53 protein-coding genes, 1 tRNA gene and 1 pseudogene are annotated in these 48209 nt (G+C 61.9%); 4 read left to right on the forward strand and 51 right to left on the reverse strand.

Features of this window, described 5'->3' with window-relative positions:
* Positions 1-196 precede the first annotated feature (196 nt).
* Positions 197-391 carry a DUF2735 domain-containing protein gene (locus EOA78_RS15300; protein ID WP_127315865.1) on the forward strand — a complete coding sequence of 65 codons (195 nt, stop codon included), beginning with the start codon at positions 197-199 and terminating at the stop codon, positions 389-391.
* Between the two features lie 86 nt (positions 392-477).
* Here the strand turns inward: EOA78_RS15300 and EOA78_RS15305 are convergent, their stop codons facing one another.
* The 6 genes from EOA78_RS15305 to EOA78_RS15330 form a co-directional block, all read right to left on the reverse strand.
* Positions 478-2367: an MFS transporter gene (locus EOA78_RS15305; RefSeq protein WP_127315866.1), complete on the reverse strand. Its 1890-nt coding sequence runs from the start codon at positions 2365-2367 to the stop codon at positions 478-480.
* Positions 2368-2631: 264 nt separating this feature from the next.
* Positions 2632-3423, reverse strand: a complete 792-nt coding sequence (locus EOA78_RS15310) for an ATP12 family chaperone protein (protein ID WP_127315867.1) — start codon at positions 3421-3423, stop codon at positions 2632-2634.
* 11 nt (positions 3424-3434) lie between these two features.
* Positions 3435-4310 carry a DMT family transporter gene (locus EOA78_RS15315; RefSeq protein WP_164783780.1) on the reverse strand — a complete coding sequence of 292 codons (876 nt, stop codon included), beginning with the start codon at positions 4308-4310 and terminating at the stop codon, positions 3435-3437.
* Between the two features lie 50 nt (positions 4311-4360).
* The gene (locus tag EOA78_RS15320; protein ID WP_127315869.1) at positions 4361-5341 is read right to left on the reverse strand and encodes an RluA family pseudouridine synthase; all 981 of its coding nucleotides are present in this window, start codon (positions 5339-5341) and stop codon (positions 4361-4363) included.
* 133 nt (positions 5342-5474) lie between these two features.
* Entirely contained in the window at positions 5475-5852 is a 378-nt protein-coding gene (crcB, locus tag EOA78_RS15325; protein WP_127315870.1) for a fluoride efflux transporter CrcB, read from the reverse strand.
* Positions 5853-6031: 179 nt separating this feature from the next.
* Entirely contained in the window at positions 6032-6949 is a 918-nt protein-coding gene (locus EOA78_RS15330) for a LysR family transcriptional regulator (protein ID WP_127315871.1), read from the reverse strand.
* 89 nt (positions 6950-7038) lie between these two features.
* Here EOA78_RS15330 and EOA78_RS15335 point away from each other — a divergent pair, with 89 nt between their 5' ends.
* Positions 7039-7437 carry a cupin domain-containing protein gene (locus EOA78_RS15335; RefSeq protein WP_164783778.1) on the forward strand — a complete coding sequence of 133 codons (399 nt, stop codon included), beginning with the start codon at positions 7039-7041 and terminating at the stop codon, positions 7435-7437.
* A 7-nt stretch (positions 7438-7444) separates the two neighbouring features.
* Here EOA78_RS15335 and EOA78_RS15340 read toward each other — a convergent pair whose 3' ends face one another.
* The 33 genes and pseudogenes from EOA78_RS15340 to rpsL all read right to left on the reverse strand — a co-directional run bounded on the left by EOA78_RS15340 (position 7445) and on the right by rpsL (position 29549).
* Positions 7445-8755 carry a replication-associated recombination protein A gene (locus EOA78_RS15340; RefSeq protein WP_127315873.1) on the reverse strand — a complete coding sequence of 437 codons (1311 nt, stop codon included), beginning with the start codon at positions 8753-8755 and terminating at the stop codon, positions 7445-7447.
* 51 nt (positions 8756-8806) lie between these two features.
* A complete protein-coding gene (locus EOA78_RS15345) occupies positions 8807-10294 on the reverse strand; it encodes a DegQ family serine endoprotease (protein WP_127315874.1) in 1488 nt (495 codons plus the stop codon).
* Positions 10295-10486: 192 nt separating this feature from the next.
* Positions 10487-10918 (reverse strand): 50S ribosomal protein L17, encoded by a 432-nt coding sequence (rplQ, locus tag EOA78_RS15350; RefSeq protein ID WP_023799277.1) that lies wholly within the window; start codon positions 10916-10918, stop codon positions 10487-10489.
* 96 nt (positions 10919-11014) lie between these two features.
* A complete protein-coding gene (locus EOA78_RS15355) occupies positions 11015-12025 on the reverse strand; it encodes a DNA-directed RNA polymerase subunit alpha (RefSeq protein ID WP_023799278.1) in 1011 nt (336 codons plus the stop codon).
* 101 nt (positions 12026-12126) lie between these two features.
* On the reverse strand, positions 12127-12516 hold the full coding sequence (gene rpsK, locus EOA78_RS15360) for a 30S ribosomal protein S11 (RefSeq protein WP_023799279.1): 390 nt from the start codon (positions 12514-12516) through the stop codon (positions 12127-12129).
* 146 nt (positions 12517-12662) lie between these two features.
* Positions 12663-13031, reverse strand: coding sequence for a 30S ribosomal protein S13 (rpsM, locus tag EOA78_RS15365; RefSeq protein ID WP_029352234.1), 369 nt, complete (start codon positions 13029-13031; stop codon positions 12663-12665).
* Positions 13032-13222: 191 nt separating this feature from the next.
* Positions 13223-13831, reverse strand: a complete 609-nt coding sequence (locus EOA78_RS15370) for an adenylate kinase (protein ID WP_127315875.1) — start codon at positions 13829-13831, stop codon at positions 13223-13225.
* Complete coding sequence (gene secY, locus EOA78_RS15375; RefSeq protein WP_127315876.1) at positions 13828-15168, reverse strand: preprotein translocase subunit SecY; 1341 nt, start codon at positions 15166-15168, stop codon at positions 13828-13830. Before secY ends, EOA78_RS15370 begins: the two co-directional genes overlap by 4 nt.
* Positions 15169-15359: 191 nt before the next feature.
* Positions 15360-15833 carry a 50S ribosomal protein L15 gene (gene rplO, locus EOA78_RS15380; protein ID WP_127315877.1) on the reverse strand — a complete coding sequence of 158 codons (474 nt, stop codon included), beginning with the start codon at positions 15831-15833 and terminating at the stop codon, positions 15360-15362.
* A gap of 22 nt (positions 15834-15855) precedes the next feature.
* Positions 15856-16053, reverse strand: coding sequence for a 50S ribosomal protein L30 (gene rpmD, locus EOA78_RS15385; protein WP_127315878.1), 198 nt, complete (start codon positions 16051-16053; stop codon positions 15856-15858).
* A gap of 25 nt (positions 16054-16078) precedes the next feature.
* Complete coding sequence (gene rpsE / locus EOA78_RS15390) at positions 16079-16642, reverse strand: 30S ribosomal protein S5 (protein WP_006333394.1); 564 nt, start codon at positions 16640-16642, stop codon at positions 16079-16081.
* Between the two features lie 154 nt (positions 16643-16796).
* Complete coding sequence (gene rplR, locus EOA78_RS15395; protein ID WP_029352225.1) at positions 16797-17156, reverse strand: 50S ribosomal protein L18; 360 nt, start codon at positions 17154-17156, stop codon at positions 16797-16799.
* Between the two features lie 85 nt (positions 17157-17241).
* Positions 17242-17775, reverse strand: a complete 534-nt coding sequence (gene rplF / locus EOA78_RS15400) for a 50S ribosomal protein L6 (RefSeq protein ID WP_023799285.1) — start codon at positions 17773-17775, stop codon at positions 17242-17244.
* A 92-nt stretch (positions 17776-17867) separates the two neighbouring features.
* Positions 17868-18266, reverse strand: coding sequence for a 30S ribosomal protein S8 (gene rpsH / locus EOA78_RS15405; RefSeq protein ID WP_006205453.1), 399 nt, complete (start codon positions 18264-18266; stop codon positions 17868-17870).
* Positions 18267-18278: 12 nt separating this feature from the next.
* Positions 18279-18584, reverse strand: a complete 306-nt coding sequence (rpsN, locus tag EOA78_RS15410; RefSeq protein WP_029352223.1) for a 30S ribosomal protein S14 — start codon at positions 18582-18584, stop codon at positions 18279-18281.
* A gap of 27 nt (positions 18585-18611) precedes the next feature.
* Positions 18612-19190, reverse strand: coding sequence for a 50S ribosomal protein L5 (rplE, locus tag EOA78_RS15415; RefSeq protein ID WP_127315879.1), 579 nt, complete (start codon positions 19188-19190; stop codon positions 18612-18614).
* Positions 19183-19497, reverse strand: coding sequence for a 50S ribosomal protein L24 (rplX, locus tag EOA78_RS15420; RefSeq protein WP_013531428.1), 315 nt, complete (start codon positions 19495-19497; stop codon positions 19183-19185). The genes rplE and rplX overlap by 8 nt, the downstream gene beginning before the upstream one ends.
* A 12-nt stretch (positions 19498-19509) precedes the next feature.
* Positions 19510-19878 carry a 50S ribosomal protein L14 gene (gene rplN, locus EOA78_RS15425; RefSeq protein WP_006205457.1) on the reverse strand — a complete coding sequence of 123 codons (369 nt, stop codon included), beginning with the start codon at positions 19876-19878 and terminating at the stop codon, positions 19510-19512.
* An 82-nt stretch (positions 19879-19960) separates the two neighbouring features.
* The gene (gene rpsQ, locus EOA78_RS15430) at positions 19961-20200 is read right to left on the reverse strand and encodes a 30S ribosomal protein S17 (protein ID WP_023799288.1); all 240 of its coding nucleotides are present in this window, start codon (positions 20198-20200) and stop codon (positions 19961-19963) included.
* Between the two features lie 11 nt (positions 20201-20211).
* Positions 20212-20412, reverse strand: a complete 201-nt coding sequence (gene rpmC, locus EOA78_RS15435) for a 50S ribosomal protein L29 (RefSeq protein ID WP_023799289.1) — start codon at positions 20410-20412, stop codon at positions 20212-20214.
* Between the two features lie 13 nt (positions 20413-20425).
* Positions 20426-20839: a 50S ribosomal protein L16 gene (gene rplP / locus EOA78_RS15440; protein WP_127315880.1), complete on the reverse strand. Its 414-nt coding sequence runs from the start codon at positions 20837-20839 to the stop codon at positions 20426-20428.
* A 27-nt stretch (positions 20840-20866) separates the two neighbouring features.
* Complete coding sequence (gene rpsC, locus EOA78_RS15445) at positions 20867-21592, reverse strand: 30S ribosomal protein S3 (protein ID WP_029352216.1); 726 nt, start codon at positions 21590-21592, stop codon at positions 20867-20869.
* Entirely contained in the window at positions 21592-21981 is a 390-nt protein-coding gene (gene rplV, locus EOA78_RS15450; protein ID WP_006205462.1) for a 50S ribosomal protein L22, read from the reverse strand. Before rplV ends, rpsC begins: the two co-directional genes overlap by 1 nt.
* Positions 21982-21983: 2 nt before the next feature.
* Positions 21984-22262 carry a 30S ribosomal protein S19 gene (gene rpsS / locus EOA78_RS15455; RefSeq protein WP_006205463.1) on the reverse strand — a complete coding sequence of 93 codons (279 nt, stop codon included), beginning with the start codon at positions 22260-22262 and terminating at the stop codon, positions 21984-21986.
* Between the two features lie 16 nt (positions 22263-22278).
* Positions 22279-23112, reverse strand: coding sequence for a 50S ribosomal protein L2 (gene rplB, locus EOA78_RS15460; RefSeq protein WP_029352208.1), 834 nt, complete (start codon positions 23110-23112; stop codon positions 22279-22281).
* A 23-nt stretch (positions 23113-23135) separates the two neighbouring features.
* Positions 23136-23429, reverse strand: coding sequence for a 50S ribosomal protein L23 (locus tag EOA78_RS15465; protein WP_010909275.1), 294 nt, complete (start codon positions 23427-23429; stop codon positions 23136-23138).
* A complete protein-coding gene (gene rplD, locus EOA78_RS15470; RefSeq protein WP_065008704.1) occupies positions 23426-24046 on the reverse strand; it encodes a 50S ribosomal protein L4 in 621 nt (206 codons plus the stop codon). The genes EOA78_RS15465 and rplD overlap by 4 nt, the downstream gene beginning before the upstream one ends.
* Entirely contained in the window at positions 24046-24792 is a 747-nt protein-coding gene (rplC, locus tag EOA78_RS15475) for a 50S ribosomal protein L3 (RefSeq protein ID WP_127315881.1), read from the reverse strand. Before rplC ends, rplD begins: the two co-directional genes overlap by 1 nt.
* Before the next feature lie 94 nt (positions 24793-24886).
* Positions 24887-25195 (reverse strand): 30S ribosomal protein S10, encoded by a 309-nt coding sequence (rpsJ, locus tag EOA78_RS15480; protein WP_006205468.1) that lies wholly within the window; start codon positions 25193-25195, stop codon positions 24887-24889.
* A 63-nt stretch (positions 25196-25258) separates the two neighbouring features.
* Positions 25259-26434: pseudogene (gene tuf / locus EOA78_RS15485) on the reverse strand (elongation factor Tu).
* A gap of 66 nt (positions 26435-26500) precedes the next feature.
* Positions 26501-28591 (reverse strand): elongation factor G, encoded by a 2091-nt coding sequence (gene fusA, locus EOA78_RS15490; RefSeq protein WP_127315882.1) that lies wholly within the window; start codon positions 28589-28591, stop codon positions 26501-26503.
* A 30-nt stretch (positions 28592-28621) separates the two neighbouring features.
* Positions 28622-29092, reverse strand: a complete 471-nt coding sequence (gene rpsG / locus EOA78_RS15495; protein WP_008875664.1) for a 30S ribosomal protein S7 — start codon at positions 29090-29092, stop codon at positions 28622-28624.
* 85 nt (positions 29093-29177) lie between these two features.
* Positions 29178-29549: a 30S ribosomal protein S12 gene (rpsL, locus tag EOA78_RS15500; protein WP_006333356.1), complete on the reverse strand. Its 372-nt coding sequence runs from the start codon at positions 29547-29549 to the stop codon at positions 29178-29180.
* A gap of 463 nt (positions 29550-30012) precedes the next feature.
* Between rpsL and EOA78_RS15505 the strand changes: the two genes are divergently transcribed.
* A complete protein-coding gene (locus tag EOA78_RS15505; RefSeq protein WP_127315883.1) occupies positions 30013-30294 on the forward strand; it encodes a transcriptional regulator in 282 nt (93 codons plus the stop codon).
* Between the two features lie 179 nt (positions 30295-30473).
* Positions 30474-31409, forward strand: coding sequence for a Gfo/Idh/MocA family oxidoreductase (locus EOA78_RS15510; protein WP_127315884.1), 936 nt, complete (start codon positions 30474-30476; stop codon positions 31407-31409).
* 378 nt (positions 31410-31787) lie between these two features.
* Here EOA78_RS15510 and rpoC read toward each other — a convergent pair whose 3' ends face one another.
* From rpoC to tuf (EOA78_RS15575), 12 genes are all read right to left on the reverse strand, one after another.
* On the reverse strand, positions 31788-35984 hold the full coding sequence (rpoC, locus tag EOA78_RS15520; RefSeq protein WP_127315885.1) for a DNA-directed RNA polymerase subunit beta': 4197 nt from the start codon (positions 35982-35984) through the stop codon (positions 31788-31790).
* 131 nt (positions 35985-36115) lie between these two features.
* The gene (gene rpoB / locus EOA78_RS15525; RefSeq protein ID WP_123150793.1) at positions 36116-40252 is read right to left on the reverse strand and encodes a DNA-directed RNA polymerase subunit beta; all 4137 of its coding nucleotides are present in this window, start codon (positions 40250-40252) and stop codon (positions 36116-36118) included.
* A gap of 254 nt (positions 40253-40506) precedes the next feature.
* Complete coding sequence (gene rplL / locus EOA78_RS15530) at positions 40507-40884, reverse strand: 50S ribosomal protein L7/L12 (protein ID WP_023680442.1); 378 nt, start codon at positions 40882-40884, stop codon at positions 40507-40509.
* Positions 40885-40938: 54 nt separating this feature from the next.
* Entirely contained in the window at positions 40939-41457 is a 519-nt protein-coding gene (gene rplJ, locus EOA78_RS15535; protein ID WP_065011395.1) for a 50S ribosomal protein L10, read from the reverse strand.
* A 412-nt stretch (positions 41458-41869) separates the two neighbouring features.
* Positions 41870-42568, reverse strand: a complete 699-nt coding sequence (gene rplA, locus EOA78_RS15540; protein ID WP_127315886.1) for a 50S ribosomal protein L1 — start codon at positions 42566-42568, stop codon at positions 41870-41872.
* Between the two features lie 4 nt (positions 42569-42572).
* Positions 42573-43001, reverse strand: a complete 429-nt coding sequence (gene rplK, locus EOA78_RS15545; protein WP_029352163.1) for a 50S ribosomal protein L11 — start codon at positions 42999-43001, stop codon at positions 42573-42575.
* A gap of 171 nt (positions 43002-43172) precedes the next feature.
* On the reverse strand, positions 43173-43700 hold the full coding sequence (gene nusG, locus EOA78_RS15550) for a transcription termination/antitermination protein NusG (RefSeq protein WP_006333333.1): 528 nt from the start codon (positions 43698-43700) through the stop codon (positions 43173-43175).
* A gap of 27 nt (positions 43701-43727) precedes the next feature.
* Positions 43728-43931: a preprotein translocase subunit SecE gene (gene secE, locus EOA78_RS15555; protein ID WP_013531408.1), complete on the reverse strand. Its 204-nt coding sequence runs from the start codon at positions 43929-43931 to the stop codon at positions 43728-43730.
* 370 nt (positions 43932-44301) lie between these two features.
* A tRNA-Trp gene (locus tag EOA78_RS15560) sits at positions 44302-44377 on the reverse strand.
* A 131-nt stretch (positions 44378-44508) separates the two neighbouring features.
* Positions 44509-44991 carry a group II truncated hemoglobin gene (locus EOA78_RS15565; protein WP_127315887.1) on the reverse strand — a complete coding sequence of 161 codons (483 nt, stop codon included), beginning with the start codon at positions 44989-44991 and terminating at the stop codon, positions 44509-44511.
* 109 nt (positions 44992-45100) lie between these two features.
* A complete protein-coding gene (locus EOA78_RS15570) occupies positions 45101-46633 on the reverse strand; it encodes a hypothetical protein (protein ID WP_245477516.1) in 1533 nt (510 codons plus the stop codon).
* A 399-nt stretch (positions 46634-47032) separates the two neighbouring features.
* The gene (gene tuf / locus EOA78_RS15575) at positions 47033-48208 is read right to left on the reverse strand and encodes an elongation factor Tu (protein ID WP_127315889.1); all 1176 of its coding nucleotides are present in this window, start codon (positions 48206-48208) and stop codon (positions 47033-47035) included.
* Position 48209 lies beyond the last annotated feature (1 nt).

The following is a 48209-nucleotide window of genomic DNA, read 5'->3' on the forward strand; positions in this document are numbered from 1 at the left end:
CGACAAAACTGACGCCGCATCCCGACAAATTCGTTGCGTCGTCATCGCAATGCGTCCGGATCAATCAAAAGCATATTTTGTATAAATAATAGGCAGTTGCTGATCTTTTTATAATCATATTGCCTAACTGGATTGCAGAACCTATCTTCGGGAAAGATTGAATCGGCAAGGCTCTGCAGAAGAAAGGAGACCGACAATGGAAATCACTCCTACCCGTCAGTCGGCCAAAATCCTGATGTTCCCGGTGGCGGCGCGCGCTTCTGCCTCAAATTTAAGCGGAAAGGCTAAGTTCGCGGCAGAACTTGCTTCATTGCGCAACCGTGCGGATTTCGGAAGCGGTTGGTATCACGAAGCGGCCATTGAGGAAGCGAAACAGGACAGGAAGAGCTAACCCTTCCCTCCCACCGCTTCTGACGAATTGCAAAGCCCGGCGCGATCACTCGCGCCGGGCTTTTCATTTTTGCTATCAAGCCAAGATCAGGTCTTGGCGTGCAAGTTCGTTCCCAGCGTATCCCTGACGAAGATCATACCGATGATCAGCGACATCGCCGCGATCACCACCGGATACCAGAGGCCATAATAAATATCGCCCTTATAGGCGCTGAGCGCGAACACCGTTGCTGGCAGCAGGCCGCCGAACCAGCCATTGCCGATGTGATAGGGCAACGACATGCCGGTATAGCGGATGCGTGTCGGGAACATCTCGACCAGAATCGCAGCGATCGGTCCGTAGACCATGGTCACGTAAAGGACCAGGATGAACAGGATGCCGATAACCTTTGCCCAGTTGACCTGTGCAGGGTCGGCAAACATGGCAAAGGCGCCTGCTTCGGGGATGTTGTAGACGGTAATCTCGGGCGCTCCCGCCGCGGCCTCCTCGGCCGTCAGCAGCTTGTCCTTGATCGCCTGGTCGGCCGCAACCATCGTCTTGTCGCCGGCGCGGATTGCGGCAGCGTCGAGCTTCAGTTCCGGATTGGCCGCGACGAAGGCGTCAAGCCTCTGGTCGGCGACCTTGGCCGCAGCACGCTTCAGCGGATAGCCGCCGTCCCGCAATGCAATGTTGATTGCCTTCTTGAACGCGGCGTCGCTTGAAGTTGCCTTGTCTGCGGCCGCCACGGCGTCATAGGACGTCACCGTTTCGGTGCCGATCTTGACACTGGCCGCGGTCCCCGCTGCCGCTGTCGTGACAATGTCATAGGGCACCGAGCTCTTGGCAAGGAAGTCCGTCGCAATATCGCACGACGTCAGAGGCTTGCGCGTTCCGGTCGGATTGAACTGGAATTTGCAGTCGCCAGGCGCAGCGGTAATCGTGGCACGGGTGTTTTGCTGCGCGGTGGCGAGCGCCGGATTGGCTGCCCAGGTCAGCGCCTTGAACAGCGGGAAAGTGGTGACGATCGCCAGCGCCAGGCCCGCCATGATGATCGGCTTGCGGCCGATCTTGTCGGAGAGCCAGCCGAACACGACGAAGAAGATCGTGCCGAGCGCCAGCGCGATGGCGATCATGATGTTGACCGACTGGCCGTCGACCTTGAGCACGTTCTGCAGGAAGAACAGCGCGTAGAATTGGCCATTGTACCAAACCACCGCCTGGCCGGCGGTAAGGCCGAGAAGCGCCAAAATGGCGATCTTGGCATTCTTCCACTGTCCGAAGGCTTCCGTCAGCGGCGCCTTGGAGCCCTTACCCTCGTCCTTCATGCGCTGGAAGGTCGGCGATTCGGCAAGCGACAGGCGAATCCAGACCGATATGCCGAGCAGAATGGCTGAGAGCAGGAATGGAACACGCCAGCCCCAGGCCTCGAAATCCTCCTTGCTCAGCGAATTTTGCACGATGAGGATGACGACCAGCGACAGGAACAGGCCGAGCGTCGCCGTCGTCTGGATCCACGATGTATAGAAGCCGCGGCGGTCGTCGGGCGCATGCTCGGCTACATAGGTCGCCGCACCACCATATTCGCCACCGAGCGCCAAGCCTTGCAGCATGCGCAGCGCAATCAGGATAATTGGCGCTGCAATGCCCCAGCTTGCCGAACCAGGCAGCAGGCCGACCAGGAAGGTCGACAGGCCCATGATCATGATGGTGACGAGAAAGGTGTATTTGCGTCCAACGAGATCGCCGATGCGGCCAAACACCAGCGCGCCGAACGGGCGCACGAGGAAGCCAGCGGCGAAAACCAGCAGCGTAAAGATGTTGCGCGTCGCTTCCGGATACGAGTTGAAGAATGTTGAGCCGATCGAGGCCGCCAATGCGCCGTAGAGATAGAAATCGTACCATTCGAAAACGGTGCCGAGCGAGGAAGCGAAGATGACTTTCTTCTCTTCCCGGGTCATTCCGCGGCTTGCTCTGCCGGCGGTCGCTGCCATTGCCATGAATTCGTCCTCCCGTGACATCTCGCTGTACCTGATGCTGCGCGGTGTCATGCCACTGGACACGAACTCGGGCAGCTATCGCCGCGAGAAGTGACAGAAAGCGCCGCCCAGAGGCAGCCCGCCTTTGGGATTATGACTTTGGTCCAATGCATCGGCCCGAACATCGGAATCGATCTTCGGAAAGCACGATGCATATTGCGCCCAACTGGACGCACGTCGCTCTGATGGGCAAGGCGAAACGAATTGAGGGGGCGGCGATTGCCGTCAGCCGTTGAGTGCCTCGAGGAGACCGACGGCGGCCATCATGTCGCGCTTGCGGTGGGCACGGCGGGCGACGGCCTCCGCGTCATGGCCCCAGTGCTCGGCCTGCCAGTCCTCGTCGATATGGCCGGCGGCCCAGGCTGCCTCGCCGTCGATCTCGCCGAAATCGACGGCCAGCGCCAGCAGCGCCGATCCCGTCAGCGACGTCATAACGTGGATGGCGGCAAGCCGGAGCGGGTCGGCACGCTGGGCAAGATGAACGCCGAGCACCGCGATGCTCTCGCGCGGCTGCTCGACATGGATCACCCCTTCGGCGAGGTGAAACCGGGCGCCGAGCGCGCTCCGCGCCCAATCGATGACGGGAGCCCAATATTCGTTCTGCCGATCGACGAGCCCCTGCGGGGCGTCGGCGCGATAGCAGAGCAGGTCGGACGAGGCAAAGCGCAGGATGTCTTCCAAGACCGCCTGCGGGTCGCTGGCGACGCCGTCGATGGCCGTATTAACCAGACGCATGACCGGCATCGTCATCGGGTCGATCGTCTCGCCTTGCGCAGCGAACTCGCCGGCGACCAGAGCGGCGGCTTTTTCGGTCGGCAGGATCAGAAGCGCTTTGCCCGGCGTGCGGACCGGCTTGCCATCGAGATGAACGGCAAAACCAGCTTCGGCTGGTGCGACCGAGACGGCTTCGTAGAAGCGTTTCGGCAGGTGCGTCTTCATCTGGATCTGGGCACGGCGTACCGGATCCGGATCGGAAAGCTGCTTTCCCGCTTCGAGGTCGTTGAGAATATCGCGCATGCCGGAGCCTTTCATCCGGGGATCTGTTTTCGGGCCGGCCGATTCACAATGATCAGACCGGCTGCGATGAGGCCGAGTGCCAGGAAAATACGAATGGTCAGCGGCTCGTTCAAGAAGATGGCGCCGCACAGCACGCCGAACACCGGCGACAGGAAGGTGAAGCTCGACAGGCCCGATGCCGGATAGCGCCGCAGCAGCCAAAACCAGAGCACATAGGTGAAGGCGACGATGTAGACCGCCTGGAAAAGCAGGGCCAAAGTCGGCAACGCGGCGAAATCGCGGACGGGGGGCCCGGCGAAAGGCAGCACCAAGGCGCCGACCATTGCAGCGCCGGCCAGTTGATAGAGCAGCATCTTCTCGGCGCTCGTTTCCGCCAATTTCGTCCGCTTAATGACGATGTAGGTCATGGCCCAGAGAATGCCGGCGCCGAGACTGAGCAGATCGCCGGTCAGTGTCGCACCATTATCGGCGCTCAGCTGGTCGGAGAACACCGCGACCAATCCGGCGAATGCGAGCAGAAGTCCGACGAGCCGGCGCGCGGTGATGCGTTCGTTCAGCAGGAAATGCCCGCCGACCAGTACCCAGAACGGCATGGTGTTGACCAGCAAGGTGTTGCGCGCGACGGTCGTCTGTTCGAGCCCGACATAGAGAAACAGGAACTCGAGACCAAAAAGCGCGCCTGCCAGAATGCCGGCGACAAGCGTTCCGTCGCGGGTAAAAAGCACAATGCCGCGCCAGCGGCACCAGACGAAAACGCACAGCCCGCCAATGACCGACCGCGCAATCGACAGGAAAACAGGATCGTAGCCGGCATAGGAGATCTTGGCGGCGACGTAGTTCAGCCCCCAGGAAAAGGTCAGCCCGACCATGATGGCGGCGGCCGCCATGTCGACCCTGTCGCGGCGGTCGAGTGTATCGGTGGCGATACCCACTGGACCTAGTCCTCCGCGCTGGCGTCGTCGAAGCCGATCAGGTTCCAGCTCTGGCGCATATGCGGCGGCATCGGTGCGGTGACGTCGACAAAACCCTTGTCGGGATGCGGGATGACGATGCGGCGTGCGTGCAAATGCAATCGGTTCTGCATGCCACCGGGAAAATCCCAATTAGTGTCGGCCTCGAAATATTTGGGGTCGCCGATGATCGGGCAGCCGATGTGAGCGGCATGGACGCGAAGCTGGTGGGTGCGGCCGGTATAGGGCTCCATCTCCAGCCAGGACAGGGTTTGCGCCGCCTGCTCGACGACCCGGTAGTAAGACACCGCATGGTCGGCGCCCTTTTCGCCATGCTTGGCGACGCGCACGCGGTCGCCGTCGGGCGTCGGCTCCTTGATCAGCCAGGTCGAGATCTTGTCCTCGCGCTTGGGCGGTACGCCCTTGACCAGCGCCCAATAGGTCTTCTTGGTCTCACGCGCCCGGAACGCCTCGGCAAGCTTCATGGCGGCGAGCCTGGTGCGGGCGACGACGAGCACGCCTGACGTGTCGCGGTCGAGCCGGTGCACCAGACGCGGTTTCTCGCCCTTCTGGTTGCGCCAGGCTTCCAGCATGTCGTCGACATTGCGGGTGACGCCCGAGCCACCCTGAACGGCGAGGCCCGCCGGCTTGTTGAAGACGAAGACTTTCGGATCTTCGTGGATCAGCATCTTGCCCAGAACGTCGGCATCGCCCTGGTTGCGGATCGAGTGACCGGTGAGCGGGCTCTCGCCCTTCTTGTCCACTTCGAGCGGTGGGATGCGAACCGTCTGGCCCGGCTCGACGCGGGTATCGGCTTTGACCCTGCCGCCATCGACACGGATCTGGCCGGAGCGCAGCAGCTTTTGCAGATGGCCGAAGCCAAGACCCGGAAAATGGGTCTTGAACCAGCGATCGAGCCGCATGCCCGCCTCGCCAGCCTCCACCGTGATCTGTTCTACGCCTGCCATTGTTTCGTTTTACCCGTTTTTAGCGCATGACCTGAAATCGATTTTCGGAAAGGGTCATGCGCAAAATCAAAATGCTACAGCGTCCTTTGCGCGTCCTAGGGGACACGCGGCGATGTAAGCGGGGGCAATAGCATTAAGGCAGGCTTCTTGCGAGCCAAAGACCCAGAAACAGCGCAATGATCGCGCCAATGAGACTGGCAAGCGCATATCCGAACGCCGGCAGCGTCGCGCCACGCTCCCACAGCGCCGCGAAATCGAGCGAAAAGGCGGAGAAGGTGGTGAAGCCGCCGAGGATACCGGTGGCAACGAACAGCCGAAGCTCGTTCGATCCGCCGTAGCGCCGCGCCAGGGTCGTGATGAACAGACCCATGGCAAACGAGCCGACAATGTTGATCGCCATCGTGCCCCAAGGAAAATTCGGGCCGACAAGACGAAGCGCGACGAAGTTGGCGACGTGGCGCAGCCCCGCACCAATAGCGCCGCCCGCGGCAACGAGGAGGAGATTAATCATCGCCGTCTACTGCCCTTACAGGGCCATCTCGGTCAATCCCTGCCGCGTGCACTCGGAGTTGGCGGATGCACAAATCTTCGAATGCGCTCCACCTGCACACAGTGGTGTGAGCGGAGGCCGCAACCGCCTCGGACGCTTCGCCGCAGGTCCGTGCGCAGGCCTGTCGAGCAGGTCGTCCATCATCCCATCAGGATCGGGCGGACCATGTCTAGCTTTTCGACGACGAAATCGAAAAATGCGCTGATGCGTGGAGTTTGCCGAAGCTCTGGGTGGGTCAGCAGATACCAGCCCCTTGTCAGTTCCGGCACTGGCGGCAGGATTCGGACCAGATCGTCGTCCATATCGGCGATCGTTGTCGGCAGCGGCGCAATGCCGATCCCCGATTTGACGGCATGCAGGACACCCAGCACGCTGTTGTTGCGCGCCGCGATATTGGCGCCTGGCGCTATCGCTGCGAGCCACTTTGCCGCTCGGTGATTGATCAGCATGCCGTCAAAACCGACGATCGCATGACGGCCAACATCCTCGATACGTTGCGGAGCGCCGTGTTGCTGGACATAGGAGCGACTGCCATAGACGGCCCAGATGGAGTCGGCGATCTTCCGGCCAACCAGGATTTCGTCGTCGGACTCACCGGATCTGAGCGCGATGTCGGCCTCCCCCTTGGACAGATCGAGATAGCGGTCGCTCATCACGAATTCGATGCGCAATGCCGGGTAGCGCGCATGAAACATGTCGAGCAGCGTCGAACCGACAATGCGTGAAACGAGTGGTTCCGGAACGGTCAGCCGAATGGTTCCAGCCAAGTCGCTGCGATAGGCGACGATCCGGCGTTCGAGTGCCATCACGGACGTCTCGATGGCCTCGGCCGCCGGAAGCAGCGCTTCGCCGAACTCCGTCAACCGGTAACCGGCGGGGTAGCGCAACATGAGCGGGCCGCCGATGCGCCGCTCAAGCTCGGCAATGCGCCGATGTACCGTCGACTGGTTCACGCCGAGCGCCCTTGAGGCGGCAAGCGTGCTGCCATGGCGCGCAACGGCCAGGAAATAGCGAAGGTCGCTCCAGTCGAACATCGCCGATGTTATGCATCCTTGCATGCTCGCTCCGCAACCTTGCTGCTGCCGCCCGCACCGCGCCGGTACTAAGCTTATTCTGGTGAAATGGAGAACGGGCAATGCACAAGACGATGGAAGTCGGTTCGGCGATCTCCGGCCTCACGGTCGGCGTCACCATGTCCGCGCGGGAAACAGGCGCCGCCAAACTGCAGGTGCTGCACCGCGAAGCAACGGCAGCAATGCCCAAAACGTCCGACCAGGAAATACGCGTGCTTCTGGCCACGCTCGAGCCCGGCGATTGCACACCCTATCATTCGCATCGCTTTCCGGTAACGGTCTACATGCTGGAGGGCACCTTCACCCTGGAACTGGACGGGCGTGAAACGGTCACGGTGAAAGCCGGAGAAATTTTTGTCGAACCGCCGCAGGTCAAAATGACCGGACGGAACCTGGACGCGCGGCAGACGGCACGCATGGTTCTGTTCTATGTCAGTGATCCAAACATGCCCTTTGCCGATCCGGCCGAATGAAGCGAGCTTATTTGTTCCGCTCGCCGCGCAGCTTCGCCCAATAGTCGAGCCGTTTCCTGATATCACGCTCGAAACCGCGCTCCGGCGGATCATAGAATGTGCGGCGGCCCATCTTTTCCGGAAAATAATCCTGTCCGGAAAAAGCATCAGGCTCGTCGTGGTCGTAACGGTAGCCGGCGCCGTAATCTTCTTCTTTCATCAGCTTGGTCGGCGCGTTGAGGATGTGTTTGGGCGGCAGCAGCGAGCCGAACTCCTTCGCCGCCTGAGTGGCGGCCTTGAAGGCGGTGTAGACGGCGTTGGATTTGGGCGCGCTGGCGAGATAGACGGTGGCCTCGGCGAAGGCGAGCTCGCCCTCTGGCGAGCCCAGATAGTCGTAGGCATCCTTGGCGGCATTGGCGATGACCAGCGCCTGCGGGTCTGCCAGTCCGATATCCTCCATCGCCATGCGCACCAGCCGGCGGCCGAGATAGAGCGGATCCTCGCCGGCGTCGAACATGCGGGCGAGATAATAGAGGGCGGCGTCCGGGTCGGAGCCGCGCACCGATTTATGCAGCGCCGATATCAGATTGTAGTGGCCGTCCTGGCCCTTATCGTAGATCGGCGCGCGGCGCTGGACGATGCGCTGCAGGCCCTCGGCGCCGAAGACTTCGCCTGACTTCGCGGCGCGCCAGACCTCTTCGGCCAGTGTCAGCGCCGCGCGGCCATCGCCATCGCTCATGCGGATGAGCATCGCCCTCGCCTCGTCGTCGAGCGGCAGCGCCCTGCCCTCGGTCTCCTCGGCACGCACCAGCAGTTTTGCGATGCTGTCCTCACCGAGCGAATGGAAGACCAGCACGCGCGCGCGGGATAGAAGCGCCGCGTTCAGCTCGAAGGAAGGGTTCTCGGTGGTGGCGCCAACCAGCACGACTGTGCCGTCTTCCATCACAGGCAGAAAACTGTCCTGCTGGGCCCGGTTGAAGCGATGAATCTCGTCGACGAAGAGCAGCGTCTGACGGCCGTTGGTGCGGCGCAGCTTTGCCGCCTCGAATACTTTCTTCAGGTCGGCGACACCGGAAAACACCGCCGATATCTGTTGGAAGGCAAGGCTGGTTTCGCCGGCAAGCAGCCGCGCGACCGTGGTCTTGCCCGTCCCGGGCGGCCCCCAGAAGATCATCGAGCCGAGCGAGCCGGAGCCGATCAGCCGCGTCAGTGCGCCGTCAGGCCCGGTCAGATGCTCCTGGCCAACGACCTCGCCGAGGTTCTTCGGGCGCAGTCGGTCGGCCAGCGGCCTGCCGGGCGGCGCCTTTTCCGGTTCATCGACACTGAACAGATCGGCCATGCACTTCTTTTCGTTGGAGCGCGATCTCGTCCGAAGGTTCGAGGCTCGGGCTCAGTAACGCAACACCTGGCGCAGTATCTGCCCGCCGCGCTCGACGGTAAAGCGCCACCAGCGCGTCTCTTGCATGGCTGCCTGTTCCAGGGTCGCGGCGGTATCGATGGTCAAGCCATTGACCTCGCGAACGATGTCGCCCGGCTGGAAGCCGAAACCGGCTGCGGGCGAACCGCGATTGATGTCGACCACGGTAACACCCTTGACATCCGTGCGCATGCCGAGCCGCTGCGCGAGCCGAGGCGACAGTTCCGCAACCTTGGCGCCGGAAAACGGGCTGCGACCGCGCAGTGTCACTTCCGCGAGTTTTGCACCTTCCGGCGCGCGCTCCAGCGCAATCTCCATCGTCGCTTGCTGGCCTTTGCTGAGGACGCCGAAGCTGGCATTGGTGCCGATCGACAGCGTCGCCATCCGGTAATCCAGCGCCTCGATACTCTCGACCGGCGTGCCGTTGAGCGACAGCACGACGTCGCCGGGCTTGAGCCCCGCCGTGGCCGCCGGCCCTGCTTCTTCGACGGTCGAAACCAGCGCGCCGGTCGAGGTCTCCATGCCGAGCGATTCGGCGATTTGCGGCGTCACGCGCTCGAATTCGGCGCCGATATAGGGCCGCTCGAAGAAGTCGCGCCCGGCCTTGGCCGCATCGGCAAACGCGCGAACCATGTTGGAGGGAATAGCAAAGCCGATGCCGATCGAGCCGCCGCTGCGGCTGTAGATCGCCGTGTTGATGCCAACCAGTTGGCCACCCATGTTGATCAGGGCACCGCCGGAATTGCCGGGATTGATCGCGGCGTCGGTCTGGATGAAAAAACTGGAATCGGAAACGCCGATGTGGCTGCGGGCAAGCGCCGAAACGATGCCGCTGGTGGTGGTCTGGCCGACGCCGAAGGGGTTGCCGATGGCCAACAACAGGTCGCCAACCTCGAGCGCGTCGGAATCGCCGATGGCGACCACCGGAAATGGCTTGTCGGCGGAGATCTTGAGCACGGCAAGGTCAAGCGTCTCGTCCTTGAGCAGCACCTTGCTGTCGAACTCACGCCCGTCCGCGGTGGCGACCTTGACCTGATCGGCGTCCTTGATGAGGTGGAAATTGGTGACCACTATGCCTGTCGGATCGACCAGAACGCCGGAGCCGAGCGAGGACTGCGCACGCGGCTGCGAACGGCCGAAGAACTCTTCGAAGAACGGATCGCCGTCGAAGGGCGACCTCAACTTGGCCGTTTGCGAAGCATAGACATTGACCACGGCCGGCGCCGTCTGCTTGACCAGTGGCGCGAAGGACAGTTGCACCTCCTCGCGGCCGAACGGCACGCGCTTGTCTGGACCGGAGGTGGCATTTTCGCCTTCGGCGCCGCGCAGCATGTCGGTCAGCACATCGGACAGGCCTGGATCGGCCTTGGTGTCCTGAGCCAGCGCCTGCCTGGCCGCCGGCACGACTGCCAGCGCCATCAAGGCGCAGAGTAGAACAAGAGACAGCCGTTTTACGCGCATTCCGAATCCTCCGGGTCGGGCGCCATTGTCCCGACGATTGTGCAAAATGAAAGGCTAAGGCAATGAAATCGAATTATTTTGAGCGGTAAGGTCTGAGCTGAGCCAAGAAATGGTCGCAAATGTTCCCTGCCGCATTCCGGAATACAAAAAGGGGCCCGCAGGCCCCTTTGAACTCTTTACGCAAACCGAAGCTTATGCGGCTGCGGCTTCCTCGTCGGTGCCTTCTGCCTCGATGCGGGCGCGGTCGCCGGCGCCCTTGGCCGAGGTGTCGCGATCGACGAACTCGATGACTGCCATGGCGGCATTGTCACCGTGGCGGAAGCCCGCCTTCATGATGCGCAGATAGCCGCCATTGCGGGTGGCGTAGCGCGGCGCGATCGTGTCGAACAGGCGCTTGACGACGCCTTCATTGCCGATCTGGGCAATCACCTGGCGGCGGGCATGCAGATCGCCGCGCTTGCCGAGCGTCACCAGCTTTTCGACGATCGGACGCAGATCCTTCGCCTTCGGCAATGTGGTCAGTATCTGCTCATGCTCGATGAGCGATACGGCAAGGTTGGCAAACATTGACTTGCGATGGCTTATGCTGCGGGCGAACCGGCGGCCTTTAAATCCGTGGCGCATGGCTCTTCTCCTTCATTCCGGGTTCAAGAGGCCACAGCCTCTGTTGGTTAGCCGCATGATCTTATCCGAAAAGTCTGCAACTTTTCGGGATCAAGCTTAGTATTGATCTTCGTAACGCTTGGCGAGGTCTTCGATGTTTTCCGGCGGCCAATCCGGCACTTCCATGCCGAGGTGCAGGCCCATCGCCGCCAGGACTTCCTTGATCTCGTTCAGCGACTTGCGGCCGAAGTTCGGCGTGCGCAGCATCTCGGCTTCGGTCTTCTGGATCAGGTCGCCGATATAGACGATGTTGTCGTTCTTCAGGCAGTTGGCCGAACGCACCGAAAGCTCGAGCTCGTCGACCTTCTTGAGCAGCGCCGGGTTGAAGGCAAGCTCGGTCACCTGCTCGGCGGCGACTTCCTTCTGCGGCTCGTCGAAATTGACGAACAGGCCAAGCTGGTCCTGCAGGATGCGGGCAGCGAAAGCCACCGCGTCCTCGCCGGAGATCGAACCGTCGGTGTCGATCGTCATGGTCAGCTTGTCATAGTCGAGAACCTGGCCCTCACGGGTGTTCTCGACCTTGTAGGAGACCTTCTTGACCGGCGAGTAGAGGCTGTCGACCGGGATGAGACCGATCGGCGCGTCTTCAGCACGATTACGGTCGGCCGGAACGTAGCCCTTGCCGGTATCGACGGTGAACTCCATGCGGATTTCAGCGCCCTCGTCCAGCGTACAGATGACGTGGTCGGGATTGAGGATCTCGACGTCGCCGACCGTCTGGATGTCGCCGGCGAGAACAGCGCCCGGTCCCTGCTTGCGCACGACCATGCGCTTGGGGCCGTCACCTTCCATGCGGATGGCGATTTCCTTGATGTTCAAGACGATGTCGGTCACGTCCTCGCGCACGCCGGCGATGGACGAGAATTCATGCAGAACGCCGTCGATCTGCACGGCAGTTACTGCCGCGCCACGCAGCGAAGACAGAAGCACGCGACGTAGCGCATTGCCGAGGGTGAGACCAAAGCCGCGCTCGAGCGGCTCGGCGACCAGCGTGGTCAGCGTCTTCTTCTTCGACGAAAACTCGATCTTGTTCGGCTTGATCAGTTCCTGCCAATTTTTCTGTATCATGATGCTTTCCTTCCGTTGACCCGCCACCATCCAATCGTGGCGGGCGACCTGGAATGCCGTGGAGGAACGCTGCTGGGCGTTCGCGCGGCGTTCGGTAATTCTTAGACGCGGCGCTTCTTGCGCGGGCGGCAGCCATTGTGCGGGATCGGCGTCACATCACGGATCGAGGTGATGGTGAAGCCGGCTGCCTGCAGCGCGCGCAGCGCCGATTCACGACCGGAGCCGGGCCCACAGACCTCGACCTCGAGCATGCGCATCCCGTGTTCCTGGGCCTTCTTGGCAACGTCCTCGGCAGCCATCTGGGCAGCGAACGGGGTCGACTTGCGAGACCCCTTGAAGCCCTGGGCTCCCGCCGACGACCAGGCAATCGAATTGCCCTGCGCGTCGGTGATGGTGATCATCGTGTTGTTGAAGGTCGAGTTGACGTGGGCAACGCCCGACGAAATATTCTTGCGTTCGCGACGGCGAACACGTGTGGCTTCCTTGGCCATGATGGTCCTTTCAGTTGATCTCTACACCGCCGTAATGCCAGCGGCTCCACCTTCGTAAGGGAGTAGGGGAATAAGGCAGTAAGGCAGTAGGGAAACGCGCGGCTGTTCCCTACTGCCTTACTCCCCTACTCCCTTATTCCCCTAAATTACTTCTTCTTGCCGGCGATCGACTTGGCCGGGCCCTTGCGGGTGCGCGCATTGGTATGCGTGCGCTGGCCGCGAACCGGCAGCGAGCGGCGATGACGCAGGCCGCGATAGCAGCCGAGGTCCATGAGCCGCTTGATGTTCATCGACACTTCGCGGCGCAGATCGCCCTCGACCTGATAGTCGCGGTCGATCGTCTCGCGGATCTGCAACACTTCCGCGTCGGTCAGCTGGTTGACGCGGCGCTCGGCCGGGATGCCGACCTTGTCGACGATCTCCTGGGCGAAGTTCTTGCCAATGCCGTGAATGTACTGGAGCGCAATGACAACGCGCTTGTTGGTCGGAATGTTGACGCCGGCTATACGAGCCATGTTCTTCTCTTCTCCATGTGGGCCGGGCAAGCCGGCGCTATCAAAGTTGCCCCGCGTCCGGTGGAGGCCGGCCCATGCGGGAGTTTCCAGTTCAAAGCGGCTGCCTTGCCCTTGCGGGCAAGCAAGCCTCATGCCTGATAGGAAGACGGGCCGCCATACCCCAGCGAACCGCTCCAGTCAAGCGTAATCGTTTATTTTCCCTTTGCCGCCCCTTGGGTGGCAGCGGTGAGCACCACTTCGATCTGTCGCGTCACCGCATCGATGTCGGCCATGCCGTCGACACCTCTGAGCTTGCCCTTGGCAAAATAGTAGCCGATCAGCGGCGACGTTTTCTTGTAATACTCCTTCAGGCGCTCTTCGAACACCGCCGGATTGTCGTCCTTGCGCACAGGCAGACCCGCGGCCTTGGCCTCTTCGACGCGCTTGCCGATTCGACCAACCAGCGCCTTGTCGTCGACGACAAGTTCGATGACAGCGTCGAGAGTGAGGCCGCGATCCGAGAGCATCGATTCAACCGCGTCCGCTTGCACCAAAGTTCGCGGGTATCCGTCAAGGATGAAACCCTTTGCGCAATCGGCCTGATCGATACGCTCGGCCACGATGGCGTTGACAATGGCGTCGGAAACCAGTTCGCCGGCGTCCATCACCGCCTTTGCACGCTTGCCGACTTCGGTGCCGGCTTGGACAGCAGCGCGCAGCATATCGCCAGTGGAGAGTTGGGGTATGCCGTATTTTTCTACCAGTCTTTGTGCTTGCGTCCCCTTGCCCGCCCCTGGCGGTCCAAGCAATATCAACCTCATCTGGCCTTTTTCCCCCCGCGCAGCTTCGACTTCTTGATCAGGCCCTCATACTGGTGCGCGATCAGGTGACCCTGAATCTGCGCCACCGTATCGAGCGTTACACTGACCACGATCAGAAGCGATGTGCCACCGAGGTAGAATGGTACGCCAGTCGCTGAAATCAGGAACTCGGGCAGCAGACACACCAGCACCAGATAAATGGCGCCGACGACGGTGATGCGGGTGAGAACATAGTCGATGTAATCGGCGGTGCGCTCGCCCGGACGGTAGCCCGGAATGAAACCCGAATGCTTCTTGAGCTGGTCGGCGGTGTCCTTCGGGTTGAAGACGATCGCCGTATAGAAGAAGGCGAAAAACACGATCATCGCCGCATAGAACGCCATGTAGAGCGGCTGACCATGGCCGAGTGCCGCCAGGACGGTGCTGGCCCAGGCTGGCATGTCGGTCGTCTGCGAGAAGCCGGCGACCGTCGCCGGCAGCAACAGCAGCGAAGAGGCGAAGATCGGCGGAATGACGCCAGCCGTGTTAAGCTTGAGCGGCAGGTGCGAGGTGTCGCCCTGGAACATGCGGTTGCCGACCTGGCGCTTCGGATACTGGATCAGCAAGCGCCGCTGGGCGCGCTCGAAGAACACGATCAGCGCGATGACGACGACGGCGAGAACGATGATCGCCAGGATCAGGCCGGTCGACAGCGCGCCGGTGCGGCCAAGTTCCAGCGTACCGGAGATGGCTTGCGGCAGGCCGGCGACGATACCGGAAAAGATGATCAGCGAAATGCCGTTGCCAATGCCGCGGGCGGTGATCTGCTCGCCGAGCCACATCAGGAACATGGTGCCGCCGACCAGCGTGATGACGGTCGAGATGCGGAAGAACATGCCGGGATCGCTGACGATGCCGTTGCCGCCCTCCAGTCCGACCGCAATGCCGTAAGCCTGGACCAGGGCCAACAGCACGGTGCCGTAGCGGGTATACTGGTTGATGACCTTGCGGCCCTGTTCGCCTTCCTTCTTCAACGCCTCCAGAGTCGGGATGACGGAGGTCATCAGCTGCATGATGATGGAAGCGGAGATATAGGGCATGATGCCGAGGGCAAAGATCGCCATGCGCTCGACGGCGCCGCCGGCGAACATGTTGAACATGCCAAGCACGCCCTTGCTCTGCGACGAGAAGGCCTGGGCGAAAGCGTCGGGATTGATGCCGGGCAGCGGGATATAGGTGCCGAGGCGGTAGACGAGCAGCGCGCCGATGGTGAACCAGATGCGCTTCTTCAGATCCTCCGCCTTGGCGAAGGCCGAGAAATTCAGATTCGAGGCTAGTTGTTCAGCAGCCGAAGCCATGCCTGATTCTCCGCTTGGTCACGCCCGATGGCCCGCAACTCAGGCGGCGCGTGTCACCGAAGCTCACGAGATAAGCTCCGGACTGCAAACATGCAAGCGGCCGCGTTGACGCGGCCGCCATATTGATCGGATCAAAGCGCAATCGAAAGCGAAACGTGTCCCACTCTTGCCGATCGCGCTTCAAATCGCCGTTACTCGGCGGCTGCCTTTTCCGGCAACTTCACCGAACCGCCGGCCTTTTCGATCTTCTCGATGGCAGCCTTGGAGGCCCCGGCCACGTCGAAGGCGAGCTTCGACTTGATGTCGCCGTCCGAGAGGATGCGCACGCCGTCCTTGACGCGGCGGATAACGCCGGCCGCGACCAGCGCTTCTGCCGTCACAATCGTCTTGGCGTCGAGCTTCTTGGCGTCGAGCGCGGCCTGGATGCGAGCCAGCGACACGACGGCAAAGCTCTTTGCGAACATGTTGTTGAAGCCACGCTTCGGCAGTCGCCGGTAGAGAGGCATCTGGCCACCCTCGAAGCCGTTGACGGCGACGCCGGAGCGCGCTTTTTGGCCCTTGACGCCGCGACCGGCAGTCTTGCCCGAGCCGGAACCGATACCGCGGCCGAGACGCTTCTTGGAATGCGTCGCTCCGTCCTTGTCACGCAGATCGTTGAGTTTCATCTGAGTTCTCCTGCGCTCTGGTTCAGCTCTCGTCCACGACGCGGACGAGATGCTGGACGGCAGCGATCATGCCGCGCACTGAGGGGGTGTCCTCCAGCGTGCGCTGCTTGTGCATCTTGTTGAGGCCGAGGCCGACCAGCGTCGCGCGCTGCTCCTTCGGCCGGCGGATCGGCGAACCGATCTGCTCGACGGTGATGGTCTTCGTTGCTTTCTTGGCCATGGTCAAAATCCCTGGTCAGCGTCGACTATTCTTCGGCCGCGACGGCGGTGCCGCGGCGTGCCTGAAGGGTCGAATACTTGATGCCGCGCGCAGCAGCCACATCCTTGGGATGCATCTGGCTCTTCAGCGCGTCGAAGGTGGCGCGAACCATGTTGTACGGGTTCGACGAACCCATCGACTTGGCGACCACGTCATGCATGCCGAGCGTCTCGAAGACGGCGCGCATCGGGCCGCCGGCGATTATGCCGGTACCCTGCTTGGCAGCGCGCAGCAGAACGCGACCGGCACCCCAGCGTCCCTCGACGTCGTGGTGCAGCGTACGGCCCGAACGCAGCGGCACGAAAATCATGTCGCGCTTGGCCGATTCGGTCGCCTTGCGGATCGCCTCAGGCACTTCGCGCGCCTTGCCGTGACCGAAGCCGACGCGGCCCTTCTGGTCGCCGACGACGACGAGTGCTGCAAAACCGAAGCGCCGGCCGCCCTTGACGACCTTGGCGACGCGGTTGATGTGGACGAGCTTGTCCACCATGCCGTCGTCGCGCTCTTCGCGATCACGGCCGCGGCCGCCATCCCTACGTTCCTGTGCCATATCCTGTTCCTTGTTTTTTTCCGGAAGCACGGTTGATGATGATATCCGGCACCTCTGTGGGTTGCCGGGGCGAAACTCATTTTTTCCTTCGCATGATCTTATCCGAAAAGTCTGCAACTTTTTGCTGCGCTGACCTCCGGTTCGGGATCATGCTTTAGAAGCTCAAGCCGCCTTCACGGGCGGCCTCGGCCAGCGCCTTGACGCGGCCGTGATAGATGTACGGTCCGCGGTCGAAGACGACTTCCTTGACGCCGGCCTTCGAAGCGCGCTCGGCAATCAGCTTGCCGATTGCCACTGCGGCGGCAGTGTCGGCACCGGTCTTGAGCGAACCCTTGAGGTCCTTCTCCAGCGTCGAGGCGGCAGCGATGGTGTGGCCCTTGGCGTCGTCGATCACCTGCACGTAGATGTTCTTCGACGTGCGGTGGACCGACAGCCGCGGACGCTCGCCCGCGACCTTCTTGATCTGGCGGCGGACGCGCTGAGCGCGGCGTTGTGTGGATTCTTTCGAGCCCATGATATCAGTTCCTTGCCTTCAAAAAACGGGGGCAACCCTGTGCGGTAGGACTAGCCTCCCGCGACCGCTCCCCGCGGCGTTAAAATTACTTCTTCTTGCCTTCCTTGCGGACGATCTTCTCGCCAGCGTAACGAACGCCCTTTCCCTTGTAGGGCTCGGGACCGCGATATTCGCGGATCTCGGCAGCAACCTGACCGACCTTCTGCTTGTCGATGCCGGTCACAGTGATTTCCGTCGGCTTCGGCACGGTGATCGTGATGTCCTGGGGCGTTTCGTAGACGACGTCATGGCTGAACCCTAGCGCCAGCTGCAGGTTCTTGCCCTGCATGGCGGCGCGATAGCCGACGCCGGTGATCTCGAGCTTCTTTTCGAAACCGTCCTTGACGCCCTGCAGGATGTTGACGATCTGCGTGCGCGACATGCCCCATTTGGAGCGGGCGGTCTTGGTCTGGTCGCGTGGCTGGACAGCGATCTCGCTGCCTTCCATTTTGACCAGCACTTCGTCGTTCACCACGAACTTCAGCTCACCCTTGGGGCCCTTCGCCGTGACGGTCTGGCCGTCGACGGTCGCGGTCACGCCCTGCGGCAGCGAAACGGGTTTCTTTCCAATACGAGACATTTTGTTGTCCTCGTCACTTCTCTTGTTTCAGGTCTCTGTTTTCGAACATATGTCCGAAAACCGGATTCCACGGTTCGGGATCGCGCTCCAGATCAGAAGATCTGGCAGAGGATTTCCCCGCCGACATTCTGTTCACGCGCTTCGTGGTCGGCCATCACGCCCTTCGGTGTCGAAAGGATGGCGATGCCGAGGCCGTTGGCGACGTGCGGGATCGACTTCGCCGAAACGTAGACGCGACGGCCCGGCTTGGAGACGCGGGCGATTTCGCGCACGACCGGCGCGCCGTCGAAATACTTCAGTTCGATCTCGATTTCGGACTTGCCGTTGTCGAAGTCGGTCTGGCTATAGTCGCGGATATAACCTTCCGCCTTCAGCACGTCGAGGACGCGGGTACGCAGGCGCGAGGCCGGCGTCGAAACGCTCGACTTCTTGCGGCCATAGGCGTTGCGGATGCGGGTCAGCATATCGCCGAGAGGATCGCTCAATGACATGTTATGTCCTCCTTACCAGCTCGACTTGACCAGGCCCGGGATCTGGCCGTTATTGCCGAGATCACGAAGCGCGATGCGCGATACTTTGAGCTTGCGATAGTAGGCACGCGGACGGCCGGTGACTTCGCAGCGGTTGCGGATGCGGATCTTGGCCGAGTTGCGCGGCAGTGCCGCAAGCTTCAGCTGGGCGCGGAAGCGCTCTTCCATCGGCTTGGACTGATCCATGATGATCGCCTTGAGGGCCTTACGCTTGGCAGCGTACTGGTCCACAAGCTTGCGGCGCCTGTTGTTCTTCTCGACTGAGCTGGTCTTTGCCATTTCAGATTTTTCCTTTTCTCGCTGCCGTTACTGGCGGAAGGGGAAGTTGAAGGCCTTGAGCAATGCCCTGGCTTCGTCGTCCGTCCTCGCAGTCGTACAAACGATGACGTCCATGCCCCAGATCTGATCAACCTTGTCGTAATTGATCTCCGGGAACACGATGTGTTCCTTGATGCCCATGGCATAGTTGCCACGGCCATCGAAGCTCTTCGGATTGAGCCCGCGGAAGTCGCGGACGCGCGGCAGCGCGATGTTCACGAGACGGTCGAGGAACTCATACATGCGTTCCTTGCGCAGCGTGACCTTGGCGCCGATCGGCATCTTTTCGCGGACCTTGAAGCCGGCAATCGAGTTGCGCGCATGGGTGACGACGGCCTTCTGGCCGGCGATCAGAGCAAGATCTTCCGCCGCGATCGAAGGCTTCTTCGAATCGCCGGTCGCTTCGCCGACGCCCATGTTCAGCACGATCTTGTCGATGCGCGGAACCTGCATCTCGTTTTCGTAACCGAACTGCTCCTGCAGAGCCTTGCGAATGGTCTCGTTGTAGACCTGCTTGAGGCGCGGCGTGTTCTGGGCAGTCGCCTGCTTGGTTTGAGCCTTAGCCATTGATGACTTCTCCCGAGCGCTTGGCGACGCGCACCTTCTTGCCGTCCTTCTGGAAGATGAAACCGACACGGGTCGGCTTGCCATCCTTGGGGTCGGCCAGCGCGATGTTCGACAGCTGGATCGGCGCTTCCTTGGTGATGATCCCGCCCTCTTGGGACTGGGACTGCTTCTGGTGACGACGGATCATGTTGACGCCGCGCACCAGCGCGGTGTCTTCCTTCGGCTGCACCGAGAGGACTTCGCCCGAACGGCCCTTGTCCTTGCCGGCCAGCACGACGACCTTGTCGCCTTTTCTAATCTTCTGCATTGGTCCGGCTCCTTACAGCACTTCAGGCGCGAGCGAGATGATCTTCATGTGGTTCTTGGCGCGGAGTTCGCGCGGAACCGGTCCAAAGATACGCGTGCCGATCGGCTCTTTCTTGTTGTCGACGAGAACGGCCGCGTTCTTGTCGAAACGGATCACGCTGCCGTCCGGGCGGCGGATGTCCTTGGCCGTGCGAACCACGACCGCCTTCATCACATCGCCCTTCTTGACGCGGCCGCGCGGGATGGCTTCCTTGATCGACACCACGATGATGTCGCCCACGGAAGCGTATTTCCGCTTCGAGCCGCCCAGCACCTTGATGCACATGACACGACGGGCGCCGGAATTATCCGCGACGTCGAGGTTTGTTTGCATCTGAATCATGACTGGCCGCCTTCTTCTCTTCTAACGGGACGGGTTCTTCACCCTTCCCCGGTCTGTCCAAAATTCGTTTCGTTTGCCCTGATCAGGCCTGGTCCGAAGACACGACGGTCCAGCGCTTGTCCTTGGAAATCGGCTTCGATTCCTGGATGAACACCTGATCGCCAACCTTGTGGGCGTTGTTCTCGTCGTGCGCCTTGTATTTCTTGGTCATGCGCACGGTCTTCTTCATCACGGGATGCGTGAAGCGCCGTTCGACCTTGACGACAACCGTCTTCTCGTTTTTGTCGCTGACGACGGTGCCCTGCAGAATGCGCTTTGGCATGGTTTTCGTCCTTAAGCCTTCTTAGCCGCGGACTTTTCCGCAGCGATGGTCTTGATACGCGCAATGTCCTTGCGGACCTGCCTCACGCGCGCGGTCTTCTCGAGCTGGCCGGTGGCCTTCTGGAAGCGCAGGTTGAACTGCTCCTTCTTCAGGCTGGCCAATTCGTCGGTCAGCTGGTCCTGGGTCTTGGTCCGGATGTCTTCGGCTTTCATGATCAGCCCGTCCTTATTCTGCGATGCGCTGAACGAAGCGCGTCCTGACCGAGAGCTTGGCCGCGCCGAGACGCAGCGCCTCACGGGCGGTTTCCTCATTGACGCCGTCGATCTCGAACATGATGCGGCCGGGCTTGACGCGCGCCGCCCAGTAATCGACCGCGCCCTTGCCCTTGCCCATGCGGACTTCGGTCGGCTTCGACGTCACCGGCACGTCCGGGAAGACACGGATCCAGACGCGGCCGGCGCGCTTCATCTCGCGGGTGATCGCGCGGCGAGCCGCCTCGATCTCGCGCGCGGTGACGCGGTTCGGCTCAAGCGCCTTCAGCCCGAAACCACCGAAATCCAGATTGGTGCCACCCTTGGCGGCACCATGGATACGGCCCTTGAACTGCTTGCGGAACTTTGTGCGCTTTGGCTGCAGCATCGTTCTAACTCCAAATTCTCAACTGTCTCAGGCGTTTTCGCGACGGCGACCGCGTTCGCGCTCACCACCACCGCCATGCGCATGATCGCCCTCGGTGGCGCGGCGCTCCGAAGCCATCGGATCGTGCTCGAGGATTTCGCCCTTGAACACCCAGACCTTGACGCCGCAGATGCCGTAGGCGGTGTGTGCTTCGGCCGTGCCGTAGTCGACGTCGGCGCGCAGCGTATGCAGCGGCACGCGACCTTCGCGGTACCATTCCATGCGCGCGATCTCGGCGCCGCCGAGACGGCCGGCGCAGTTGATGCGGATGCCTTCGGCACCGAGGCGCATCGCCGACTGCACGGCGCGCTTCATGGCGCGGCGGAACGCGATGCGGCGCTCGAGCTGCTGGGCGATTGACTGGGCGACCAGCGTGGCATCGATCTCGGGCTTACGCACTTCGACGATGTTCAAATGCGTCTCGGACTTCGTCATCTCCATCAGCTTCTTGCGAAGCTTCTCGATGTCGGCGCCCTTCTTGCCGATGATCAGGCCCGGACGCGCCGCATGGATGGTGACGCGGCACTTCTTGTGCGGACGCTCGATCACAACCTTCGAAATCGCAGCCTGCTTGAGTTCCTTCTCAAGGTACTTGCGGATCTTGATGTCCTCATGCAGCAGCTGGCCGTACTCGCCGGTGTTGGCGAACCAACGCGAATCCCAGGTACGGTTGATGCCGAGACGCAGACCGATCGGATTGATTTTCTGGCCCATTATGCGGCCTCCCCTTTTTCTTCGACTTCACGAACGACGATCGTGAGGTGCGAGAACGGCTTCTCGATACGGCTGGCGCGACCACGGCCACGGGCATGGAACCGCTTCATGACGATCGACTTGCCGACATAGGCTTCCGCCACGATCAGCGCATCGACGTCGAGGTCGTGGTTGTTTTCCGCGTTGGCGATCGCCGATTCCAGCGTCTTCTTGACCGTGCCGGAAATCCGCTTGGCCGAGAATTCGAGATCGGAAAGCGCTGTCGCGACCTTCTTGCCGCGGATCAGCGCGGCAACCAGGTTCAGCTTCTGCGGGCTGATACGGATCGTGCGCAACACGGCGCGCGCTTCGTTATCAGCAAGCCTGCGCGGAGCTTTGGCCTTGCCCATGATTATTTCCTCTTCGCCTTCTTATCCGCGCCATGACCGTAATAGGTCCGGGTCGGAGCGAATTCACCGAACTTGTGGCCGACCATGTCTTCGTTCACCGAAACGGGAACGTGCTTCTGGCCGTTGTAGACACCGAAGGTGAAGCCGACGAACTGCGGCAGGATGGTGGAGCGACGGCTCCACATCTTGATCACCTCATTGCGACCACCTTCACGAACCTTGTCCACCTTCTTGAGAAGGTAGCCGTCAATGAAGGGGCCTTTCCAAATCGAACGAGTCACTTGGCGTTACCTCTTCTTAGCTCTTGCGCTGATGGCGCGAGCGCAGGATGAACTTGTCGGTCGCCTTATTGGACCGCGTCTTCTTGCCCTTGGTCGGCTTGCCCCAAGGCGAAACCGGATGGCGGCCACCGGAGGTGCGGCCTTCGCCGCCGCCATGCGGATGGTCGACCGGGTTCATGGTCACGCCGCGATTGTGCGGACGTTTTCCCCGCCACACCGTGCGGCCTGCCTTGCCGTCATTGATGTTGCCGTGGTCCGGGTTGGACACGGCGCCGACAGTGGCCATGCACGAACCGTGGACGACACGCTGCTCGCCTGAGTTCAGGCGCAGGATCGCCATGCCCTGGTCACGGCCGACGAGCTGGGCATAACCGCCAGCCGAACGGGCAACCTGGGCGCCCTTGCCCGGCTTCAGCTCGATGTTGTGGACGATCGTGCCGACCGGCATCGAGGCCAGCGGCATCGCATTGCCCGGCTTCACGTCGACCGCTTCGCCGGCCACGATCTTGTCGCCGGCAGCAAGACGCTGCGGAGCGATGATGTAGGACAGCTCGCCATCGTCATACTTGATCAGCGCGATGAAGGCGCTGCGGTTCGGATCGTATTCGATACGCTCGACAGTTCCGACAATGTCGAACTTGCGGCGCTTGAAGTCGATGATGCGGTACGTACGCTTGTGACCGCCGCCGATGAAGCGGGCCGTGATGCGGCCGTAATTGTTACGGCCGCCCGACTTGGTCAGGCCTTCTGTCAAGCCCTTGACGGGCTTGCCCTTGTAGAGGCCCGAGCGATCGACGATGACCAACTGGCGGGTGCTCGGCGTTATCGGGTTGAATTTTTTCAGTGCCATGTTTGTTGTCCTCGCGGTCTTGCTCAGAGGCCCGTCGCGACGTCGATCGACTGGCCGTCGGCCAGTGTCACGATCGCCTTCTTGACGTCGCTCTGGCGGCCGATCGTGCCGCGGAAGCGCTTGATCTTGCCCTTGCGGACAAGCGTGTTCACGGCCATCACCTTGACGCCGAACAGCGCTTCGACGGCAGCCTTGATTTCCGGCTTCGACGCCTTCTTGGCGACGTTGAAGACGACCTGGTTCTGCTCGGAAGCCATGGTCGACTTTTCGGTGATCGCCGGCGAGACGATCACGTCGTAGTGACGAAGGTCGGTCATTTGAAGCGCTCCTCGAGAGCCTCGACGGCGGCCTTCGAAAGGACCAGCGTGCCGCGGCGCAAAATGTCGTAGACGTTGATGCCCTGGATGGGCAGCACGTCGATGTTCGGGATGTTCGTCGCCGCCAGCTTGAAGTTCTTATCGAGCTCGGCGCCACCGATCACCAGGGCATTGGACAGGCCCAGCGTCGCGAAATTCGCGATCAGCGCCTTGGTCTTGGCCTCGGTCAGCATCAACTCGTCGATGATGATGAGCGACGCGCTCTTGGCCTTGGCCGAGAGAGCATGCTTGAGACCCAGCGCGCGCACCTTCTTCGGCAGGTCGTGCTCGTGGCTGCGAACGACCGGGCCGTGGGCCTTGCCGCCGCCGCGGAACTGCGGAGCGCGTGCCGAATGGTGGCGGGCGCGGCCCGTACCCTTCTGCTTGTACATCTTGGCGCCGGTGCGGGCGATCTCGGCGCGACCCTTGGTCTTGTGCGTGCCCTGCTGCTTCTTGGCAAGCTGCCAGCGCACGACGCGCTGCAGGATGTCCTCGCGCGGATCAAGGCCGAAAATCTCCTCGGAGAGTTTCACCTTGCCGGCGTCCTTGCCGCCAAGCGTTGTGATCTTGAGGTCCATTATTCCGCTCCCTCTGTGGCCGGGGCATCTACTGTGGCCGGGGCATCGTTCTTGGCGCCATCACTGGTTGCAATGGCGCGGATTGCGGCGGGCTTCGGCGCATTGGCCGGCAGCGCAAATTTCGCCGCGTCGCGGACCAGGATCCACGCGCCCTTCGAACCGGGAACCGCGCCGCGGATCAGGATCAGGCCGCGATCGGCGTCGGTCGAGACGACCTCGACATTCTGCGTGGTGACGCGGGTGTCGCCCATGTGGCCGGCCATATGCTTGCCCTTGAACACCTTGCCCGGGTCCTGGCGCTGGCCGGTCGAGCCGTGCGTACGGTGCGAGACCGAGTTGCCGTGGCTCGCGCGGCCGCCGCCCATGTGGTGCCGCTTGATAACGCCCTGGAAACCCTTGCCGATCGTGGTTCCCGTCACATCAACCTTCTGGCCGGCGACGAAATGATCGACAGTGATCTCGGCGCCGACATCGATCATGTTGTCGGCGGAGACACGGAATTCGGCAACCTTGGCCTTCGGCTCGACGGAAGCAGTCGCGAAATGGCCGCGCATCGCCTTCGACGTGTTCTTCACCTTGGCAAGGCCAACGCCGAGCTGGACGGCGGTATAGCCGTTCTTCTCCTGCGTGCGCTGCGCCACGACCTGGCAGTTCTCCATCTGGAGAACAGTGACGGGAACATGTTCCCCGGCATCGTTGTAGATGCGGGTCATTCCCACCTTCTTTGCAATCACACCTGAACGCATCGGTTCAATTCCTTTAGAGTTCCCTGTCGGGGCTGTCGCCCCTCCACGCCTCTTGTTCCTTCAGAGTTCCGGGTCGCCCCGCGCCTCTGGTTCCTTAAAGCTTGATCTCGACGTCGACACCGGCGGCAAGATCGAGCTTCATCAAAGCGTCGACTGTCTGCGGGGTCGGATCGACGATATCGAGCAGACGCTTGTGCGTGCGCATCTCGAACTGCTCGCGGCTCTTCTTGTCGACGTGAGGCGACCGGTTGACCGTGAACTTTTCGATCCGCGTCGGCAGCGGAATGGGGCCGCGGACGTTGGCGCCGGTGCGCTTGGCCGTCGACACGATTTCCCGCGTCGAGGCGTCAAGCACCCGGTGATCAAACGCCTTCAGGCGGATGCGGATATTCTGTCCGTTCATGCGTCACTTCCTTGTTCTGGCGCGGCGCGGGCAGCGCCCGCGACAGATCGGTTTAAGTCCAAATTACTCTTTGATGGTGACGACGATGCCGGCACCGACGGTGCGGCCGCCTTCACGGATGGCGAAGCGCAGCTTCTCTTCCATGGCGATCGGCACGATCAGCTCGACATCGACGGTGATGTTGTCGCCAGGCATCACCATCTCGGTGCCTTCCGGCAGCGACACGATGCCGGTCACGTCGGTCGTGCGGAAATAGAACTGCGGACGGTAGTTGGTGAAGAACGGCGTGTGACGGCCGCCCTCGTCCTTGGTCAGGATGTAGGCTTCGGCGACGAACTTCTTGTGCGGCTTGACCGTGCCGGGCTTGGCCAGAACCTGGCCGCGCTCGACACCTTCGCGGTCGACACCGCGCAAGAGCGCGCCGATGTTGTCGCCGGCCTGGCCCTGGTCGAGCAGCTTGCGGAACATCTCGACACCGGTGCAGGTCGTCTTGGTCGTCGGACGGATGCCGATGATCTCCAGCTCCTCGCCGACCTTGACCACGCCGCGCTCGACGCGACCGGTCACCACCGTGCCGCGGCCCGAAATCGAGAACACGTCCTCGATCGGCATCAGGAACGGCTTGTCGAGCGGACGAACCGGCGTCGGGATGTAGTCGTCGACCGCAGCCATCAATTCGCGGATCGAATCCTAGCCGATCTTCTTGTCGGAGTCTTCAAGTGCGGCAAGTGCCGAACCCTTGACGATCGGAATGTCGTCGCCGGGGAACTCGTTCTTGGTCAACAGCTCACGCACCTCGAGCTCGACCAGCTCGAGCAGCTCGGCGTCGTCGACCTGGTCGACCTTGTTCAAAAACACCACGATCGACGGCACGCCGACCTGACGGGCCAGCAGGATGTGCTCGCGGGTCTGCGGCAGCGGGCCGTCGGCGGCCGACACAACCAGGATCGCGCCGTCCATCTGCGCGGCACCGGTGATCATGTTCTTCACATAGTCGGCGTGGCCGGGGCAGTCGACATGGGCGTAGTGGCGGTTGGCCGTCTCGTATTCGACATGCGCCGTCGAGATGGTGATGCCGCGCGCCTTCTCCTCGGGCGCCGCATCGATCTGGTCGTAGCGCTTGTATTCGCCAAAATACTTGGTGATCGCCGCCGTCAGCGACGTCTTGCCATGATCGACATGGCCAATCGTGCCGATGTTCACATGAGGTTTTGTACGCTCGAATTTACCTTTTGCCATGTGATGTCTCCATTCCTGCTCGCCCGTACGGGCTTTGAATTAAGTTAGCGCTGCAACCCCTTCAGGTTACGCGTATTTCTTCTGGACTTCCTGAGCGACCGCGGTCGGCACCGGCTCGTAATGATCGAACTGCATCGTGTAGGCCGCGCGGCCCTGGCTCATCGAGCGCAAATTGTCGACGTATTTGAACATGTTGGCGAGCGGCACCATTGCGTTGACAACCACCGCCACGCCACGCGCTTCCTGGCCTTGAATCTGACCGCGACGGCCGTTCAGATCACCGATGACGCTGCCGACGTAATCTTCGGGCGTCACGACTTCGACCTTCATGATCGGCTCGAGCAACTGCACGCCAAGCTTGGGCGCCGCTTCACGGAAGCAGGCACGGCCGGCGATTTCGAAGGCGAGCACCGAGGAGTCGACATCGTGGTAGGCGCCGTCGATCAGCGTCGCCTTGACGCCGATCATCGGGAAGCCGGCGAACGGGCCAGAGGTCATGACGCTGTTGATGCCCTTTTCGACGCCGGGGATGTATTCCTTCGGCACAGCGCCGCCGACGATCTTGGATTCGAACACGAATTCGCTGCTTTCCGGATTTGGTTCGAACAGGATCTTGACACGGGCGAACTGGCCGGTGCCGCCGGTCTGCTTCTTGTGGGTGTAGTCCTGCTCGTGCCTGCGGGTGATCGTCTCGCGATAGGCCACCTGCGGCGCACCGACATTGGCCTCGACCTTGAACTCGCGACGCATGCGGTCGACGATGATGTCGAGGTGGAGTTCGCCCATGCCGGAGATGATCGTCTGACCGCTTTCCTCGTCGGTCTTGACGCGGAAGGACGGATCCTCGGCGGCCAGGCGATGCAGCGCAAGGCCCATCTTTTCCTGGTCGTTCTTGGTCTTCGGCTCAATCGCGATCTGGATGACCGGATCGGGGAACTCCATGCGCTCGAGGATGACCGGATGCAGCGGATCGCAGAGCGTGTCGCCAGTCGTCGTGTCCTTGAGGCCGGCCAAAGCGACGATGTCGCCGGCGAAAGCCTCTTCGACGTCAGCGCGCGAATTCGCATGCATCTGCAGCATGCGGCCGATGCGCTCCTTCTTGCCCTTCACCGTGTTGTCGACCGAGATGCCCTTGGTGAGCTTGCCCGAATAGATGCGGGCAAAGGTGAGCGAGCCGACGAACGGGTCGTTCATGATCTTGAAGGCGAGCATCGACAGCGGCTCGCTGTCGTCGGCGTGACGCTCGATCTCGGCGTCGGTCTTTGCATCGACGCCCTTGATAGCCGGCACATCGGCCGGCGATGGCAGATATTCGACGACTGCGTCGAGAAGCGGCTGCACGCCCTTGTTCTTGAAGGCCGAGCCGCAGAACATCGGGTAGAACTTCACCGCGATGGTGCCCTTGCGGATCAGAGCGCGGATCTCGTCATTGCTGGGCATCTTGCCTTCGAGGTAATTCTCGAGCGCCGTCTCGTCCATTTCGACGGCGGCCTCGATCATCTTCTCGCGATATTCTTCCGCACGAGCCCTGAGGTCATCCGGGATCTCGACGACGTCCCAAGCGGCGCCCAGCGTCTCGTCGCGCCAGACCAGCGCGTTCATCTCGACGAGATCGACGACGCCCTTGAACTCGGTCTCGGCGCCAATCGGCAGCTGCATGACGACGGCCTGCGCACCGAGGCGCGAGCCGATCATTTCGACCGAGCGATAAAAATCTGCGCCGATCTTGTCCATTTTGTTACAGAAGATCATGCGCGGCACGCGATACTTGTCGGCCTGGCGCCAGACGGTTTCCGTCTGCGGCTCGACACCGGCATTGGCGTCGAGCAGCGCAATGGCGCCGTCGAGCACGCGCAGCGAACGCTCGACTTCGATGGTGAAGTCGACGTGGCCGGGAGTGTCGATGATGTTGAAACGGTGCATCTTGCCGTCACGACCTTTCCAGAAGGTCGTGGTCGCGGCGGACGTGATGGTGATGCCGCGTTCCTGCTCCTGTTCCATCCAGTCCATGGTGGCAGCGCCGTCGTGGACTTCGCCGATCTTGTGCGACTTGCCCGTGTAGTAGAGGACGCGCTCGGTGGTCGTCGTCTTGCCGGCGTCGATATGCGCCATGATACCGAAATTGCGGTAGTCTTCGATTTTATATTCGCGGGCCATGGGAGGTGCCTTTTCAGTCTCGTTCGCGCTTTACCAGCGGTAGTGCGCGAAGGCGCGGTTGGCTTCTGCCATCTTGTGGGTGTCTTCACGCTTCTTGACGGCGGTGCCGCGGTTGTTGGCCGCGTCCATCAGCTCGCCGGAGAGGCGGTCGACCATCGTGGTCTCGTTTCGGTTGCGGGCAGCAGCGATCAGCCAGCGGATGGCCAGCGCCTGACGGCGCTCGGGGCGCACATCGACCGGAACCTGGTAGGTGGCGCCACCGACGCGGCGCGAACGCACTTCCACATGCGGCGCGACATTGTCGAGCGCCTGATGGAAGACGGTGACCGGCTCCTGCTTGGTCTTGGACTGGACCTGGTCGAGCGCGCCGTAGACGATGGTCTCGGCAACCGACTTCTTGCCGTCATACATGACGGCATTCATGAACTTGGTGACGATCAGATCGCCGAACTTCGGGTCCGGATTGATCTCACGCTTTTCTGCACTGTGACGACGGGACATTTTTTCTCTGCCTCAATTCTGCGTGGTGGCCTGGACCCCGGATCGTCGCCTGGCGCCGCCCGGGATGACCTTGGCTACGCTTCGGTCACTTCGGACGCTTGGCGCCGTATTTCGAACGGCGCTGCTTGCGGTTCTTCACACCCTGCGTATCGAGCACGCCGCGGATGATATGATAGCGGACACCCGGAAGATCCTTGACGCGGCCGCCGCGGATCATCACCACGGAGTGTTCCTGAAGGTTGTGGCCTTCGCCGGGGATGTAGCCGATCACTTCAAAACCATTGGTCAGGCGAATCTTGGCCACCTTGCGCAGCGCCGAGTTCGGCTTCTTCGGCGTCGTTGTGTAGACGCGCGTGCAGACGCCCCGCTTCTGCGGGTTCTGCTGCATGGCCGGGACCTTGTTGCGCTTCACCGGCGCAATGCGCGGCTTGCGGATCAGCTGGTTGACGGTAGGCATTAAACCCTCTTGTCTCTCAATTCCGTGTCTCGCCCGGTCAGGGCCGCTCAAAGCGTCATTTCCATACGCAAATTCGGGCCACAAACCGCGCCTCGCGGTCATGCCCGAACAAATGGCAGAGGAAGCGGAAGCCGCTTCATGCACGCCGGAAATGTCTTTTCGCTCGTAAAACGAACCCTGTTTGAGGCAAACTCCAAAGCGTGTCGCTTCGGAAGTGAGAGCCTCACATCGGTTCTGACTGGCCGGCTTCTACTCGCAAGCCTGTTGCCCGTCAACCCCGGAGCGCCAAATATTACGCTGAAACCGAGGCTTGGCAGCCATGCGAAACGCGCATGTAATTTTCTTTCGCCATTTTGCAAGGGGAAGGAAGAAAGTGACCGGCTTTCGGCTGTTGCGCAGCCATACTTCATGCGAAAAAGGCGGCATGAACAGCGCAAATCCCCTCGCCCGGAGGAATCGGCCCGTGAACGACAATGACGAGCGCCCGGTCACCATCATTACCGGCCGGGCATGGAAAAGGAAGGGCGGCAAGCCAGAAGGCGTCCACCTCATGCTGGTCGCGCCTGACGACGATTCGGCGGTGCGCCGGGCGCTCGAATCGCTCGCGGCCGAAGGTTATGCCGAGGCGGAGCTCGACCAGATCGGCGACCTGGACGGCGTGCCCGACGAAGAGCCACACCTGTCGGCCTATCAGGGTGCGCTCGAAGGCGAAGTGTCGATCGTCACCTTCGACGTGCCGGTCTGAAGCAAGGGCCAGTCTGAAGCAAGGGCCAGTCTGAAGCAGCGCCGATCTGATTCGGGGTCCGTCTGAAACGAAGCCGATCTCGGCGGTCTGCGGGCAAGCTCCCGAGGCTTGCCCGGCATCGGTTCTCTGCTAGAACCATTCGCTGCTGACAGCCAGCGCATCCAATCTGCGGAGTCTCCATGTCTAGGAATAGCGTCCCCATTAAGCTCGGCATCGTCGGGGTAGGAAAGATCGTCCGCGACCAGCATCTGCCGGCCTTGGCGAAGGACCCGGCCTATCGTCTCGCCGCCGCCGCCAGCCGGCACGGCAAGGTGGAAGACATCCCGAATTTCCCAACCATCGAGGCGATGCTCGACGCGGTGCCGGAGCTCGATGCCGTGTCACTCTGCATGCCGCCGCAGTTTCGCTATGACGCCGCACGGACAGCGCTGGCAGCGAAAAAACATGTCTTCCTGGAAAAGCCGCCCGGCGCCACGGTCAGCGAGGTCGAGGATTTGAAGGCGCTAGCGGTCGCGAACGGCGTCTCGCTGTTCGCCAGCTGGCATTCGCGCTATGCCCCGGCAGTCGAGGCTGCGCGCGATTTTCTCGGCTCGACCACTATCAGATCGGCAGCCATCAACTGGAAGGAGGACGTGCGCCGATGGCACCCGAACCAGGACTGGATCTGGGCTCCTGGCGGCTTCGGCGTGTTCGATCCCGGCATCAACGCGCTGTCGATTGCGACCCACATATTGCCGGCGATGTTCATCACCTCGGCAATTCTCGATTTTCCCGAAAACCGCGCGGCCCCGATCGCGGCACACATCGCCTTCCGCACCTCGAACGGCTTGCCGGTGACGATGGAACTCGACTGGCGCCAGACCGGCCCGCAAAGCTGGGATATTCTGGCCGAGACGGACAAGGGCGCGATGGTGCTTTCGGGGGGCGGGTCAAAACTCGCGGTCGACGGCGGCGTCGTTCATGATGAACCGGAAGCGGAGTATCCGATGCTCTACAAGCGCTTCGCCGAGATCGTGCGCGCCGGCGTGTCCGACGTCGACCTCGCCCCGCTACAGCACGTCGCAGACGCCTTCATGCTCGGCAAGCGCAATGTGGTGGAAGCGTTTTTCGACTGAGGCCTACAGGGTTATGAGCGAGCCTTCGCCCGGATTCTCGTAACCTGCAATCGAAGCGCTGCCCCTCATCTGGCTGCCGCCATCTTCTCCCCCTATAGGGACGGGGAGAAGGACGCCGTCATCGATGGTTTCGCCAATCGCCAGCGCCGCAAGAAGGGGGCCAAGGTTGCGGCCAGCCCCTTCTCCCCGTCACTATACGGGGAGAAGATGCCGGCAGGCAGATGAGCGGCAGTGCCGGGCGATCGAAATAGGGCACCCATTTGGTGCCGGCTCCACTCTATCGTCACAATGTAAGATCGCAACTTCACTTTGAGCAGCAAAGAAAAAGCCGCCGGGTTGCCCCGACGGCTTTGTTGCCTGAGATCTGTACCGCCGCGCTTACTGCGCGGCGGAAGCCATGTCGGTCAGCATCGGATCGGCGACCTCGACGCCCGATGCCTTGCGGCGCTCGTCGATGATCAGCTCGTCGCGCGAGGTGGCAATGCGCCGGATCTGGCTCATCGTGCCGCCGGTGCCGGCCGGGATGAGACGGCCGACGATGACATTTTCCTTCAGCCCCTGCAGCATGTCGGTCTTCCCGGCAACCGCCGCTTCGGTCAGCACCCTAGTCGTCTCCTGGAAGGAGGCGGCCGAGATGAAGGACGGCGTTTGCAGCGAGGCCTTGGTGATGCCCAAGAGCACCGGCTGGCCTTCGGCCGGCTTCTTGCCGTCCTCGACCAGGCGCTCGTTGACCTCTTCCAGCTCGATCACGTCGACGTGGTCGCCCGGAATGTAGGTCGAGTCGCCCTGCGCAGTGATCTCGACCTTCTGCAGCATCTGGCGAACGATCACCTCGATGTGCTTGTCGTTGATCGACACGCCCTGCAGACGGTAGACCTCCTGGATCTCGTTGACGAGGTAGGACGCAAGCGCCTCCACGCCCTTGATCGCCAGGATGTCGTGCGGCGCCGGATTGCCGTCGAGGATGTAGTCGCCCTTCTCGATGACGTCGCCGTCCTGGAGATGGAACGGCTTGCCCTTCGGGATCAGGTATTCGACCGGCTCAAGCGTCGAGTCATGCGGCTCGATGATAATGCGGCGCTTGTTCTTGTAGTCGCGGCCGAAGCGGATCGTGCCGTCGATCTCGGCGATGATGGCGTGATCCTTCGGACGACGTGCCTCGAACAGTTCGGCAACACGCGGCAGACCGCCGGTGATGTCCTTGGTCTTGGCGCTTTCCATCGGGATACGCGCCAGCACGTCGCCGGGGCGAACCTGTGCACCCGGCTCGACCGAAAGAATGGCCTCGACCGAGAGCAGGAAGCGAGCGTCGCCGCCCTTCGACAGTTTGCCGACCTTGCCCTTGGTGTCCTGGACGACGATCGCCGGCTTGAGATCGTTGCCGCGTGGCGTCGAACGCCAGTCGATGACCTCGCGCTTGGTGATGCCGGTCGATTCGTCGGCCGTTTCCTGGACGGAAATACCATCGACCAGATCCTCGAACGCCACCTTGCCCTCGATTTCGGTGAGGACCGGGCGGGTATAGGGATCCCACTCGGCGATGCGCTGGCCGCGCTTCACCTTGTCGCCATCGTCCACGAAGATGCGCGAACCATAGGTGACACGGTGCGTGGCGCGCTCCTTGCCGGCCTCGTCGAGGATCAGCACCGCCATGTTGCGGCCCATGACCATCTGCTGGCCGTCGGAGTTGCGCACCACGTTGCGGTTGCGGATCTCGACCTTGCCCTCATACGAGGCTTCAAGGAACGAACTGTCCACCACCTGCGCCGTACCGCCCATGTGGAAGGTACGCATGGTGAGCTGGGTGCCCGGCTCGCCGATCGACTGCGCCGCGATGACGCCGACAGCCTCGCCCTGATTGACCGGGGTGCCGCGGGCCAGATCGCGTCCGTAGCAGACCGCGCACACACCGACCCTGACATCGCAGGTCAGCGCCGAGCGGATGCGGACCGACTGGACGCCGGCCTGTTCGATCTGCTCGACGTCGCGCTCGTCCATCAGCGTTCCGGCCTTCACCAGAACCTCACCCGTGACCGGATGAGTGATGTCGTCGAGCGCAGTGCGGCCGAGAACGCGCTGGCCCACGGAAGCGACGACCTGGCCGGCATCGACGATCGGCTGCATGGTGAGGCCCTTGTCGGTGCCGCAGTCGACGGAGTTGACGATGCAGTCCTGCGCCACGTCGACCAGCCGACGGGTGAGGTAACCCGAGTTCGCCGTCTTCAAGGCGGTGTCGGCCAGACCCTTACGGGCGCCGTGGGTCGAGTTGAAGTACTCGAGCACGGTCAGGCCTTCCTTGAAGTTCGAGATGATCGGCGTCTCGATGATTTCACCGCTAGGCTTGGCCATCAGGCCGCGCATACCGGCAAGCTGGCGCATCTGCGTGGGCGAGCCGCGCGCACCGGAGTGCGACATCATGTAAATCGAGTTCATCGGCTTTTGACGGCCATTATCCTCGAACTCGACCGCCTTGATGCGGGCCATCATCTCGTCGGCGACCTTTTCCGAGCACTTGGCCCAGGCGTCGACGACCTTGTTGTACTTCTCGCCCTGCGTGATCAGGCCGTCATTGTACTGCTGCTCGTATTCCTTGGCCAAAGCCTCGGTGTCGGAGACCAGCTTGATCTTGGCATCCGGGATCAGCATGTCGTCCTTGCCGAACGAAATGCCGGCGCGGCAGGCGTGGCTGAAGCCGAGGGCCATGATGCGGTCGCAGAAAATGACCGTCTCCTTCTGACCGCAATGGCGATAGACGGTGTCGATCATCTTGGAGATGTTCTTCTTGGTCATCTCCTGGTTGGCGGTCTCGTACGGCACGTTGACGTTCTTCGGCAGAAGCTCGCCGATGATCATGCGGCCGGGCGTGGTGTCGTAAATCTTCGACACGACCTTGCCGTCCGCATCGACCGTGCGGAAGCGGCCCTTGATCTTGGAGTGCAACGTCACCGCCTTGGTCTCGAGCGCGTGCTGGAGTTCGCCCATATCGGCAAACACCATGCCCTCGCCCGGCTCGTTCTGGTTGACGATCGAGAGATAGTAGAGACCCAGAACCATGTCCTGCGACGGCACGATGATCGGCGCGCCGGAAGCCGGGTGCAGGATGTTGTTGGTCGACATCATCAGCACGCGGGCTTCGAGCTGCGCTTCCAGCGACAGCGGCACGTGAACCGCCATCTGGTCGCCGTCGAAGTCGGCGTTGAAAGCCGTGCAGACCAGCGGGTGAAGCTGGATAGCCTTGCCTTCGATCAGGATCGGCTCGAACGCCTGGATGCCGAGGCGGTGCAGCGTCGGCGCACGGTTCAAGAGCACCGGATGCTCGCGGATGACCTCGTCGAGGATATCCCAGACCTCCGGACGCTCCTTTTCGACCAGCTTCTTTGCCTGCTTGACGGTCGAGGAATAACCCTTGGCGTCGAGACGGGCATAGATGAAGGGCTTGAACAGTTCGAGCGCCATCTTCTTCGGCAGGCCGCACTGGTGCAGCTTGAGCTCCGGGCCGGTCACGATGACCGAGCGGCCGGAATAGTCGACGCGCTTGCCGAGCAGGTTCTGGCGGAACCGGCCCTGCTTGCCCTTGAGCATGTCGGACAGCGACTTCAGCGGACGCTTGTTGGCGCCGGTGATGACGCGGCCGCGACGGCCATTGTCGAACAGCGCGTCGACGGCTTCCTGCAGCATGCGCTTTTCATTGCGCACGATGATGCCGGGCGCACGCAGCTCGATCAGCCGCTTCAGGCGGTTGTTGCGGTTGATGACGCGGCGATAGAGATCGTTGAGATCGGACGTGGCGAAGCGGCCGCCGTCCAGCGGAACCAGCGGGCGCAGGTCCGGCGGGATCACCGGAACCACCTTCATGATCATCCATTCCGGACGGTTGCCGGACTCCATGAAATTCTCGACGACCTTGAGCCGCTTCAGATACTTCTTCTGCTTGAGCTCGGACGTGGTCGAAGCCAGCTCCGAACGCAGGTCGCCGGCGATCTTTTCCAGGTCCATGCCGGCCAGAAGGTCGTGGATGGCCTCGGCGCCGATCATGGCGGTGAAGCTATCTTCGCCATATTCGTCGACGGCCATCATGTACTCTTCCTCGCTGAGGAGCTGGTGCTCCTTCAGCGCGGTGAGGCCAGGCTCGGTGACGATGTAGTTCTCGAAGTAGAGAACGCGCTCGATGTCCTTCAGCGTCATGTCGAGCAGCGTGCCGATACGCGACGGCAGCGACTTCAGGAACCAGATATGGGCGACGGGCGCGGCCAGTTCGATATGGCCCATGCGCTCGCGGCGGACGCGCGACAGCGTGACTTCGACGCCGCACTTCTCGCAGATGACGCCCTTGTACTTCATGCGCTTGTACTTCCCGCACAGGCACTCGTAGTCCTTGATCGGACCGAAAATGCGCGCGCAGAACAGGCCGTCACGCTCCGGCTTGAAGGTGCGGTAGTTGATGGTCTCCGGCTTCTTGATCTCGCCGAACGACCAGGACAGAATCTTCTCAGGGCTGGCGAGCGAGATCCGGATGGAATCGAACACCTGCGCAGGCGCCTGGGGATTGAAGAGATTCATGACCTCTTGGTTCATGCCGTTCTCCTTTTCGGGGTCCTCGAAAACCCCTTGTCATCTAGCGCGGGCCAAACGCCCGCCGACTTGGTCGGCCACCGGCCGAAGAATTTGGTGCGTCCGGTCGCGGGAGCCGCGACCGGACGTCTTGCTCACTCGGCCGCGTCGGGCAGCCGAACCGGGTTATCGTCCAGCTTGGTGTTCTCCAGCTCGACATTGAGGCCCAGAGAACGCATTTCCTTGACGAGAACGTTGAAGCTCTCGGGAATGCCGGCCTCGAACGTGTCGTCGCCTCTGACGATCGCCTCGTAGACTTTGGTGCGGCCGGCGACGTCGTCCGACTTCACCGTCAACATCTCCTGCAGCGTGTAGGCGGCGCCGTACGCTTCGAGCGCCCAGACCTCCATCTCGCCGAAGCGCTGGCCACCGAACTGCGCCTTGCCGCCCAGCGGCTGCTGGGTAACGAGCGAGTACGGCCCGATCGAACGCGCGTGGATCTTGTCGTCCACAAGGTGGTGAAGCTTGAGCATATATATGTAGCCCATCGTCACTTTGCGATCGAACGGCTCGCCGGTGCGTCCGTCATAGAGCTGCGACTGACCGCTGGTGTGCAGGCCCGCCTGCTCCAGCATGATGTTGATGTCGGCCTCGTGCGCGCCGTCGAACACCGGTGTCGCGATGGAGACGCCGCGGCGCATCTGCTCGCTGAGGCGAACGACGCTCTCGTCGTCATAGTCGCGGATCGGCTCGTTGCGGTCGTTGGCCGGCATGAAGCTCTCGAGCGTCTTGCGCAACGGCTTGATGTCGCCGCCTGTCTTGTACGCGTCGATCAGCTCGCCGATCTTCCTGCCCATTCCGGCGCAAGCCCAGCCCAGATGCGTCTCCAGGATCTGGCCGACATTCATGCGGCTCGGCACACCCAGCGGGTTGAGCACGATATCGGCATGCGTGCCGTCCTCGAGGAACGGCATGTCCTCGACCGGAACGATCCGCGACACGACACCCTTGTTGCCGTGCCGGCCGGCCATCTTGTCGCCGGGCTGCATCTTGCGCTTCACGGCCACGAAGACCTTGACCATCTTCATGACGCCGGGAGGCATCTCGTCGCCGCGCTGGACCTTCTCGACCTTGTCCATAAAGCGCTGTTCGAGCGCCTTCTTGGAATCGTCGTACTGGCCACGCAGAGCTTCCAGTTCGCTCTGGAGCTTTTCGTTCTCCACCGCAAACTGCCACCACTGCGAACGCGGATACTCATCGAGCGTGTCCTTCGACAGCTTCGAGCCCTTCTTGAAGCCCTTCGGCCCGGCAATCGCGTCCTTGCCGACGAGAACATCGGAGAGGCGCGAATAGACGTTGCGGTCGAGGATCGCCTGCTCGTCGTCGCGGTCCTTGGCGAGGCGTTCGATCTCCTCGCGTTCGATCGCCATGGCGCGCTCGTCCTTCTCCACACCGTGGCGATTAAAGACGCGCACTTCGACGACCGTGCCGAAGGTTCCGGGCGGCATGCGCATGGAGGTGTCACGCACGTCCGATGCCTTTTCGCCGAAGATGGCGCGCAGAAGCTTTTCTTCCGGCGTCATCGGGCTTTCGCCCTTCGGTGTGATCTTGCCGACCAGGATGTCGCCCGGCTGCACTTCCGCACCGATATAGACGATGCCGGCCTCGTCGAGGTTCTTCAGCGCTTCTTCCGAGACGTTGGGAATGTCGCGCGTGATCTCCTCCGGCCCGAGCTTGGTGTCGCGCGCCATGACCTCGAACTCCTCGATGTGGATCGAGGTGAAGACGTCATCGGCGACGATGCGCTCGGACAAGAGGATCGAGTCCTCGTAGTTGTAGCCGTTCCACGGCATGAACGCGACCAGCACGTTGCGGCCGAGCGCCAGATCGCCGAGTTCGGTCGACGGACCGTCGGCGATGATGTCGCCCTTGTTGACCCGGTCACCCATGCGCACCAGCGGACGCTGGTTGATGCAGGTGTTCTGGTTCGAACGCTGGAACTTCATCAGCCGGTAGATGTCGACGCCCGACTTGCCGGGATCGAGATCTTCCGTGGCGCGGATGACGATACGCGTCGCGTCCACCTGATCGACGATACCGCCGCGGCGGGCGCCGATGGCGGCGCCCGAGTCACGGGCGACGATCGGCTCCATGCCGGTGCCGACAAACGGCGCTTCGGCGCGCACCAGCGGCACGGCCTGACGCTGCATGTTCGAGCCCATCAGAGCGCGGTTGGCGTCGTCATTCTCGAGGAACGGGATCAGGGCCGCGGCCACCGACACCATCTGCTTCGGCGACACGTCCATCAGATCGACGTTTTCGCGCGGCGCCATCATCACTTCGCCGGCGTTGCGGCAAATGACGAATTCGTCGACGAAACCACCATTCTTGTCGAGCTCGGCATTGGCCTGCGCGACGTGGTGCTTGGCCTCTTCCATCGCCGACAGATAGACGACCTCATTTGTCAGCTTGCCGTTGACGATCTTGCGGTACGGGCTCTCGATGAAGCCGTACTTGTTGACGCGCGCGAAGGTGGCCAGCGAGTTGATCAGACCGATATTCGGGCCTTCCGGCGTCTCGATCGGGCAGATGCGGCCGTAGTGCGTCGGGTGCACGTCGCGCACCTCGAAGCCGGCGCGCTCGCGGGTCAGACCACCGGGTCCAAGCGCCGAGAGACGGCGCTTGTGGGTGATCTCCGACAGCGGGTTGGTCTGGTCCATGAACTGCGACAGCTGCGAGGAACCGAAGAACTCGCGCACGGCGGCAGCCGCCGGCTTGGCGTTGATCAGGTCCTGCGGCATCACCGTGTCGATCTCGATCGAGGACATGCGTTCCTTGATCGCGCGCTCCATGCGCAGCAGGCCGACGCGGTACTGGTTCTCCATCAGCTCGCCGACCGAGCGCACGCGGCGATTGCCGAGATTGTCGATGTCGTCGATCTCGCCCTTGCCGTCGCGCAGTTCGACCAGCGTCTTGACCACGGCCAGGATGTCGTCCTTGCGCAGGACGCGGACGGTGTCCTCGGCCTTGAGCTCGAGGCGCATGTTCATCTTGACGCGGCCGACGGCCGACAGATCATAGCGCTCACTGTCGAAGAACAGCGAGTTGAACATGGCTTCGGCGGTTTCGAGCGTCGGCGGCTCGCCGGGGCGCATGACGCGGTAGATGTCGAACAGCGCGTCCTGGCGGCTCTCGTTCTTGTCGACGTTGAGCGTGTTGCGGATATAGGCGCCGACATTGACGTGGTCGATGTCGAGAACCTTGATCTCGTCGTCGCCGGCGCTGAGAAGCACCTTCAGCGTCTTTTCGTCGATCTCGTCGCCGGCTTCGAGGAAAATCTCGCCGGTCGCGTAGTTGACGATGTCCTCGGCAAGGTAGTTGCCGAGCAGGTCCTCGTCCGTCGCCTTGATCGCCTTGAGACCCTTTTCGCCGAGCTGGCGGGCCTGGCGGGCAGTGATCTTCTTGCCGGCCTCGACGACGACCTCGTTGGTGTCTGCATCGACCAGGTCGCCAACGGCCTTGAGGCCGCGGAAACGCTCGACGTTGAACGGGATGCGCCAATGGTCGCCGGCGCGCTTGTAGGTGATCTTGTTGTAGAAGGTCGACAGGATCTCCTCGCCGTCCATGCCGAGCGCCATCAACAGCGACGACACCGGAATCTTCCGGCGGCGGTCGATGCGGGCGTGCACGACGTCCTTCGAGTCGAACTCGATGTCGAGCCACGAGCCTCGATAGGGGATGACGCGCGCCGCAAACAGCAGCTTGCCCGACGAGTGCGACTTGCCCTTGTCATGGTCGAAGAAGACGCCCGGCGAACGGTGCATCTGCGAGACGATGACACGCTCGGTGCCGTTGACGATGAAGGTACCGTTCAAGGTCATGAGCGGCATGTCGCCCATATAGACGTCCTGCTCCTTGATGTCCTTGATCGACTTGGCGCCGGTATCCTCGTCGATATCGAACACGATGAGGCGCAGCGTCACCTTGAGTGGCGCGGCATAGGTCAGGTCGCGCTGACGGCATTCGTCAACGTCGAATTTCGGCGCTTCGAACTCGTACTTCACGAATTCCAGCATCGAGGAGCCGGAAAAGTCGGAGATCGGGAAGACCGATTTGAAAACCGCCTGCAGTCCCTCGTCAGGACGCCCGCCCTTGGGCTCCTCTACCATCAGGAACTGGTCATAGGATGCCTTCTGAACCTCGATCAGGTTCGGCATCTCCGCAACTTCCGGAATCTTTCCGAAGAATTTGCGTACGCGTCTGCGGCCATTGAAAGTTTGTGTCTGGGCCATCGTCGCTCCTTAGCTCGATTCTCGGGGCGAGCCTCGCCGCGGCTCGCCTTGCATTCTCGGCCACCTCGGCGGCGGCCTTTTATTTGTTCACCCGCCACCCTGTCGGTGGCCGGCCAAAACGGGAGAAAACCCGTTTCCTGAAGGCCGGTTTACGGCCCTCAGGAAAGAGGTTTTCGTACTCTTCGCGTTACGCAGCCTCCCTTCGCGCCAAGGGAGTGGCGGACGGCGCGAAGCCGCCCGCCGATATCAAACGCTTACTTCAGTTCGACCTTGGCGCCGGCTGCTTCCAGCTGGGCCTTGAACTTGTCCGCGTCGGCCTTGGAAACGGCTTCCTTGACCGGCTTCGGAGCCGCCTCGACCAGGTCCTTGGCTTCCTTGAGACCAAGACCGGTGATGGCGCGAACTTCCTTGATGACGTTGATCTTCTGAGCGCCCGCCTCGGTGAGGACGACGTCGAATTCCGTCTTTTCCTCGACCGGAGCAGCAGCCGCCGCGGCACCGCCAGCGGCGGCAACCGCCACCGGAGCGGCAGCGGAAACGCCCCACTTTTCTTCCAGAAGCTTCGACAGCTCGGCCGCCTCGAGGACGGTCAGCTTCGAAAGGTCGTCTACGATCTTTGCCAGATCAGCCATTGCAATATTCCTTCATAAGGTTCGAACGTGTGTTTGTGATAGCGAGGAACGGCCTCATGCCGCCTCGTCCTTCCGGGCGTAAGCGCCGATGACGCGCGCAACCGAAGCCGCAGGCGCATTGACGATCTGGGCGATCCGGGTAGCCGGCGTGGCGATCATGCCAACCAGCCTGCCGCGCAGCTCATCGAGCGACGGAAGTGTGGCGAGTGCCTTCACACCGTCGGCGTTGAGCGAGGTGGTGCCCATTGCGCCGCCGAGAATGACGAGCTTGTCATTTCCCTTGGCGAAATCGGACGCGACCTTCGGCGCCGCAATCGGATCCTCCGAATAGGCGATCAGCGTCTGTCCCTTGAACAGGTCGATGATCGATGCGGAGTCCGTGCCCTGAAGAGCGATTTTGGCGAGACGGTTCTTCGCGACTTTGACGGTGCCACCGGCGACACGCATTTTCGACCGAAGGTCGTTCATTTGCGCGACGGTGATACCGGCGTAGTGGGCCACGACGACTGAACCAGCGCCCGAAAACGCTTCATTCAGGCCCGTGACGAGTTCGCGTTTTTCCGCTCTGTCCACTGCCTATCTCCAGTTGACCCCAATCCTGTTAACGGGAACATTCCCATTACGAGGACAGGCGTCGGGTTGCCTTTTTGCCGGCCGGGCCATCCAGTAACGGATCTCCCGAACGACGCTCGAGGATCCTGCCCCCTTTCGCCACACCAGCCGGCAAGCCGAATGGTGCGCAGACAAAAGGCAAACACGGTTCGAACCTTTCATTGGAGCATGTCGCTCCGTTGTCCGGTCTTCACCCGTCTCATGCAGGCCCACATGAATTAAGGCCCCCTTGAATTAAGGCTCGGGGCCGCCCGCAATCTCGGACAGGATGTCCGGAAGCCTTCCGACTTCCGGCACCGGGCCGCCAAGATAAATCGGAGGCCCGGAATCTGTTTGCGGATCGGCCCTTAGCGGCCGATCCGAATGGTTCGTATCAGGACGCCGCCAGCGTCGAGACGTCGAGCTTCAGGCCCGGGCCCATCGTCGAGGTGACCGACACCTTCTTGACGTAGTTGCCCTTGGCGCCAGCCGGCTTCGCCCTGTTCACCGCGTCGGCGAAGGCGCGGACGTTCTCTTCCAGCGCCTTGACATCGAACGAGATCTTGCCGACGCCGCCATGAACGATGCCGGCCTTCTCGACGCGGAACTCGACCGCGCCGCCCTTCGACGCCTTGACGGCGGCGGTAACGTCAGTGGTGACGGTACCGACCTTCGGGTTCGGCATCATGCCGCGCGGGCCGAGCACCTTGCCCAGACGGCCGACCAGCGGCATCATGTCCGGCGTGGCGATGCAGCGATCAAAGTCGATCGTGCCCTTCTGGACGATGTCGACCAGATCCTCGGCGCCAACAACATCGGCGCCGGCCGCCTTGGCTTCCTCGGCCTTGTCGCCACGCGCGAAAACGGCGACGCGGACGGTACGGCCGGTGCCGTTCGGCAGATTGACCACGCCACGGACCATCTGGTCGGCATGGCGCGGGTCGACACCCAGGTTCATCGCGATTTCAACGGTCTCGTCGAACTTCACCGAGGACCGGTCCTTGAGCAGCTTCAGCGCCTCACCCAAGGCATAAGCCTTGTTGGGATCGATGCCTTCACGGGTCTTCGATACACGCTTTGCAATCTTTGCCATGATCTCAGCCCACCACTTCCAGACCCATCGAGCGGGCGGAGCCCTCGACCATGCGCATGGCCCCCTCGATATCGGTCGCGTTCAGATCCTTCATCTTCTGCTCGGCGATGGCGCGCACCTTGTCGCGGCCAATCGTGCCGGCCTTGACCTTGCCCGGCTCCTTCGAGCCCGACTTCAGGTTCGCGGCCTTCTTCAGGAAGTAGCTCACCGGCGGCGTCTTCATGACGAAGGTGAACGACTTGTCCTGGTAGTAGGTGATCACGACCGGAATCGGCGATCCCTTTTCCATTTCCTGGGTCTGCGCGTTGAACGCCTTGCAGAACTCCATGATGTTGATGCCGCGCTGACCAAGCGCCGGTCCGATCGGGGGCGACGGCGTAGCCGAGCCCGCGGAAACCTGGAGCTTGAGCTGGCCTGCAATTTTCTTAGCCATCTCTTTCCTGCCTTTATCTCATGCCAGCCCCACTATCTGGGCAACACCGGCGGTTGCAGTCTGGTGGTGCGGTTTCCTGCGGCCGGCTAAAGCCGCATTCGCCTCCCACCCGTTTTGGCCGCGATTTCCACGCCGCCTCCCTCGCCGCCCATGGGCGACAAGGATTTCGGATCAGCCCTTTTCGACCTGTCCGAATTCGAGATCGACCGGCACGGCGCGCCCGAAGATCGAAACTTCCACCTTGAGCCGCGCCCGCTCCTCGTCCACTTCCTGGACGAAACCGTTGAACGACGCGAACGGACCGTCCGAGACGCGGATCGCCTCGCCGATCTCGAAAGTGACCGACGGCTTCGGCCGCTCGACGCCTTCCTGCACCTGGTTCAGGATGCGCTGCGCCTCGGCCTCGGTGATCGGCACCGGCTTCGAGTCACCCAGGAAGCCGGTGACCTTCGGCGTGTTCTTCACGAGCGAGAACACCGCGTCGGTCAGGTTGGCCTTCAGGAGCACGTAGCCCGGGAAAAACTTGCGCTCGGCATCGACCTTGCGGCCGCGGCGTATCTCGACGACCTTCTCGGTCGGCACCACGATCTGCTCGATGTCAGCGGACAGGCCTTTCTGCTTGGCCTTGTTCTCGATGTCCTCGGCGACCTTTTTTTCAAAGTTCGAATAGGCGTGGACGATGTACCACCGCGCAGTCATCTCAAGACTTCTCCGTAATCGCCGGACTTAACGCCCAATGCCCAGAATCTGCTCGACCGCGAGGCCCATGAGCTGATCGGCAGTAAAGAAAAAGATCATCGCGATCACAGCAAACGCCAGAACCATCACCGTCGAGATCATCGTTTCGCGACGCGACGGCCAAGTCACCTTGGCGGTCTCCGCGCGAACCTGCTGGAGAAAGACGAAAGGATTTGTGGTTTTCGAAGCCATGTGCCGCTCTGTCTGCAAGACCCGTTGACCGGATCTCCTGGATGATCCCGCTGGCCGGGATGTGCCGCCTGAGCCTGTGTTCGCGCCGAATCAGCGCAATCATTTCGCCCATGCAAATCGGACGCGTAAAGCCGGGTTCCCAGCTCCACGCGTCGCGTGTCTGTTTCGTCTACATAAAACCGATTCTTGATCCACGCAAGTGGCAAGTGTCCGCTTTATGACAAACGCCGCATCGGAACCATCCAGTCGTCCCGTCCCGGCTATAGCGCTCTTATGCCTCAAGACAGCCTATATGGCAAGCCACCGCGCGATTTTCAAAAGGCCGATGCGTGGAAGCTCAGACATTTCATGAATTGGCCATTTCGAAAAATGGCACGGGCAGCAGGGCTCGAACCTACGACCTGCGGTTTTGGAGACCGCCGCTCTACCAACTGAGCTATGCCCGTATCGTGCGCATGTCGACGCAGCAGGCGCTTCCTAAAAGCTTCCGTGCGCGCTGTAAAGAGCGGTCTGATCTGATCGTTCCATTCCTGCCTGCTTTCAGCATCAGGTCGGAAATCTCCGTGGCGAGTCGGGATCATCCGCCCGACGGCTGCTTGTACGGTCCGCCGGGCACGCCCCAGCCCCAGGCCGGCATCGGCTCGGTCTCGGGATCGCAGGTCTCGCCAAGGTTGGAGTTCATCTTCGCCAGCCGCGACCCCCATTCGACATAGGCCATGAAAGCCGAGCGGAATTCCGGATCGTCCGGCAGCCCGACTTCATCGGCGGCATCGACGAGAAGGTTGATCCAGCGGCGGCGCTGTTCCTCGCTCAGATGCTTGCCGAGATGATGCATGACCATCTCGCGGTGGCCGCCATGCTCTGCGCTGTAGGTCTTCGGGCCGCCAAACACCTCGCCGATGAAAGCGGCGACATGGGTCGGATGATCGGGCGACATGTTCTTGAACACCGGACCGACGACGGGGTCCTGAAACACCTTGTCATAGAAGGTTTGCGTCAGACGATTCAACGCGTCGGTGCCGCCGGCCCATTCGAACAATGTCGGGATATCCTGGCTCATTCTCGATCCTCGACTGGCCGGACTGTCAATTGTTGCGGACGATAGCGGAACTATCACGTTGCTCAACCTGCCTCGATGGCCAGTTTGGGTCAGCTGCAGCGCCTGCGCCTTACAACTTCATGGGCGCGTCGGCCTGAACCTCGGAAGTCGAGACCATGCGGCAATTCTCCGGCATTGGCTCCGATTTGCATATCGTCGGACCGGTAAATTCATCTGCCGATTCAAGCCCGGTCGTCAGCCCGACTTTCAACATCATGTCGGGTTCGAGCCGCCGATGGCGCGAGGCCGGCACCGACCGCATCGCCACCAGCAGACCGGGTCCGACCGCCATGTCTTTGAGATAGATCTTGAGCCGCTGCTCCAACCCCATCGGATGCACGGTCAACTGCGCACGAGGACCGACAAGGCGTCTGACACCGCCGGCGAGCATGATCGGACAGGCCGCGCCACACTCGCCGCTCGCATCGATCGTGAGCCCGACATAGACGCCATCTTCGGCGGTGCAATCCGCCTTGTCCGGCTCGCATCCAATGAAGTCCGTCCGTGCAACCGCCACGTCGAGCTTGCGTTCTCGGATCAGCCTTCCGGCAGCCACAGCGCCGAGCACGTCACCTCCGGGCGAGTTGATCACCAGGGGCAGTCGCCGATCACCGATCGTGTCCAGCAGTTGGCGCAGCCGTTCCGGCGTTTGAGCGCTAATCGTGCCTTCCGCCGAGATCCATTCGGGACAGTTGGGATCGCAGAGAAAACTTCTGCCGCGAACCAGAACGAAGCGCATATCTCCAACATCGGCCCGCCGCACGGTTTCGGGTTCCGCCGACGCGGCAGGAGCGGGCTTGGCGTATGCCACCACGTCGCCGGCCGGCGCCGGTATTTCCCTGCAGTTCGCAGCCACCGGATCTGTTTTGCATAGAGTTGGCGCGGTCAGCAGGTCGACGGCATCCAGGCTGGTAACGAGCTTCGCCTGCAGCATGTCGTAAGGGGCCAGTTGCTGGATGCTGCTGGCCGGCGTCTCCTTCATCGCTTCTAGCACACCAAGGCCGACGCCCATTTCCCTGAGATAAGCCGCCAGCCTTTTCTCCACCGCCTTGCTCATCTCATAGGTCTTGTAGCTGCCGGCGTTCTTGCGGCTGATGACCTTTTTGTCGACGATCTTCTTCTTGCCTCTCACCACGCGGTAGGTGGTTCGGTACTGCAATTTCGTCCGGATGTAGGTTGTAGTGATCTGATGGACGCCGAGATGGGCCCATTGACCGACCACGCGCCTGATGCCGCCGGCAAGCATCAGCGGACAAGCGGAATTGCAGATCGCGCCGTCGGCATAGGCATTGCCGAAATAGCGAGCGCCCTTGCCGTCTTTTTCCTTGCACGCCTTGGCGTCGGGCTGGCAACCGGTGAGCCCGGTTTTTCCGACCGCAATATCGAGCTTGTTCTTGCGGATCAGCCGGCCAAGCGCCAGCGCGGCTTCGACATTGCCGCCGGGAGAATCCACGACAACGGGCAGTTTTCGGCCACCGAGCACCTTGAGCGTGCGTTTGAAAAGGGCCGGCGTGCCGGCTTCTATCGAGCCTTCAGCCGATATCCATTCCGGGCAGGTCGGCTCGCAACCAGGCGCGCTGCTGCGGACGACGACGAACCGCATCGTCGGGCCAAGATCCGGGGCGGATTCTTTTGTATTCGCCGCGAAGGCAGCGTGTTCCATGCCAAGGAACGACGCCAGGCAGATCACCCCAAGCATCCACCATGTCTGGCCATTCAGACGGTGCCATAGAACCATTCGGGCAAGCCCCCGCAATGCAAGCTATCCTAACGCACGACCCCCAAAAACGGAACCGATTTTCGCTGGCGATCATGCGCAATATCAACGTGCTACAGCGTCCTTCGCGCGCACGAACAACGCCCGGCGCTGTGATTGAGCTTTGACGGCTCGCAACAGGTTTGCGATGGCGCCGCAGGCACTCGGCTGTGCTAAAAAAAAGCAAAAAGGGCAGCCCGAGGACTGCCCTTTCGCAATCGATCTGATCGGCAATGCCGGCGTCGATTACTCTTTGATGGTGACGACGATGCCGGCACCGACGGTGCGGCCGCCTTCACGGATGGCGAAGCGCAGCTTCTCTTCCATGGCGATTGGCACGATCAGCTCGACATCGACGGTGATGTTGTCGCCAGGCATCACCATCTCGGTGCCTTCCGGCAGCGACACGATGCCGGTCACGTCGGTCGTGCGGAAATAGAACTGCGGACGGTAGTTGGTGAAGAACGGCGTGTGACGGCCGCCCTCGTCCTTGGTCAGGATGTAGGCTTCGGCGACGAACTTCTTGTGCGGCTGGACCATGCCGGGCTTGGCCAGAACCTGGCCGCGCTCGACACCTTCGCGGTCGACACCGCGCAAGAGCGCGCCGATGTTGTCGCCGGCCTGGCCCTGGTCGAGCAGCTTGCGGAACATCTCGACACCGGTGCAGGTCGTCTTGGTCGTCGGACGGATGCCGATGATCTCCAGCTCCTCGCCGACCTTGACCACGCCGCGCTCGACGCGACCGGTCACCACCGTGCCGCGGCCCGAAATCGAGAACACGTCCTCGATCGGCATCAGGAACGGCTTGTCGAGCGGACGAACCGGCGTCGGGATGTAGTCGTCGACCGCAGCCATCAATTCGCGGATCGAATCCTCGCCGATCTTCTTGTCGGAGTCTTCAAGTGCGGCAAGTGCCGAACCCTTGACGATCGGAATGTCGTCGCCGGGGAACTCGTTCTTGGTCAACAGCTCACGCACCTCGAGCTCGACCAGCTCGAGCAGCTCGGCGTCGTCGACCTGGTCGACCTTGTTCAAAAACACCACGATCGACGGCACGCCGACCTGACGGGCCAGCAGGATGTGCTCGCGGGTCTGCGGCATCGGGCCGTCGGCGGCCGACACAACCAGGATCGCGCCGTCCATCTGCGCGGCACCGGTGATCATGTTCTTCACATAGTCGGCGTGGCCGGGGCAGTCGACATGGGCGTAGTGGCGGTTGGCCGTCTCGTATTCGACATGCGCCGTCGAGATGGTGATGCCGCGCGCCTTCTCCTCGGGCGCCGCATCGATCTGGTCGTAGCGCTTGTATTCGCCAAAATACTTGGTGATCGCCGCCGTCAGCGACGTCTTGCCATGATCGACATGGCCAATCGTGCCGATGTTCACATGAGGCTTTGTACGCTCGAATTTACCTTTTGCCATA

This window comes from Mesorhizobium sp. M5C.F.Cr.IN.023.01.1.1 (assembly GCF_003997585.1).
Lineage (GTDB): Bacteria > Pseudomonadota > Alphaproteobacteria > Rhizobiales > Rhizobiaceae > Mesorhizobium > Mesorhizobium wenxiniae.

Excerpts from the sequence above, each read along its gene's own strand:
- rplQ (WP_023799277.1), bottom strand. The coding sequence starts at position 10,918 with ATGCGCCACGGATTTAAAGGCCGCCGGTTCGCCCGCAGCATAAGCCAT.
- rplN (WP_006205457.1), bottom strand. The coding sequence starts at position 19,878 with ATGATTCAGATGCAAACAAACCTCGACGTCGCGGATAATTCCGGCGCC.
- EOA78_RS15310 (WP_127315867.1), bottom strand. The coding sequence starts at position 3,423 with ATGCGCGATATTCTCAACGACCTCGAAGCGGGAAAGCAGCTTTCCGAT.
- rplD (WP_065008704.1), bottom strand. The coding sequence starts at position 24,046 with ATGGACCTCAAGATCACAACGCTTGGCGGCAAGGACGCCGGCAAGGTG.
- EOA78_RS15370 (WP_127315875.1), bottom strand. The coding sequence starts at position 13,831 with ATGAGGTTGATATTGCTTGGACCGCCAGGGGCGGGCAAGGGGACGCAA.
- EOA78_RS15345 (WP_127315874.1), bottom strand. The coding sequence starts at position 10,294 with ATGCGCGTAAAACGGCTGTCTCTTGTTCTACTCTGCGCCTTGATGGCG.
- rpsL (WP_006333356.1), bottom strand. The coding sequence starts at position 29,549 with ATGCCTACCGTCAACCAGCTGATCCGCAAGCCGCGCATTGCGCCGGTG.
- rplA (WP_127315886.1), bottom strand. The coding sequence starts at position 42,568 with ATGGCAAAGATTGCAAAGCGTGTATCGAAGACCCGTGAAGGCATCGAT.
- rplC (WP_127315881.1), bottom strand. The coding sequence starts at position 24,792 with ATGCGTTCAGGTGTGATTGCAAAGAAGGTGGGAATGACCCGCATCTAC.
- rpsE (WP_006333394.1), bottom strand. The coding sequence starts at position 16,642 with ATGGCACAGGAACGTAGGGATGGCGGCCGCGGCCGTGATCGCGAAGAG.
- rpsC (WP_029352216.1), bottom strand. The coding sequence starts at position 21,592 with ATGGGCCAGAAAATCAATCCGATCGGTCTGCGTCTCGGCATCAACCGT.
- rplE (WP_127315879.1), bottom strand. The coding sequence starts at position 19,190 with ATGGCTAAGGCTCAAACCAAGCAGGCGACTGCCCAGAACACGCCGCGC.
- EOA78_RS15300 (WP_127315865.1), top strand. The coding sequence starts at position 197 with ATGGAAATCACTCCTACCCGTCAGTCGGCCAAAATCCTGATGTTCCCG.
- rpmC (WP_023799289.1), bottom strand. The coding sequence starts at position 20,412 with ATGAAAGCCGAAGACATCCGGACCAAGACCCAGGACCAGCTGACCGAC.
- rplX (WP_013531428.1), bottom strand. The coding sequence starts at position 19,497 with ATGCAGAAGATTAGAAAAGGCGACAAGGTCGTCGTGCTGGCCGGCAAG.
- tuf (WP_127315889.1), bottom strand. The coding sequence starts at position 48,208 with ATGGCAAAAGGTAAATTCGAGCGTACAAAGCCTCATGTGAACATCGGC.
- rplO (WP_127315877.1), bottom strand. The coding sequence starts at position 15,833 with ATGAAACTCAACGATCTGCGTGACAAGGACGGAGCGACGCATTCCAAG.
- EOA78_RS15305 (WP_127315866.1), bottom strand. The coding sequence starts at position 2,367 with ATGGCAATGGCAGCGACCGCCGGCAGAGCAAGCCGCGGAATGACCCGG.
- rpsG (WP_008875664.1), bottom strand. The coding sequence starts at position 29,092 with ATGTCCCGTCGTCACAGTGCAGAAAAGCGTGAGATCAATCCGGACCCG.
- EOA78_RS15335 (WP_164783778.1), top strand. The coding sequence starts at position 7,039 with ATGGAAGTCGGTTCGGCGATCTCCGGCCTCACGGTCGGCGTCACCATG.
- rpoC (WP_127315885.1), bottom strand. The coding sequence starts at position 35,984 with ATGAACCAAGAGGTCATGAATCTCTTCAATCCCCAGGCGCCTGCGCAG.
- rplV (WP_006205462.1), bottom strand. The coding sequence starts at position 21,981 with ATGGGCAAGGCCAAAGCTCCGCGCAGGCTTGCTGATAACGAAGCGCGC.
- fusA (WP_127315882.1), bottom strand. The coding sequence starts at position 28,591 with ATGGCCCGCGAATATAAAATCGAAGACTACCGCAATTTCGGTATCATG.
- rpsK (WP_023799279.1), bottom strand. The coding sequence starts at position 12,516 with ATGGCCAAGGAAGCCACACGTGTTCGCCGTCGCGAACGCAAGAATATT.
- crcB (WP_127315870.1), bottom strand. The coding sequence starts at position 5,852 with ATGATTAATCTCCTCCTCGTTGCCGCGGGCGGCGCTATTGGTGCGGGG.
- rplK (WP_029352163.1), bottom strand. The coding sequence starts at position 43,001 with ATGGCTAAGAAAATTGCAGGCCAGCTCAAGCTCCAGGTTTCCGCGGGC.
- rplP (WP_127315880.1), bottom strand. The coding sequence starts at position 20,839 with ATGCTGCAGCCAAAGCGCACAAAGTTCCGCAAGCAGTTCAAGGGCCGT.
- rpsN (WP_029352223.1), bottom strand. The coding sequence starts at position 18,584 with ATGGCAAAGACCAGCTCAGTCGAGAAGAACAACAGGCGCCGCAAGCTT.
- rpoB (WP_123150793.1), bottom strand. The coding sequence starts at position 40,252 with ATGGCCCAGACACAAACTTTCAATGGCCGCAGACGCGTACGCAAATTC.
- rpsQ (WP_023799288.1), bottom strand. The coding sequence starts at position 20,200 with ATGCCAAAGCGCATTCTGCAGGGCACCGTCGTCAGCGACAAAAACGAG.
- rpmD (WP_127315878.1), bottom strand. The coding sequence starts at position 16,053 with ATGGCCAAGAAAGCAACGAAGACCATCACCGTCGAGCAGATCGGTTCG.
- EOA78_RS15565 (WP_127315887.1), bottom strand. The coding sequence starts at position 44,991 with ATGAGCCAGGATATCCCGACATTGTTCGAATGGGCCGGCGGCACCGAC.
- secY (WP_127315876.1), bottom strand. The coding sequence starts at position 15,168 with ATGGCTTCGGCTGCTGAACAACTAGCCTCGAATCTGAATTTCTCGGCC.
- rpsJ (WP_006205468.1), bottom strand. The coding sequence starts at position 25,195 with ATGAACGGACAGAATATCCGCATCCGCCTGAAGGCGTTTGATCACCGG.
- EOA78_RS15340 (WP_127315873.1), bottom strand. The coding sequence starts at position 8,755 with ATGGCCGATCTGTTCAGTGTCGATGAACCGGAAAAGGCGCCGCCCGGC.
- EOA78_RS15570 (WP_245477516.1), bottom strand. The coding sequence starts at position 46,633 with ATGCGGTTCGTCGTCGTCCGCAGCAGCGCGCCTGGTTGCGAGCCGACC.
- rpsM (WP_029352234.1), bottom strand. The coding sequence starts at position 13,031 with ATGGCTCGTATAGCCGGCGTCAACATTCCGACCAACAAGCGCGTTGTC.
- rplB (WP_029352208.1), bottom strand. The coding sequence starts at position 23,112 with ATGGCACTGAAAAAATTCAACCCGATAACGCCGAGCACCCGCCAGTTG.
- rplL (WP_023680442.1), bottom strand. The coding sequence starts at position 40,884 with ATGGCTGATCTGGCAAAGATCGTAGACGACCTTTCGAAGCTGACCGTC.
- rpsH (WP_006205453.1), bottom strand. The coding sequence starts at position 18,266 with ATGTCATTGAGCGATCCTCTCGGCGATATGCTGACCCGCATCCGCAAC.
- EOA78_RS15355 (WP_023799278.1), bottom strand. The coding sequence starts at position 12,025 with ATGATACAGAAAAATTGGCAGGAACTGATCAAGCCGAACAAGATCGAG.
- nusG (WP_006333333.1), bottom strand. The coding sequence starts at position 43,700 with ATGACTGCGCGGTGGTACATCGTCCACGCCTATTCGAACTTTGAAAAA.
- EOA78_RS15330 (WP_127315871.1), bottom strand. The coding sequence starts at position 6,949 with ATGCAAGGATGCATAACATCGGCGATGTTCGACTGGAGCGACCTTCGC.
- rplR (WP_029352225.1), bottom strand. The coding sequence starts at position 17,156 with ATGGGCTCGAAAGAATCCACACAACGCCGCGCTCAGCGCGTCCGCCGC.
- secE (WP_013531408.1), bottom strand. The coding sequence starts at position 43,931 with ATGGCTTCGAAAACCACAAATCCTTTCGTCTTTCTCCAGCAGGTTCGC.
- EOA78_RS15465 (WP_010909275.1), bottom strand. The coding sequence starts at position 23,429 with ATGACCGACCTTCGTCACTACGACGTGATCGTCTCGCCGGCGATCACC.
- EOA78_RS15510 (WP_127315884.1), top strand. The coding sequence starts at position 30,474 with ATGTCTAGGAATAGCGTCCCCATTAAGCTCGGCATCGTCGGGGTAGGA.
- EOA78_RS15320 (WP_127315869.1), bottom strand. The coding sequence starts at position 5,341 with ATGGCAGGCGTAGAACAGATCACGGTGGAGGCTGGCGAGGCGGGCATG.
- EOA78_RS15315 (WP_164783780.1), bottom strand. The coding sequence starts at position 4,310 with ATGGCGGCCGCCGCCATCATGGTCGGGCTGACCTTTTCCTGGGGGCTG.
- rplF (WP_023799285.1), bottom strand. The coding sequence starts at position 17,775 with ATGTCTCGTATTGGAAAGAAACCCGTTTCGCTGCCGCAGGGCGTGACC.